This is a genomic window from Leptospira gomenensis, from assembly GCF_004770155.1.
GTDB lineage: Bacteria > Spirochaetota > Leptospiria > Leptospirales > Leptospiraceae > Leptospira > Leptospira gomenensis.
Window position 1 is genome coordinate 1 of the sequence record NZ_RQFA01000061.1, and the last position, 57,671, is coordinate 57,671.

Annotated in this window: 50 protein-coding genes (1 of these 50 running past the window's edge); 32 read left to right on the plus strand and 18 right to left on the minus strand. The window is 47.1% G+C overall.

The window, feature by feature from the left end:
• Nucleotides 1–179 precede the first annotated feature (179 nt).
• From EHQ17_RS12805 to EHQ17_RS12825, 5 genes are all read right to left on the minus strand, one after another.
• Complete coding sequence (locus EHQ17_RS12805; RefSeq protein WP_135591949.1) at nucleotides 180–1,406, minus strand: LL-diaminopimelate aminotransferase; 1,227 nt, start codon at nucleotides 1,404–1,406, stop codon at nucleotides 180–182.
• Nucleotides 1,390–1,755 (minus strand): DUF2203 domain-containing protein, encoded by a 366-nt coding sequence (locus EHQ17_RS12810; protein WP_135591951.1) that lies wholly within the window; start codon nucleotides 1,753–1,755, stop codon nucleotides 1,390–1,392. Before EHQ17_RS12810 ends, EHQ17_RS12805 begins: the two co-directional genes overlap by 17 nt.
• 6 nt (nucleotides 1,756–1,761) lie before the next feature.
• Complete coding sequence (gene pyrB, locus EHQ17_RS12815) at nucleotides 1,762–2,688, minus strand: aspartate carbamoyltransferase (protein WP_135591953.1); 927 nt, start codon at nucleotides 2,686–2,688, stop codon at nucleotides 1,762–1,764.
• 56 nt (nucleotides 2,689–2,744) lie between these two features.
• Nucleotides 2,745–3,665: a fatty acid desaturase family protein gene (locus EHQ17_RS12820; RefSeq protein ID WP_135591955.1), complete on the minus strand. Its 921-nt coding sequence runs from the start codon at nucleotides 3,663–3,665 to the stop codon at nucleotides 2,745–2,747.
• A 219-nt stretch (nucleotides 3,666–3,884) separates the two neighbouring features.
• Nucleotides 3,885–4,151: a hypothetical protein gene (locus tag EHQ17_RS12825; protein ID WP_246057545.1), complete on the minus strand. Its 267-nt coding sequence runs from the start codon at nucleotides 4,149–4,151 to the stop codon at nucleotides 3,885–3,887.
• Nucleotides 4,152–4,440: 289 nt separating this feature from the next.
• On the opposite strand from EHQ17_RS12825, the gene EHQ17_RS12830 reads away from it, so the two are divergent.
• The 10 genes from EHQ17_RS12830 to lpxB all read left to right on the plus strand — a co-directional run bounded on the left by EHQ17_RS12830 (nucleotide 4,441) and on the right by lpxB (nucleotide 14,807).
• The gene (locus EHQ17_RS12830) at nucleotides 4,441–5,487 is read left to right on the plus strand and encodes an MBL fold metallo-hydrolase (protein ID WP_135591956.1); all 1,047 of its coding nucleotides are present in this window, start codon (nucleotides 4,441–4,443) and stop codon (nucleotides 5,485–5,487) included.
• 99 nt (nucleotides 5,488–5,586) lie between these two features.
• Nucleotides 5,587–6,039 carry an arsenic resistance N-acetyltransferase ArsN2 gene (arsN2, locus tag EHQ17_RS12835; RefSeq protein ID WP_135591958.1) on the plus strand — a complete coding sequence of 151 codons (453 nt, stop codon included), beginning with the start codon at nucleotides 5,587–5,589 and terminating at the stop codon, nucleotides 6,037–6,039.
• Nucleotides 6,040–6,220: 181 nt separating this feature from the next.
• The gene (gene ruvA, locus EHQ17_RS12840) at nucleotides 6,221–6,862 is read left to right on the plus strand and encodes a Holliday junction branch migration protein RuvA (RefSeq protein ID WP_135591960.1); all 642 of its coding nucleotides are present in this window, start codon (nucleotides 6,221–6,223) and stop codon (nucleotides 6,860–6,862) included.
• Between the two features lie 439 nt (nucleotides 6,863–7,301).
• Nucleotides 7,302–8,474 carry an ADP-forming succinate--CoA ligase subunit beta gene (gene sucC / locus EHQ17_RS12845; RefSeq protein WP_135591962.1) on the plus strand — a complete coding sequence of 391 codons (1,173 nt, stop codon included), beginning with the start codon at nucleotides 7,302–7,304 and terminating at the stop codon, nucleotides 8,472–8,474.
• A gap of 12 nt (nucleotides 8,475–8,486) precedes the next feature.
• The gene (sucD, locus tag EHQ17_RS12850) at nucleotides 8,487–9,362 is read left to right on the plus strand and encodes a succinate--CoA ligase subunit alpha (protein WP_135591964.1); all 876 of its coding nucleotides are present in this window, start codon (nucleotides 8,487–8,489) and stop codon (nucleotides 9,360–9,362) included.
• Between the two features lie 46 nt (nucleotides 9,363–9,408).
• Nucleotides 9,409–10,980, plus strand: a complete 1,572-nt coding sequence (locus EHQ17_RS12855) for a TolC family protein (RefSeq protein ID WP_135591966.1) — start codon at nucleotides 9,409–9,411, stop codon at nucleotides 10,978–10,980.
• 21 nt (nucleotides 10,981–11,001) lie between these two features.
• Nucleotides 11,002–12,447, plus strand: coding sequence for an SH3 domain-containing protein (locus EHQ17_RS12860; protein WP_135591968.1), 1,446 nt, complete (start codon nucleotides 11,002–11,004; stop codon nucleotides 12,445–12,447).
• Between the two features lie 39 nt (nucleotides 12,448–12,486).
• Nucleotides 12,487–12,732, plus strand: coding sequence for an FmdB family zinc ribbon protein (locus tag EHQ17_RS12865; protein ID WP_135591970.1), 246 nt, complete (start codon nucleotides 12,487–12,489; stop codon nucleotides 12,730–12,732).
• 4 nt (nucleotides 12,733–12,736) lie between these two features.
• Nucleotides 12,737–13,585 (plus strand): LpxI family protein, encoded by an 849-nt coding sequence (locus EHQ17_RS12870; protein ID WP_135591972.1) that lies wholly within the window; start codon nucleotides 12,737–12,739, stop codon nucleotides 13,583–13,585.
• Nucleotides 13,539–14,807 carry a lipid-A-disaccharide synthase gene (gene lpxB, locus EHQ17_RS12875; RefSeq protein ID WP_135591974.1) on the plus strand — a complete coding sequence of 423 codons (1,269 nt, stop codon included), beginning with the start codon at nucleotides 13,539–13,541 and terminating at the stop codon, nucleotides 14,805–14,807. The genes EHQ17_RS12870 and lpxB overlap by 47 nt, the downstream gene beginning before the upstream one ends.
• 92 nt (nucleotides 14,808–14,899) lie before the next feature.
• Here lpxB and EHQ17_RS12880 read toward each other — a convergent pair whose 3' ends face one another.
• From EHQ17_RS12880 to EHQ17_RS12890, 3 genes are all read right to left on the minus strand, one after another.
• Nucleotides 14,900–15,538 carry a hypothetical protein gene (locus EHQ17_RS12880; RefSeq protein ID WP_135591976.1) on the minus strand — a complete coding sequence of 213 codons (639 nt, stop codon included), beginning with the start codon at nucleotides 15,536–15,538 and terminating at the stop codon, nucleotides 14,900–14,902.
• A complete protein-coding gene (locus EHQ17_RS12885; protein ID WP_135736192.1) occupies nucleotides 15,535–16,080 on the minus strand; it encodes a hypothetical protein in 546 nt (181 codons plus the stop codon). Before EHQ17_RS12885 ends, EHQ17_RS12880 begins: the two co-directional genes overlap by 4 nt.
• Nucleotides 16,081–16,280: 200 nt before the next feature.
• On the minus strand, nucleotides 16,281–17,015 hold the full coding sequence (locus EHQ17_RS12890; RefSeq protein ID WP_135591980.1) for a hypothetical protein: 735 nt from the start codon (nucleotides 17,013–17,015) through the stop codon (nucleotides 16,281–16,283).
• A 347-nt stretch (nucleotides 17,016–17,362) separates the two neighbouring features.
• On the opposite strand from EHQ17_RS12890, the gene EHQ17_RS12895 reads away from it, so the two are divergent.
• Both EHQ17_RS12895 and EHQ17_RS12900 read left to right on the plus strand, forming a co-directional pair.
• A complete protein-coding gene (locus EHQ17_RS12895) occupies nucleotides 17,363–19,465 on the plus strand; it encodes an Lcl domain-containing protein (protein WP_135591982.1) in 2,103 nt (700 codons plus the stop codon).
• A gap of 11 nt (nucleotides 19,466–19,476) precedes the next feature.
• Nucleotides 19,477–19,959 carry an Lcl C-terminal domain-containing protein gene (locus tag EHQ17_RS12900; RefSeq protein ID WP_135591984.1) on the plus strand — a complete coding sequence of 161 codons (483 nt, stop codon included), beginning with the start codon at nucleotides 19,477–19,479 and terminating at the stop codon, nucleotides 19,957–19,959.
• Between the two features lie 211 nt (nucleotides 19,960–20,170).
• Here the strand turns inward: EHQ17_RS12900 and EHQ17_RS12905 are convergent, their stop codons facing one another.
• Genes EHQ17_RS12905 through EHQ17_RS12920 form a run of 4 tightly spaced genes read right to left on the minus strand, consistent with a single transcriptional unit; the run spans nucleotide 20,171 to nucleotide 25,447 of the window.
• The gene (locus EHQ17_RS12905) at nucleotides 20,171–20,578 is read right to left on the minus strand and encodes a hypothetical protein (RefSeq protein ID WP_135591986.1); all 408 of its coding nucleotides are present in this window, start codon (nucleotides 20,576–20,578) and stop codon (nucleotides 20,171–20,173) included.
• Complete coding sequence (locus EHQ17_RS12910) at nucleotides 20,548–22,869, minus strand: LIC_12586 family protein (protein WP_246057546.1); 2,322 nt, start codon at nucleotides 22,867–22,869, stop codon at nucleotides 20,548–20,550. Before EHQ17_RS12910 ends, EHQ17_RS12905 begins: the two co-directional genes overlap by 31 nt.
• Nucleotides 22,773–23,420, minus strand: a complete 648-nt coding sequence (locus tag EHQ17_RS12915; protein WP_135591988.1) for a tetratricopeptide repeat protein — start codon at nucleotides 23,418–23,420, stop codon at nucleotides 22,773–22,775. The genes EHQ17_RS12910 and EHQ17_RS12915 overlap by 97 nt, the downstream gene beginning before the upstream one ends.
• A gap of 2 nt (nucleotides 23,421–23,422) precedes the next feature.
• The gene (locus EHQ17_RS12920) at nucleotides 23,423–25,447 is read right to left on the minus strand and encodes an ATP-dependent helicase (RefSeq protein WP_135591990.1); all 2,025 of its coding nucleotides are present in this window, start codon (nucleotides 25,445–25,447) and stop codon (nucleotides 23,423–23,425) included.
• 103 nt (nucleotides 25,448–25,550) lie between these two features.
• Between EHQ17_RS12920 and EHQ17_RS12925 the strand changes: the two genes are divergently transcribed.
• From EHQ17_RS12925 to EHQ17_RS12940, 4 genes are read left to right on the plus strand one after another with little or no spacing between them, the layout of a single operon-like run.
• Entirely contained in the window at nucleotides 25,551–26,129 is a 579-nt protein-coding gene (locus EHQ17_RS12925) for an NUDIX hydrolase (protein ID WP_135591992.1), read from the plus strand.
• A 4-nt stretch (nucleotides 26,130–26,133) separates the two neighbouring features.
• A complete protein-coding gene (locus tag EHQ17_RS12930; RefSeq protein WP_135591994.1) occupies nucleotides 26,134–27,390 on the plus strand; it encodes an MFS transporter in 1,257 nt (418 codons plus the stop codon).
• 37 nt (nucleotides 27,391–27,427) lie between these two features.
• Entirely contained in the window at nucleotides 27,428–29,953 is a 2,526-nt protein-coding gene (gene pepN, locus EHQ17_RS12935) for an aminopeptidase N (RefSeq protein WP_135592266.1), read from the plus strand.
• Nucleotides 29,950–30,312 carry a DUF4180 domain-containing protein gene (locus EHQ17_RS12940; RefSeq protein WP_135591996.1) on the plus strand — a complete coding sequence of 121 codons (363 nt, stop codon included), beginning with the start codon at nucleotides 29,950–29,952 and terminating at the stop codon, nucleotides 30,310–30,312. The genes pepN and EHQ17_RS12940 overlap by 4 nt, the downstream gene beginning before the upstream one ends.
• Before the next feature lie 123 nt (nucleotides 30,313–30,435).
• Here EHQ17_RS12940 and EHQ17_RS12945 read toward each other — a convergent pair whose 3' ends face one another.
• Nucleotides 30,436–31,449, minus strand: coding sequence for a hypothetical protein (locus EHQ17_RS12945; protein ID WP_135591998.1), 1,014 nt, complete (start codon nucleotides 31,447–31,449; stop codon nucleotides 30,436–30,438).
• Nucleotides 31,450–32,159: 710 nt separating this feature from the next.
• On the opposite strand from EHQ17_RS12945, the gene EHQ17_RS12950 reads away from it, so the two are divergent.
• The gene (locus EHQ17_RS12950; RefSeq protein WP_135592000.1) at nucleotides 32,160–33,293 is read left to right on the plus strand and encodes a hypothetical protein; all 1,134 of its coding nucleotides are present in this window, start codon (nucleotides 32,160–32,162) and stop codon (nucleotides 33,291–33,293) included.
• 192 nt (nucleotides 33,294–33,485) lie between these two features.
• Nucleotides 33,486–34,727, plus strand: a complete 1,242-nt coding sequence (locus EHQ17_RS12955) for a hypothetical protein (RefSeq protein WP_135592002.1) — start codon at nucleotides 33,486–33,488, stop codon at nucleotides 34,725–34,727.
• Between the two features lie 79 nt (nucleotides 34,728–34,806).
• On the opposite strand, the gene EHQ17_RS12960 is transcribed toward EHQ17_RS12955, so the two are convergent.
• Nucleotides 34,807–35,916, minus strand: a complete 1,110-nt coding sequence (locus EHQ17_RS12960) for an alkane 1-monooxygenase (RefSeq protein ID WP_135592004.1) — start codon at nucleotides 35,914–35,916, stop codon at nucleotides 34,807–34,809.
• Nucleotides 35,917–36,527: 611 nt separating this feature from the next.
• Here EHQ17_RS12960 and EHQ17_RS12965 point away from each other — a divergent pair.
• The 14 genes from EHQ17_RS12965 to EHQ17_RS13030 all read left to right on the plus strand — a co-directional run bounded on the left by EHQ17_RS12965 (nucleotide 36,528) and on the right by EHQ17_RS13030 (nucleotide 51,460).
• Nucleotides 36,528–38,246, plus strand: coding sequence for a putative bifunctional diguanylate cyclase/phosphodiesterase (locus tag EHQ17_RS12965; RefSeq protein ID WP_135592006.1), 1,719 nt, complete (start codon nucleotides 36,528–36,530; stop codon nucleotides 38,244–38,246).
• A gap of 296 nt (nucleotides 38,247–38,542) precedes the next feature.
• The gene (locus tag EHQ17_RS12970; protein WP_167881106.1) at nucleotides 38,543–38,866 is read left to right on the plus strand and encodes an LIMLP_04285 family protein; all 324 of its coding nucleotides are present in this window, start codon (nucleotides 38,543–38,545) and stop codon (nucleotides 38,864–38,866) included.
• A gap of 162 nt (nucleotides 38,867–39,028) precedes the next feature.
• Nucleotides 39,029–40,420 carry an oxidative stress response protein LipL48 gene (gene lipL48, locus EHQ17_RS12975; protein ID WP_135592008.1) on the plus strand — a complete coding sequence of 464 codons (1,392 nt, stop codon included), beginning with the start codon at nucleotides 39,029–39,031 and terminating at the stop codon, nucleotides 40,418–40,420.
• Nucleotides 40,421–40,653: 233 nt separating this feature from the next.
• The gene (locus EHQ17_RS12980) at nucleotides 40,654–41,163 is read left to right on the plus strand and encodes a hypothetical protein (RefSeq protein WP_135592010.1); all 510 of its coding nucleotides are present in this window, start codon (nucleotides 40,654–40,656) and stop codon (nucleotides 41,161–41,163) included.
• On the plus strand, nucleotides 41,160–44,126 hold the full coding sequence (locus tag EHQ17_RS12985; RefSeq protein WP_135592012.1) for a TonB-dependent receptor: 2,967 nt from the start codon (nucleotides 41,160–41,162) through the stop codon (nucleotides 44,124–44,126). The genes EHQ17_RS12980 and EHQ17_RS12985 overlap by 4 nt, the downstream gene beginning before the upstream one ends.
• Nucleotides 44,127–44,533: 407 nt before the next feature.
• Entirely contained in the window at nucleotides 44,534–45,373 is an 840-nt protein-coding gene (locus EHQ17_RS12990) for a MotA/TolQ/ExbB proton channel family protein (RefSeq protein ID WP_135592014.1), read from the plus strand.
• A 28-nt stretch (nucleotides 45,374–45,401) separates the two neighbouring features.
• Entirely contained in the window at nucleotides 45,402–45,821 is a 420-nt protein-coding gene (locus EHQ17_RS12995) for an ExbD/TolR family protein (RefSeq protein WP_135592016.1), read from the plus strand.
• A gap of 1 nt (nucleotide 45,822) precedes the next feature.
• Nucleotides 45,823–46,239, plus strand: coding sequence for an ExbD/TolR family protein (locus EHQ17_RS13000; RefSeq protein WP_135592018.1), 417 nt, complete (start codon nucleotides 45,823–45,825; stop codon nucleotides 46,237–46,239).
• Nucleotides 46,240–46,242: 3 nt separating this feature from the next.
• A complete protein-coding gene (locus tag EHQ17_RS13005) occupies nucleotides 46,243–46,833 on the plus strand; it encodes an energy transducer TonB (protein WP_135592020.1) in 591 nt (196 codons plus the stop codon).
• Nucleotides 46,834–46,961: 128 nt separating this feature from the next.
• Entirely contained in the window at nucleotides 46,962–47,486 is a 525-nt protein-coding gene (locus EHQ17_RS13010) for a DinB family protein (protein ID WP_135592022.1), read from the plus strand.
• Complete coding sequence (locus EHQ17_RS13015; RefSeq protein ID WP_135592024.1) at nucleotides 47,407–48,561, plus strand: ATP-grasp domain-containing protein; 1,155 nt, start codon at nucleotides 47,407–47,409, stop codon at nucleotides 48,559–48,561. Before EHQ17_RS13010 ends, EHQ17_RS13015 begins: the two co-directional genes overlap by 80 nt.
• Before the next feature lie 90 nt (nucleotides 48,562–48,651).
• Nucleotides 48,652–49,989 carry an adenylate/guanylate cyclase domain-containing protein gene (locus EHQ17_RS13020; RefSeq protein WP_135592026.1) on the plus strand — a complete coding sequence of 446 codons (1,338 nt, stop codon included), beginning with the start codon at nucleotides 48,652–48,654 and terminating at the stop codon, nucleotides 49,987–49,989.
• Nucleotides 49,986–50,864 carry an alpha/beta fold hydrolase gene (locus EHQ17_RS13025; protein WP_135592028.1) on the plus strand — a complete coding sequence of 293 codons (879 nt, stop codon included), beginning with the start codon at nucleotides 49,986–49,988 and terminating at the stop codon, nucleotides 50,862–50,864. The genes EHQ17_RS13020 and EHQ17_RS13025 overlap by 4 nt, the downstream gene beginning before the upstream one ends.
• A 344-nt stretch (nucleotides 50,865–51,208) precedes the next feature.
• Nucleotides 51,209–51,460 carry a hypothetical protein gene (locus EHQ17_RS13030; protein ID WP_135592030.1) on the plus strand — a complete coding sequence of 84 codons (252 nt, stop codon included), beginning with the start codon at nucleotides 51,209–51,211 and terminating at the stop codon, nucleotides 51,458–51,460.
• Between the two features lie 206 nt (nucleotides 51,461–51,666).
• On the opposite strand, the gene greA is transcribed toward EHQ17_RS13030, so the two are convergent.
• The 4 genes from greA to EHQ17_RS13050 form a co-directional block, all read right to left on the minus strand.
• Complete coding sequence (gene greA, locus EHQ17_RS13035) at nucleotides 51,667–54,444, minus strand: transcription elongation factor GreA (RefSeq protein ID WP_135592032.1); 2,778 nt, start codon at nucleotides 54,442–54,444, stop codon at nucleotides 51,667–51,669.
• A 214-nt stretch (nucleotides 54,445–54,658) separates the two neighbouring features.
• Nucleotides 54,659–55,603 carry a flagellar filament outer layer protein FlaA1 gene (gene flaA1, locus EHQ17_RS13040; RefSeq protein ID WP_135592034.1) on the minus strand — a complete coding sequence of 315 codons (945 nt, stop codon included), beginning with the start codon at nucleotides 55,601–55,603 and terminating at the stop codon, nucleotides 54,659–54,661.
• 23 nt (nucleotides 55,604–55,626) lie between these two features.
• Entirely contained in the window at nucleotides 55,627–56,346 is a 720-nt protein-coding gene (gene flaA2, locus EHQ17_RS13045) for a flagellar filament outer layer protein FlaA2 (protein ID WP_135592036.1), read from the minus strand.
• Between the two features lie 602 nt (nucleotides 56,347–56,948).
• Nucleotides 56,949–57,671, minus strand: partial view of a hypothetical protein gene (locus tag EHQ17_RS13050; RefSeq protein WP_135592038.1) — the 3' portion only. The gene runs 105 nt beyond the window's last position; the window shows 723 of its 828 coding nt (coding positions 106–828); the start codon falls outside the window, past its right edge; its stop codon occupies nucleotides 56,949–56,951.

Sequence of the window (57,671 nt, forward strand, 5' to 3'; positions counted from 1 at the left end):
GAGTTCCCACACAAATTGCTACGACAAACAAAGCCGCGCTCGGGAAAACGTGTGAGTTCCCGCACAAATTGCTACGACAAACAAAGCCGCGCTCGGGAAAACGTGTGAGTTCCCGCACAAATTGCTACGACAAACAAAGCAGCGCTCGGGAAAACGTGTGAGTTCCCACAAAACTATCTTCAAAGAGCGGAAATTCTCTCGATGGCCGCCTCAACGTCCTCTTTTTTACCGAACGCGCTCAAACGAAAATATCCTTCTCCGGCGGGACCGAACCCCGAACCGGGAGTTCCTACAACCTGCGCTTGCTGCAACAGACGATCAAAAAAATCCCAAGAAGAAAGATTGTCGGAAGTTTTCAGCCAAATATAAGGAGCGTTGATACCGCCGAACACGTCATACCCGGCCTTTTTCAAACCGTCCCGAATCTTCGCGGCATTCGACATATAATACGAGATAGAATCTTGAATTTCTTTTTTGCCCTGAGCGGAAAAACAAGCCTCCGCTCCTTTTTGAGTCACATAGGAAACTCCGTTGAACTTGGTAGTATGTCTTCTGCTCCACAAAGAATTGAGACTCACCTCCTCACCGGAACGGGTCCTACCTTTCAACTCTTTCGGAATCACTATATAAGCACAACGTAATCCTGTAAAACCCGCGGTCTTAGAGAAAGAACGGAATTCGATCGCGACTTCCCTCGCCCCCTCTACCTCGTAGATCGAACGCGGAACACCCGGTTCACTGATAAAAGCCTCGTACGCGGAATCGTATAAAATGATGGAATTGTTTTTTTTCGCGTATTCCACCCAGGCCTTCAGAGCTTCCTTCGTAGTGACGGCGCCGGTAGGATTATTCGGATAACACAGATAAATGATATCGGCTTTATCTTTCGGGATCTCCGGTTGAAAACCGTTCTCCTTTGTCGCGGGCATATAAATCAGATTGGAATATCTTCCGTCGGAACCGATCTCTCCCGTGCGTCCCGCCATCACGTTCGTATCCACGTAAACCGGATAAACCGGATCCGCCACGGCGATCTTTGCGTCTGTCGAAAAAATCTCCTGGATATTACCGCAATCGCATTTGGAACCGTCCGAAACGAAAATTTCGCTTTCGTCGATTTTGATACCCAAAGGAGCGTAATCGTTATCGGAGATCGACTTTAGCAAAAATGAATATCCTTGTTCCGGGCCGTAACCGTGAAAACCTTCGGAGGTTCCCATCTCTTTGGAAGCGGCGACCATCGCGTCCACGATGGAGGGAACGATGGGAAGAGTAACGTCCCCGATTCCCAAACGGATCACTTTCGCCGAAGGATTTTTTTCCGAATACGCCTTCACACGTTTCGCGATTTCGGGAAAAAGATATCCCGCCTTTAATTTTAAATAATTCTCATTGATGTTCGCCATCTTCCTTATTCCTATCGATTAATTTTCTTCCGGCAAAACCCTCTTCGTAACCGTGTTCGAAAAGCAAATCCTCTTCTCCGAGGTGCCAGCAATAATATCCGTTACCGTGATCGAAATCCACGAGCCAAAGTCCTTTGACCTCGACTCCGTATTCCTGAATTTTGGAGGACCATTCGAATGTCGAAATTCGAACCTCCTCCTCTTTTTGTTCCATCTCGTTTTCGGGAAGAATTTTCTCCCGAAGTAGTGTGGTCAACTCGGACACGCGAGAATAATATTCTTCCGTAATCTCCCGGATGATCGGAAGGATATTACGCGCCTCTTCGTATGTCCATAACCTGCGTTCCAATTGAGTTTAAAAATCCTGTCCCAAAGAAAGACAAAGTAAGGTCATCCGACTAACGACTCCGTATCTCGCCTGTCTAAAATACGCCGCATTCGGAAGATCGTCCACGTCCGTCGAAAGTTCGTTCACTCTCGGAAGAGGATGTAGAATCGTGGTTTCCTTCTTAGAAGCGAGGATGAGTTCTTTGTTGATCTTAAAAAGATCCTTCAGACGTTCGAATTCCTTATGATCGGGAAAACGTTCCTCTTGGATGCGCGTAACGTATGCAACGTCGCATTCCCAAACCGCCTTGATATCGGTCGTTTCTTCCAGAGAAATCGGATATCCTTCCAAACCTTTCTTATAGGATTCGGGTAAGGCCAACTCCGGAGGAGAGATCAGATACAAATGAACCTTATAGTGTCTCAAAAGATTGATCAACGAATGGATCGTCCTTCCGTACTTCAAGTCTCCGATAAAAGCGACGGTCAAACCGTCCAAGGTTCCCTTTTCCGAAATGATCGTGTATAAATCCAAAAGCGCCTGCGTGGGATGTTGACCCGCTCCATCCCCTGCATTGATGACTGGGATTTTCACCGCACCCGCCGCGATCCGGGAAGAACCTTCCACGGGATGACGAATCACCGCTATGTCCGCGTAGGCTTCGACCATCTTCATGGTGTCGTATAACGTTTCTCCTTTTGAGATCGAGGAGAATTGAAATCCCACCGTGGAGATAACCCTTCCTCCCAAACGTTCCATCGCCGCTTCGAACGAAAGCCTTGTTCTTGTGGAAGCCTCGAAAAAAAGGGAAGCGAGAAGTTTACCGGTCAAAATTCCGAAAGCCTTGTTTTGTTCCACGAGGCGTTCCATATCCCTGGTTTTTCCGATGAGAAAATCCAGATCCGCCTTGGAGAATTGTTCGGTGTCGAGTACGTTCTTATGATTGTAGGACATTAAGCGACAGAATGTAGAAAAACCCCCGTTTGACAAATCAAAATGAACGACCGAACTCAGGATTTTTCGGGAAGAGGCAAAAGCCCCCGCAGTTGTCGCAAGGATTGTCTCCCGAGAGAAAGGTCGATGCGGTCCCCGCTTTTTTCGAACTGGGACGGAAGACGATTCCAAGGACAACCGGGAAAACGATGATGCACCCGATGAAGATTAAAATTGAGAAACAACGAGGAAAAAAAAATCGGAAGCCCTAAATTGTATGCGGAATTAGGATCGTCCACTTCCTTTCCGTAGTGGTAGGAATGATCCAAAAACGAAACCACACTTCCTCGTAAAATCAGAACGACCGTCAAAATCCAAAAATTCGAACCGCAAAAATAAAACGCGGAACCGAACAACAAAAAGATACAAAACGAATCGAAACGAAGTTCACGAACGATTTCCGGTTTTTGAATCTGTTTAAAAAAAGCCCTGTGCGCCGGAAAAACGGAAAAGAACCTTTCCGCGATCGGAACCGACATCGACAAAGGAAGCGATAACAAAAAACCGCCCGCGGCCTCCAGAAAGTAGGTTCCGTAAAACAGTTTTCCGTAATATACGATCGATTGTCCGATTTTGGAAACGCCGTTTTTTTCCAAAAATTCGATACGCTCCCCTTCCGATCGGTTGAATTTATGATGGATGAGATGCGCGGTTTTAGCGACCTGAAACGGAGTTCCGAAAAGGATACAAAGGACCCTGCCCGCAAAACGACTTTCGGTTCTCGAATTGGAAAAATTACCGTGGATACATTCGTGAATCAAAGCCCACAACGTGTAGGACAAAAAGGCGGAGACAAAGATAAAAAAACAAGAGACAGCCCGAAAACCGTAACCGAACAAAAAATTCCAAAAATATAATATTATAAAAAACGAACACAACAAAGCCGCGATCAGGCGGTTGACGAAGACGGGAAGATCCCTCAAGGGAATTTGCGACATAACGATGATTTCCGATATTCCAGGAAACGATTCACGAAAAAACGCCGAACAAAAAGAAGATCCAATCGTTCGCCGAAAATCCGGACGGCTCTATGGTTTTAGGAATGTGGTATTTAAGCCGAACTTTCGCGTCAAGAAAGGAAGCGGAGTTTTCTCCCTAACCGACGCGAAAAATTCCAACCCGTAGCGACGGGAAATCTTGGATCCCATCGATGTCGCTTAATAACCGCCGCCGGAACCGGCGCTCCCGGAAGTTCCCCCGCCGCCGCAAAACGAGAGAACTCCCAAATACAACGGATCACAGGACGAAGAATACGCAGGATTGGAGGAAGTGCAGGCGATATAAGACGCCGCCGCGACTTGACAGTTTTTCTTATCTGCGTCTTTGGATTTTTGATCGGAATCTCCGCCGTAATTCGAACAGGAGGAAGCAAGCGTCGCGATCGTCGCAAACACCGTCAGTCGAAGAAAAAAATTGAATTTCACGTTCGTTTCCTTATCCGTTGCGGATTTAGAATCGCACCGGATCGAAGAAAAGGATGACACGAAGAAAAGAAAATAAAATAAAAAAAGGAATCCGGTCCTTCTCGCACGAACATACGGACGTTTTCCGGGAACGAAAGGAAAATCCGAAAAAAAAGAAAGCCGAGAACGTTCGACCTTAAAAAAAATCGCAAGTATCGTTCGAATCTTTTTAAAAGAAGACTGGAAAGAACGGCAAAGAATCGGGAACCTGACCGAAATCATCGCGTTCCAATCCCATAATAAAATCCTTATGAAACCCAATTTGCTTCCGCTCGTTTTGTCTTTCGGTTTAGTTTTCGAAACCTGTTTTCCGGTGGATCCGGAAAGAACCCGTTCTCCGCACTACTTGGACGGAAAGTATCACAATCTCGAAGAAGACGAACGTCTGAATAAAAGTTTTTTTTCCGTCCTTCGTTGGAAGCTGCTCGGACCGTCCGATCCTCCGTATGCGGAAGGCGATCCCGGAAAAATTCCGGAAGTCATTCCCCGCAAAAAGGAGGATCTATTGGCTCCGGAAGGAAAGGTGCGAATCGTCTGGCTCGGACACGCAACCGTTTGGATCGCCGCGAATTTTCACGGAAAAAGGGTACACATTCTCACCGATCCGATATTCTCGGCTCCTCCTTTCATCAAACGACTCACTCCTCTTCCGATACTACCGGAAGACCTTCCCGGAGTGGATATCGTCGCGATCAGCCACGCGCACAGGGATCACCTCGACATCGACTCGATCAAAAAGATCCAAAAATTATTTCCTGAAGTTACGATCCATCTCCCCTCGGGAATGGGGGAATTCGCCAAAGACGAAGGATTCGAAAACTCGGTCATTCAGGAATGGTGGAATCGATACGATTACGCGGGCGGAAAAATACATTTTCTTCCGGCAAAACATTGGAGTAGAATGGGAATCTCCGACATGAACCAATATCACTGGGGAAGTTACGCATTCGAATTTGAGAATATTCGAATATACTTCGGCGGAGACACCGGCTTCTCCAAACATTTCTCCGAAATAGGAAAACGTTTTCCGCAGGGATTTTCCGCCGCCTTACTTCCGATAGGCGCCTTCAAACCGAGATGGTTTATGGAACCGGCGCATATAGGTCCGAAAGAGGCCCTCGAAGCGGGAGAAGTTCTCCGTTCTTCCCAACTACTACCCGTCCACTGGGGAACGTTTTCGCTGGGAGACGACCTTCCTTCGGAAGCGCCTTTGTATCTGCAAAAATTACATTCCGAAAAAAAAGAACCGGCCTCCTCTCTCAAAATTTGGAAGATCGGCGAGATCGTGGAATTATAAACTTGTTTCGGGCAGAAATCGACTGATCGTAAATTCGTTGTTATACGATTCTTGAAACGGCGGATCGTTTAAAGTGCGTTCGCCGAACCCGAAAAGGAAATGAAAAAGACGATTTATAGGTTCGAGACGGAAGAAGACGAACCGTTCATTCAATCCTTATTAGAAAAAAATAATTTACCTTACCAAGATATCGGCATCGGAAATCGTTTCGATTTTATTTTAGCCGAACGGGACGGAACGCTCGTCGGAGTCGTAGGTCTGGAGGTTTTCGACGAAGTGGCTTTATTGCGCTCTTTCTGCGTCGAAGAAAAATATCGGAACGAAAAAATCGGAACTTCGCTCTATCAAAAAATGCTCGCGCACGCCCGATCCAAAGGCGTAGACGAGTTGTATTTATTGACGACCTCCGCCGAAAGATATTTCCTTCGGCTCGGTTTCGAAATCGTCGATCGTAAAACGGCTCCCGACTCGATCCGAACCTCTTCGGAATTTCAAGACTTCTGCCCGGGTTCCGCGGCTTTTATGAAACGTTCGCTCCCTCCTTCTCCTTAAAAAATCTTTTTTAGAACCGCGAAAAGGACGGAAGAATCCTCGTCTTAGATAGAACTCTTTGCGCCGGTTGCGCAGTAAAAATAGACGTCGAATCCTTCGCAAAAAATCGCTTTTCCCAAGGTCCGTCGTAATACCGTCAAAATTCACTTTACCGCGTACGTTTTCGGCCTCGTGTGGAGAAATGATCTCTGGTCTAAACGGAATTCTTAAAAAATTGGAAGTCGGATTCGTTCATTTGGAAACGGCCGGAGTCACCTACGAAGTCACCGTATCGTTCAAAACGTATCTCGAACTCAAAACGATCTCTCCGTCGTCGGAAGTCCGACTCCATATCTTCCACGCAATGAACGAACGCGGACAAAGGTTGTTTGGATTTCTTACGGAACAGGATAAGGAATTTTTCAAAGTCATCAAAGGGCTGCAAGGCATCGGGGAATTGACCGCTCTAAAAATCCTTTCCTTCTTTTCCGCAGAAGATTTGTACCGGATCGTACAATCCGGAGAAGCGAAGGAACTCGAAAAAATTCCCAAGGTGAAAGGAAAGACCTCGGAAAAGATCTTTTTCGAAGTCAAACAAAACCTCAAAAAGTTGGAACTCTTTCTTTCGGGAACTCCCACAAAAGGAATTCCGATTTCTTCCGATTCTCCCTCGACCGATCCGAAAGAAGCCGCCTTTTTCCGAAGAAAAGAAATTGCGATCTTAGGTCTGGTTCAACTCGGCTTCGATGAAAAATCGGCAATCAAGGAAGTCGAAAAAATTCTCAAAGAAACACCCGAAATCGATCCCGGAGAACTGATCCGGGAAATTCTCCAACGTTTGTAGGAATTCCGACGGATTTCGGTCGAGAGTTTGTCGTTTCGAATCGATCGAGACGACAAATTTTCCCAGATCGAACCGTTTCTAAAAACGATCGAGTTTCGTGTGAGTTCCCACGTTTTCCGTTTGTATTTCGCCCTTCTTTTCCGTACTCAAAAATAGAAAATCCCCACACCCAACCGCTCTCCCTCCGAAAAACGCGGGAACACCTATACAAGAACCGAACCCTGTGTTTCCTTCGACCCCAAACCGTCTCCTACGATTTTCCAGCCAAATCAATTCGCACGAAAACGGGGGTTCTTGGAAATGTTTTAGACAGAAAGTCCAAAGTCGGAATTCCTTCTAATTTTTTACTGACACCAAAGTTCCTACCGAAAACAGTATAAATTTAAAGAAAACTTCACCTCCTAAAAAGCACTGAACTAAGTTCAATGAAGGTTAATTCATGAAAATTCACGAGTATCAGGCAAAAGAAATCCTGAGACGGCACAAAGCCAATGTTCCCTTCGGAGTCGTTATCGATAAAAAAGAAAACGGATCCAAAGCCCATGACGAAGTCACCTCCAAAACCGGAGGTTCCGTAGTCGTTGTCAAAGCACAGATCCACGCAGGCGGCCGAGGCAAAGGCGGCGGCGTTAAGGTTACCAAAACCAAAGACGACGCGATCGCGGCCATCGACAAAATTCTCGGTATGCAGCTCATAACGCCGCAAACCGGGGCCGAAGGAAAAAAAGTTCTGAAAGTTTACCTCGAGCAAGGAATCGATATCGCCAAGGAATACTACCTCAGCATTCTTCTCGATCGCTCCATCCGGAAAACCATCATTATGGCTTCCACGGAAGGCGGAATGGAAATCGAGGAAGTCGCCGAAACTCATCCGGAAAAGATCCTAAAAATCGCGATCGATCCGGGTATCGGTCTGCAAGTAAACCAAGCGAGACAACTCGCGTTTTCTCTCGGGCTTCCCGCAGAATCCCATAAGTCGTTTCAAAGTCTTCTCTTTGCGATCTACGAGGCGTATATCAAAGAAGACGCATCCCTTTTGGAAATCAATCCTCTGATTCTTACCAAACAAAACGAAATCATCGCCGGCGATTGTAAGATCGATCTCGACGAAAACGCTCTCTACCGTCACGCGGACAACGCCGCGTTCCGAGACATCACCGAGGAGGATCCGCTCGAAGTTCAGGCTTCCGAGTTCAACCTCAACTACGTGAAGTTAGACGGAAACATCGGTTGTATGGTAAACGGAGCCGGACTCGCGATGGCGACGATGGACATCGTAAAACTCGCCGGAGCCGAACCCGCAAACTTCCTCGATGTCGGAGGTGGGGCGAACAAAACCACCGTAACAAACGGATTCAAGATCATTCTCGGTGATCCGAACGTAAAAGGAATTTTCGTAAACATCTTCGGAGGAATCGTTCGTTGCGACATGGTCGCCGAAGGAATCATCGAAGCGGCCAAAGCGGTGGATCTGAAAGTTCCTCTCGTGGTTCGTTTACAAGGAACCAATTCGGAACTGGGAAGAGAAGTCCTCAACAAAAGCGGACTGAAGATTACCGGAGTGGACGATCTCCGCGAAGCGGCAAACACCATTGCCAAACTCATCAAATAAGAGAGAACATACATGGCAGTATTAGTAGACGAAAACACAAAAGTCGTAGTACAAGGAATCACCGGAAAGGAAGGTTCCTTCCACGCGACTCAAATGCTGGCTTACGGAACCAAAGTGGTCGCCGGAGTCACTCCCGGAAAAGGCGGAAGCAAATGGGAAGATAAGGTTCCCGTTTTCAACACGATCCAGGATTCGATCAAAAACGAAGGCGTCAACGCGGCGGTGATTTTTGTTCCGCCCGCGTTCGCGGCCGATGCGATCCTGGAAGGAATTCTCGCGGAACTCCCGCTCGTGATTTGTATCACCGAAGGAATCCCGACCCACGATATGCTGAAAGTGTACAGCGTATTACGAAATTCTAAAACAAGACTTGTGGGACCGAACTGCCCCGGAGTCATCACTCCGCGTGCGAAACAAAAACTCGGAATCATGCCGGGTTTCATCCACAGTCCGGGATCGGTGGGAATCGTGTCCCGTTCCGGAACCCTGACGTATGAGTCGGTGGCTCAGATCACAAAACAAGGATTAGGTCAATCCACTTGTATCGGAATCGGAGGAGATCCCGTTCCCGGTATGAACCACACCGAAGCGATCAGATTGTTAAACGAAGACCCCGAAACCAAAGGGATCGTGATGATCGGAGAAATCGGCGGAACTTCGGAAGAAGAAGCCGCGGAATACATCAAAAATCACGTCAAAAAACCCGTGGTAGGTTTCATCGCGGGTCAAACCGCGCCTCCAGGTAAACGGATGGGACACGCGGGAGCCATCATCAGCGGTGGACTCGGAACAGCGGCTTCTAAAATGAAAGCGATGCAGGAAGCGGGCATTCAGGTCTGCCAATCCATCGCGGAAGTCGGAGAAAAAATGAAGAAGGCTCTGGGATAACCGGAGCCTTACCAAAGACGGTTCAAACTCGAAGAAGGAGAACGGAATGAACATTCAAAGTAAAAATTCTAAACCTAGGATTCTCAAACGGATCGGATTCGTTTTGAGTAGTTTCGTCCTCCTTTCGGGTATTTCCCTTTTCGCCGAGGGAACGACGCTCAAGTTGACGACCGAAGAAACCGTCAAACGCGCGTTAGAGAGCAATTACAGTTTGCAGAATCTTCGTTACGAACTCGCAAAGTCCGATACGAACTTTCTGAAAAACGATTCCAAGTATTCTTGGAGACTTGTGGCCGACGGAAAATCGAGCCAGAACATCCTGCCGTTCAACCAGGCGAACCTCCTTTCGGGAACCAAGATCTCGGACGATACGATCAAGGGTGGTATCGAAAAGGTTCTTCAAACGACCGGAACGTATTTCAAAGTGGAAGCCGGAACGAGAAGATTCGACTCGAACGCTTTCGAAAATGCGGCGACCACGCCCGCTGGTTTTAATTCTTTGGGAATCCCTCCCCTCTATACCGGATTCGTAAGAGCGACCATCAGCCAGGATTTATTGAAAAACGCGTTCGGATACAAGGGAAGAAACGAAGTCAAAATTCTCGAGTCCCAAGCCGAAATGGCGAAAAACCAAGTCTCTCAACAGATCTCCGGAGTGATCGTGGATTCTTTGGTCGATTTTTGGGATTATTCCATCAAAACCCAAGCCGTAAAAACCTACAAACAACTCGTGGAAAACACGAAGAATATCCGCAACTTAACGGTACGCAAACAAGGCCTCGGACTTTCGGAAAGTTTCGAAGTCAATCAGTGGAACGCACTTCTGGCCCAAGCCGAAAACCAGTTAGAAACCGCTCAGGTTCAAAAGGAAGAATCTAAACGAAAACTGGTGCGTTCCCTGAAAATCCCGGAAGGAACTTCCCTTTCGGAAGAAACCAATCTTTTGGAAGAACTGACGGAGAAACCGGACTATACAAAAGATTTAGAATATGCTTATAAACACCGAGCGGATTTTTTAAACGCTCTCAAACAAAAGGAAATCGCAGAAGCCGCGTTGAAAAACGCGAACAACGACCGCCTTCCGACTCTGACCATATCGGGAACCGGAGCGAGCCAATCGCAGAACATCATTTCTCCTCAGGAAAACTACACCGATTCCAACAACGGAATCACGACTGCGAAATACAAAGAATGGACCGGACAACTCAATTTCGTATATCCGATCGCAGACAAAGGAATTTATGCTGGAGTAAGGGACGCCAATATCAGCATGCGCCAAGCCACCTTAAAGGAAGAGGATTTGAAAAACGAAGTCCGCGACGACGTGAAAACGCGGATCGAAGCCTTGGAAGCGAGTTATAAAATCTATAAGAACAATATCACGAGCGAACGGGAAACAGAAAACTACTACAACGGAATCTTAAGAAGTTTCCGCCAAGGAAGAGCCGACGCCGTTTCCGTAAAGAACGCTCTCGATACGCACGTTCAAGATCAGCTCCGACTCACGCAAGCCAAAGTAAATTTTAACATCGATCTATTGCGTTATTATCTTGCTAAAAACGCGCTTCTCGAACGCTTTCAAGTGGATCGAGATAAGTTGTTGCCGAACCTGGATTGACCAAACGGAGGGCGGGCGCGATTGAGAAAGAATTTTTTTGTCGTCCTCGGCGCCTTCTTTTTTTCCGTTCTGCTCGGCGTATTACTTTGGAAGTTTTTCACACGCAAAACCGATTCGGTTTATAAAAACTTCTCCAAAGGGAATTGGGAAGACGTAGTCTTAGAGGTTCTCAAAAAAAAAGATCCGGATCTCGAGGACTATTCGTACGCTTCCCTCTCTTTGGCGGAATTCAATTCGTATCTGCTCGGCGTATCCGCCGAAAAGAGGGAAAAGACGGCGCAAAAATTTTCGGAAAAATCGGGGCTTACGTTTTCCAAACGTGCGGTTTCCGGAAGAACGATTTACACATTCGAAGACCGTTTTTTTTCCTTTCTCCCGGACGGATCATTTTTAAAAACGAGGGCGCTTTGTAAAAAACTGACCCTCGGCTCCGAATACGAAACCGCCGATGTGCTTTCCCGATATCTCACCAAATTGCTCGGATCCAATCCGCTACCCTTATACAAGGAATACAATCAGGCGATTCTCAAATCCTTGGCGGCAGGATCCGCGAAGGAACTCGACGACAACGGAAGAAACAAACTCGCGCGTTTGCTCGAATATTTTTCGGGACGCGAAGACTCACCGTTTAACGCGAGTAAGGCGATCGTAGAAGGCAAAAATCTCAACGTAAGAACCGGACCCGGAACGGAAAATCCGATCGCCTTTCAATTTAAGGGAGGAGAAACGGTTTTCGTACTCGATCGGGATTCGCGCACGGAAACCATCGCGGGAAAACGAGGAAACTGGAACCAGGTTTTCGATCTCAAAAACGGAGCCGTAGGTTGGATTTTTTCCGGGTTTCTCAAAAACGCGGCACCGGACGTATCGATCGCGGAAACAATGGAGGAATCCTTCCGAGCGCTCGATCGAGCCCCCGTATGGGATTTTGAAACTTGGAACGAAAACGAGGTTCCGTCCGGATTCCAAGGGGAATATCACCGCACGGAAAAGATCGCACTCGACGGGGACTTCGGAATCGTACTCCATTCCTCCCAAAACAAATACGATCTTATGTGCAGAACGATCGAAGAACCGTTTCGCGATCTCGAATTTTACGTGGCTTATCTTGGGGGAAAAACCGCGCTTCCCGTCTTCACCTTGTTTGCCGGTTCGCCGGGAGACTTACAAAAGGCGTTCGAGATAGAAATGGACTCGGAAAGCATTTCCATAAACCGGAATCGATATATCACGGGTGATAATTTTTCGAAGAAAAAATTCCGACTCAATCTTCAAAACGCTGAAAACGGACTCAACGCCGCGTTGGTTCTTGCGGAAAAAAAAGTCCTTTCCGGAATCGATCCTCTCGAACGGATCCAAACGGACGGAGGAATACGATGGAGGCTTTGTCTTTCCACGCCTAGGGAACGCGCGGATTCGGGAGACACATCCAATCTCGGAATTTTTCAGTTCAAATTCATTCCATAGGAAATCATAAATTAGAATATTCTAATAAAATGAGGGAATATGCCTACTTACGACTATAAATGTAAAGCCTGCGGACAAACATTCGAACGATTCCATTCCATGAAGGACGATCCGGTCAGTGATTGTCCCCTCTGCGGAAAAAAAGGGGAAGTGGAAAGGATGATTTCCAACGGTTCGGGAATCATCTTCAAAGGAACCGGTTTCTACGTGACCGATTACAAAAAAAGCGGTTCGGGCTCCGGAGAATCCTCGGGTTCCGCGACCTCCCCTTCCTCTTCGGATTAATCGTTTGGGAAGACTGGGAATCCTTGCCGGTGCGGGAGAACTTCCGCACATCGGAATGAAAGAAGCCCTCGCCGCCGGAGAGGATCCTCTTTTTTTATCCATTATAGAATCCGAATTCAACGTGGGAGAATACGCGGATCGTAATCTTCCGATCCATATCGTAAAGATAGGGGCCCTTCTCAAAGTTTGCAAACGGCACAACATCGATCGCCTTCTTTTGCTCGGAAAGGTTAAAAAGGAAATCATATTCAAAAATTTGAAATTTGATCTCAAGGCGCTCAGCCTTTTGGCTCGAATGATCAATAGGCACGATTACTCGATATTTAAAACCGTCTCGGAAGAATTCGCTAAGGAAAAAATAACGATCATATCGCAGAAAACGTATCTCCAATCCCTATTTCTTCCGGAAGGAAAATATACGAAAAAGTCGCTTAACAAAAAAGAGTTAGAGGACGCGGAATTCGGAATGGAATACGCGCAGAAAATCGCAGGACTTGATATAGGTCAAACCGTGGTCGTTCTCGACAAATCCGTGTTAGCCGTAGAGGCCGTCGAGGGGACCGATCTCGCGATCAGACGCGGCGGATCGTATGCGAAAAAGGGAAAGGCGACCGTATGTAAAAGTTCCAAGTTGAATCAGGATCATAGGTTCGACCTTCCTACCGTGGGAGTGGAAACGCTGCGGTCCATGTACGAAAACAACTGTGGAACGTTGGCTTTGCGGACCGGAGAAACGATCATAGTCCACCCCGAAGAATTTATTAACCTTGCAGAAAAACTGAAAATCAACATCCTAAGTATCGGCGATGGCAAACTTGCGAAAATCAACTCAACATATCAAAAAAAACGCTAATATTCCGCAGCTTGTGAAACGGGAAAGCGGAACTACCAAAAAGGATGATCCGAAAATTCTAATGCTCGCCGGAGAACATTCGGGAGATTTATTGGGCGGCGAGTTGTTGCGCGAGCTCAAAAAAAACTTTCCCGAGCTCGAGACTTTCGGAGTCGGCGGAGAAAGAATGATCGAGGAAGGATTCGAATCCATTGAATCCATGGAGGAACTTTCGATCATAGGATTTTCCGCAATCCTATTCAAGTACCGTTTTCTGAAAAAACTCATCGGTCGAATATTAAACGAAGCGGTGAGCCGTAATTGTACACACGCGATCCTCATAGACTATCCCGGTTTTAATCTTCGCCTCGCAAAGGAATTGAAAAAACTCGGAATCGTCGTGATTTTTTACGTTTCTCCGCAACTCTGGGCTTGGAAGTTCAATAGGATTTATACGATCAGAGACAATGTGGATCTTATGCTCGTGCTTTTTCCGTTCGAAAAGGAAATCTATGATCGTTACGGAGTAGCGTGTGAATTCGTCGGACATCCTCTCGCAGTGCGTCTTAGGGAAAAACTTCGCAAGGAGGCTCCCATAGAGGAAAGTGGAGAAAAAATCCACTACCACACAACCGTCACCTTGATGCCGGGCTCCCGAAGCGGCGAGATAAGAAGATTGTTAAACGACATGCTCGAATCGGCGGGAAAAATCGACGAACACTACGAAATCGAAAAAAAGAAAGTCCGTTTTCTGCTCCCGAATATAAACCAAAAAGAGGAGTTGTATATTCTGGAAAGGATCGAAAACGTCAGGACGAAATACCCGAATCTTAAAATCGAATATCTTTTCGATCGTTCTCTACGTGCGATAGAATCGGCCGATCTCGTGTTAGTGGCTTCGGGAACCGCGACGCTGGAAGTCGCTTATTTCGAAAAACCCATGATCATATTGTATAAGGTAAGCATGTTGACTTACGTAATCGGTTCTCTCTTTATCCGGACGGCTAACATAGGTTTGGTGAATATCCTTTCCGGAAAGGAAATCTGCAGGGAAATCGTTCAAGCGGAATGTACACCTGCGCATATCGTCGAAGAAGCGTTGTCCCTTCTCGAAAACAAAAAATATCGGAATAAAACCGTCGAGGATATCCGAAAAGTAAAGGAATCCCTGGGTAGCGAAAATTCCTCCAGACACGCCGCGAGAGAAATCGTGAAACTGATCAAAATCGGTCCGAAAAAATGAACCGACCAAGTCCAAACAGTATATTCGCGGATACGATTGCGTATATTCTAAACTACTAAACTACCCCACCCGCCGGCTTCGGGACGTTCCGATCATCTGCAAAGAGATGTACATTCGTTTTTCATGGACAGACAGGAAAGAAGGGCGAACTGACTCAAAGCGCGTCCGTTCTGTGCGTTGGCATTGTTCGGATCCATGCCGAAATATATCGAATACGTTGAATCGACCGTAGCCGCGCAACGCAGATAAAGGATATCCGGATAACTCACCCTCAACTGAAGGAAATTAGCGGAAAGAATCCCCGCGGAAGAAAGAACGGGACCTGGAACGTCTGTATTGTTTGTGTCGTCGTCTCCGCCGCGAAAAAGTTCGCACAGGGCGGAACCGCTTAGTTTTTTAACGGGAAGAACAAACGTTTCGTTCGAATAGATAGAAATTTTATAAATGTCCACGTCGGCGGCCGGAGAAATGTTACCGTTCAACTGAACGGGTTTCACCTCCGGATAATCGAGCAACTCTCGGTTAAAAAACGTATCGTTGTTAAACGACTCCTCGTCTACGATATCGGGAGTTTGATTGAGCGGTGAATACAACGTGCTCACGAATAATGTGGAAGAACAACTTTGAAAGGAAGCATTACATCGTCTTCGACATTCGTCGTCGCCGAAATTGGAACAGTAAAGGATCAAAAAGAAAAACGCGGTAGGAAAAACGGATCTGATTCGTTTCACAAAAAAAACCTCGACTTACAGTTTCTACGGCAACCCAGTTCGCCGGAATAACAAAATGCAGCTCCGGTCGCCGCGATACCGTTCCTTTCGTTTTTACGAAGGTCGTCGCTTTCGACGTTAAAAGAATAATTTCCGACGGAAGAGGAAGAACAAACAAAATATAAAACCGAATGGACGCCTAACGTAAAAACCGTCTCCGCAGTCGAGACCGTTCCCAACGATTCAAGCGACGGATCCGGATTCAAATCGTCGTTGAACTGTTCCTGTCCGGCATATACTACACAGAAGTTCGTTTCGGAAGCAGAAACGATTGAATAGCGAGTTTCGTTCGAACCCCCTCTTAGATAGAACTTGTAAACGTCGGTTTCATTCGGAGCGGATATCGAACCGCTCAACCGGATGTTCGCCCCGAAAAAGGAAGAATAGCCGGTAAGAATCTGCGCGCTCGCAAACGTATTATGGATTCCTAAAGTATTCTCCGTTACGTTCTGGACCGTCGTCCTTTCCGAAAATTCCCCGGAAAAAATATAAGCGGCAGACACGCAGGCGTCTCGATCTTTTTCGCATTCCGAACGGCACCGGTCGTAATGTGTATCAACTCCGTTACAATAAAAACAGAAAAGACAGAAAATCGAAGGGATTCTGTATACGAATTTCATTTTATACGAAACCGGGACGATCCGCCATAGAACGAAATTCGGCGAATCGCTTCCAAGTTCGAGTAGTTAGTCGCAGAACGGTCTTAAAATTCTAAATCCTCGAAAAGATCGGGACCGGATGAATTCAAACTGTTTTCCTTCTTCTTATTTCCGCCGTTTCCGGTGTATTTGATCTTACAGTTCTTTTTGCAGCTGGACTCGTTACTGAAACAAAGAAAGGTCCCTAAAACGGGAATATAATTGGATCCGAACGGCAATTCCGAACTTCTCAATTGAAACGAATAATTCGTGACGGCGGGAGAAGTACAACGAACGTAAAGAACACGATTGGCACTCGCACTCTGAAAATTCAGATCCTGAGCGGTAAGAGTTCCTAAGGAAGTCAAAGATGGATCCGGATTCGCATCTCCGTTGAATTGTTCGACCCCGACGTATGTGTCGCAGGTCGCCGTTCCGGAAAGCGATTTTGCGGAGAACGTGATACCGGAAATCGACATTATCCCAAGACGATAGATATCGATTTCGTTCGCCGCCGAAACGGAACCAGTCACTACGATTCCTCTCGTCGAATTAAACGGATAAGAAATAATCGATTGCGCTTCCAGAAACGTAGAGTGCGGATCGATTTCTTCGGAGACGTTCGCGTAGTTTGTGGTCAATACGGAACTCGCATAACTCCCCACCGTAGAAAACGTAATGGACGAAAAACAGGATTTAAGATTGTCATCACATTTGGAAATACAAACATCATAACTGGTAAATCCACCTTTACAGGCAAAGGCGAACGCGATGAACGCGGCGACAAAGATTCGATTCAAATATTTCATAATTGCGACAAAGATATAAATCGATCCCTGCGTGTAAAGGGAAAAGTCTGAGTTTTGCCGATGATAGATTCCGGTTCTTTTTAGGAGAGGACTCTTCTTCTATCGTATACAACTTTTCCGGCAATACACTTCTTCACTACGGACTCGTGTTTCCCTTGTGTATCGAATTTCCTTATGTATCGAATTCCCCCTTCGCCCCTACGTTTCATTCGAGAAAAAACTTCGCTCCGTTCGTTTTCCCAAGTTCCATAAACGTTATGCTTCATTGCGTTATTGATTTATAATATAAGAAGAAGTCTTGTCGATTCGTGGTAATATCCTTCGTGTTGGATTGTTGAATGAATCTCAGAAAAAGACAGATAAAAATCACGTTCCTCCCCTTCCGCTTCCTTACCGGTTTGCTCCTCGTCTTTGCGGGGTGGGGTTGTCTGCTGGATCGAAATTCCTCGCTCCCCGGTTTTTCCTTTTACATTCCTACGTATCTTTCTTTGAGCCCTTCTTCGTCCCTTTCTCCGTCCGCGCTTGCGATCAACGGAGGAAAAAGCCTTCGGGGCGGAATCGTATTCCCCGAAATCATATCCGATCCTATTTTTTCCAGAGGATTTAATCTCAGGCTTGCGATCGGTACGGAACATTCAGGATCCGTGTTATACGCTTGTATCGATCTTCCTTCTTGTATCTCCTCCAGCTCGTTCTTTCAACGTTCCTTAGGCGAAATAACCGCTGCAGAGACCGAGCTGAATTTTTTCTTTCCCGTGGAAACGTATCCGTCGGAAGGAACTCATACCTTATATATTTCGATCGTGAAGGATTCAAGAATCACGAAACAGATTTCCAATCCTTTGGTTTTCGATTCAACTCCTCCGACTCTATCTCCGTCTTTGGGGGCGGGAATTTATACGAGTACGGGAACACTTTCCTTTAACTGTACGGATGCGCTTTCCGGCTGCGATTCGATCGTGTTCACATCCACGTCAACGGATCCGTCTGTAGCTTTTTCTGCGAACTTCGATCCCTTTTCCGTACTGAACGGAAACGTCTATTCTTCTTCCATACCGATCTCCTCCGGAATAACCACCATACGCGCGTTAGCCGTCGATAGATCCGGAAACGTGTCGAACGTCGAAGAATGGGGATACGAGGTAAATCTAACCGGGCCGATCCTGCCTGCGGCCGATCTGACCGAAGTACAGGATTCTCCGGTAAACTCGTCCGGCTCCGCGACTCTCGTTTGGGAAGCGAACGTCGGCGGAACGTTTCAAATCGCCGACGACTCGCAGGATTGTAGTACGCTTACGGCCCCCGAAGTTCTACTTTCAGGAACCGCCGCATCGGGAACCCAAAACACATCGATCGCTCATTCGATTCTTACGGAAGGAGATAACTCGTTGAAGTTGTGTTTTAAGGATGCGCTCAATCAATACGACTCGTTTTTATTTTCGGTTACCAAGGATACGACCAGACCAACGGTCGTCTCCTCTTCACCTTCCGCAGGAGCGATCAACGCCGATATCACGAACGAACATTTGTTGTTGACTTTCGACGAGGCGATGGCCGCAAATACCGCGGTTCAAGTCAGAGCTTTTTTAACGTATGGTCCCGTCGGCACCGAAACCACCGTAGAACTTTCCTTACCTGCTGGCGCAAGAAGTTGGGGTTCGACCACTTTGCTGGACGTCGATTTGGACGTTGCACTTCCCGCAGTTTCCAAAGTGTTGTTAAGAATAAGGGCTTCGGATCTTACCGACTTGGCCGGTAACTCTCTTGCGGGAGACGCAGAAGGATATTATAATATTCTGTTTCAGACCGGACCGTCCAACGCGATCCACGACGTCATCGATTCCAATCAGCCCGTTTGCGCCGATGCTTTGGGAAATACGATCGTTTGCACCGGAACGGGTCAGGATGGCGCCTTTACGAACACTCCCGCGCAACAGATTCTCGTCGGCCCCTTGTTTACCCCTGGATATGCCGCAGATCCGATTACCGTGGACCAGACCTCCGGCCTGACTTGGAAGACCTGCGCTCAGGGAATGAATTGGGACGGAACAGGTTGTACGGGCGCTTACACTACGCTTACCTGGCCTGAAGCGGTTTCACAATGCTTTTTGTTAAACGAAGAAAACGCTAACGCGGGTTATGCGGGAATAAAAGGATGGAGGCTGGCCGAAATGGGGGATTTTATTTCCCTCACCACACTTTCTTCCAACACGACCGCATATTTGATTCTACCCGCGGCCAATTTTCCCAACTTTCCGAGCGATAACGCCAACGGACAGCGGTTTTGGAGCGCTTCGACCAATTTGAATTCCGCTTACGACACATCTTTCGCGTGGGGAATTTCGGCGTCCGGAGGGGCGAGCGTCGTCACGAGCAAAGGATTCGTTTTCGACGGCGTCACTCCGTTTCTCGCGGTTTGTGTCTCCGGAAATCCCAACTAAGGAGTATCTCGATGAAAAGCGTTTTTTATCTGTTTATTTCGATCTTCTTTCTGGTCAAACCGGCGGCCGGATATTCGGGACCGTTTCAGGACAACGGAAACAATACGATTTCCGATACAAGGAGCGGATTAATTTGGCAAAAATGTATCGCAGGCCTTACCGCGGCGGATTGCAGCGGAGGAGCGGCCCTCAGCATGAACTGGACAAACGCATTAAATTATTGTAATGCTCTAATGCTCAACGGAGTAGCCGGATGGAGACTTCCTTCCATTAAGGAATTATTATCCACGGTGAACTATAATTCCACGGACTACACCCTACCGAACGCATATTTTCCTTCGCCTGGAAACCCCATCATCCAATTCATGTGGAGTTCGACCGGAAGCGCCGCGAATACGAGTAGAAACAACGCATACGCGTTGCGCTACAACGGAGAATTCAGCCTGAGGACAAAAAGCACGGCGTTCCACATCCGATGTGTAAGGAACGAGTAAGGCGAAAACGATTCGTTTCAGAATGGAAAAACAGGATCAAAAATAAAGTTTAAACGTTACATTCGATTTTTATGAAATACTACTTAGATTGATTTTCTCGGAAAAATTATAGACGAACTTCGAAAACGGAAACGCGACACGAACGAAAAACGAATCTCCGTTTACTATCGGAAAAGTTTTTCTCTTCAAACGAAGGAAGGTTCGGAAGTTTTCAACGAGATTCGTAGGGGATTCTTTTTAATACTACGAGGTCGTCTCCCCAGAGTCCCTGCCAGGTGTTTTGTTTCAATTCACGGAATAAAAAATAGCCGCTCGGAGTTTCTTCGCCCCTTCTACGAAGTTGTAAACCGTCCCGATCCGTACGTAAATACAACTTCGTCTCCGCGTCTTCGCGCAACAAAACCGCCTCGTTTTCGCTGATAAAACGAATCTGGATCGTCGGCTCGATCGGAGAGACCCGCCACGTACCGATCAAATCTACTTTCAAATTTTCGAATGTACCTTCGGAAGGTCTTCTTTCGCCCGCGAAATAGTAATAGATTCCGATACAAAGAATTACGGTAAGAGCTGCCCCCAACCCGGCGAGAATCACCTGTCTCCTGTCGATTCCAGTTTGCATTCTCCTGCCTCCTCCCTAAACTTCCGGTTTACGTAAGCGTCGTTGAGTTTTCCGTTGGCGCTGATCCGGATTCGGTTCGGCTCCACCGCTCCGTATCCGGTGAGATCCGCGCTTTCGTTTTTCCAAAATATATTACGATAGTATGATAAAGTGGGAAGAATATTGTGCTCATAACCGAAATCGAACGGCTCCCTCAGGTTTAAGGGAAACGAACGTTTGTCCTGAAATTTGGAACGATTGTAACTTACGTTGTTGAGCACGTTCAACGAGTTGTGAAGCGCCAAAAAATCGTCCCCGAAAAGACGGATCGTAACGTCGGACGTCACAGTTTCCGGAACGATCCAGGCTCCGCAGAATCCGTTGATCGGCTCCTCCCAGGGAAGTTCCGTCGCTTTTAGACGCAGATCCATGTAGGGGTTGTCCTGACCGAACGTGAAATTGGCGAACGCTTCCACGAATTGTGTTTCTTCCCGATATCCCTTGAGATCCAACCTCGAAAAAAAAGGAACGACCTTCCCCTCTAACGTGGCCTTTCCCAGATCCCTCTCCTTAAAGCGGAAGGACTTCAACTTCCAACGTATGTTAGCCGTGAAAAACTCCATTAGATATTTGTAAAATGGAGTTCTGGTCCAGCGAATTTCGGGGATCAGTTTTTCCTGACGAGTGCGGATGTCGTTGCGGATATAGTTCTTCCAGGAATGATAGATAGGAAGAAAATCCTTCACCGAAATTCGATCCAGTTCCAAGTCCCATTTCCAGTCGTTGTACCAGGGATAAAAAAAGGCTCCGTTTGCCCGAGGGGATTTTTTCCATCCTGTTTTACCGGCTATCTTTACGGAAAACGGCTCTTGAAATAAACTCCCCTTTGCACCGAAGGAAAGTTGATTTCCGGAGACTATATCCGCGTTGGACTGATCCAAACGCAGGTCGATGTAGGGATCCTTCCAGTGAAAGCCCATCAGACTTAAAGAAACCTCGCTTTTGATCCAATCCCCGTAGTTCCCGGACTCTTCCCATTTTCCTTTAAGGTTCAACTGACCTTCCAAGGTTTCAAGATCTCCCGAAAACTGGAGGACGGAACGTAACGAACGTAGATTTTTCCAATCCACGAACGTTTCCCAGGCCGCGAGTTTTTTAGGACCGACGAAATACGTTAGACGAAATCGATTCTCTTCCTTGGAAAACGTGTGGACCTGTTTTTCCTGGGATTCGTCCAACTCAAGATCCATTTCGTGATCGAAATCCGCATCCTTCAAATCGGGAAGTTTCAGACCGAGAGGAAGGTCTTGCAGGATTCTCCCCGAAACGTTGTCGTAACGGTTTTTGCCTTTTACGGAAATTTTTTTACCTCGGATGAGTATCTTATATTCCCCGGAGATTTTACCCGACTGGAACGCCGTTTTACCGAAAAGGGAGTACAAACCCCTCACCTTTTCGGCCTTAACGTTCTGAAAACGGAATTCGCTTTTCGATTCGTCGGATTGAAAACTCGTTTCGAACGTTCCGTGGATGAACCTGGAATACGGAAGAGGAAACGTGGAATCACTAACCGTTACGACTACGCCTTGCGGCTGTTTGGCGATCAGTATGTCGATTCCCTTCAGCGAATTAAGAACCTCTTCTCCGTCTCGCGAGATCGTGATGGTCGTGTTTGTGAGGCGGATTTCCGGAATATTGATCTTCTGGATATAACCGATCAATTCACCCGAAATCTGATCTTTGAGATCGAGGTTGATGGAGGCGTCCTTGACGGAAATTCCGCGGATAAAGGGTTGTCCCTTCCACAGCCCTCCGAGTTTGAATTGAATCTTATTCGTTTTCAAAAGAATATGATTGAGCGCGAAGTCCTCTTCCGAAGAGATCCTAAAATCCTCGAACACGACCGCGTTCGGAAAATCATACTCAACGACGCCTAACGTGACCGCTCGGCCTAGTTCGCGATTGATGAAGTTTCGGGATAATTCCTTCAGACCTCTCAGATCGAGAAGTCGGGTTCGAACGTAATAACTCGCCGATTCCACGACGATCCAATGGATGGAAAAAATCAGAACGGATGCGATGAGGACGAACCGGATCTTTCTATTTTCGCGGAGAAAGCGGAGAAAAAGCCGCAGATAAACAAGGAAATCCCGGGTTGCAAAAGCGCTGAAACGGTTTCGAACCCGGCTTAGAAGCGTAAAATTCAGAAGCGAAATTATCGGGGAAGAACCTGGGAAAGTTTTTCCTGAATCTCCTTCAGAACCGGGCTTTCCGGAAATTTCTGAAGTCCTTCTTCCAAAACCATCTGACATCGTTTGAATTCCTTGATTCCGAGAAAACTATTGGCTGCGGTTTCGTAGAAAAGGATATCTTTTTCGAAATCCTTTTCCCGGGAAGCGCGTCCCAAAATGCCGAGCGCGAGACCGTATTTTTCCTCTTGATACAGGGCTTTGGCATACATCTTTCTGCGGGTGGTGGACTCGTAGTTTTTATCCACGGTTTCCGATTTTCTAAAATGAACGATTGCGTTTTCGGTGTCGTTGATTCCCAAATAGGCGGTTCCGAGATAATGATCCAAATGTTCTACGGCCTTTCCTTCTTTAGAACTTTGAAGCTCTTTCAAAACGATCGATGCTTCTTTATAAGATTCTATTTGGAGAAGCAACTTTGCCTTTTCCATCAAAAGAGAAGAACGTTTTTTTTCGTCCGAACCGGACCCGGAAAGTTGTAAGTCTATAACTTGAATTCTTGCGCGAACCGCGGATTCCTGAGCCTGTCCCGCATCTACGGTCTTCGGACCGCTCACACAAGAAGCGAGCAATAAAATCGACACCAGAGCCAGTATTTTTTTATAAAAAGTCATTTCTAGGATCCTGTTTTCAATTTTTCCAGCTCCGCGAAGAAATCTTCCGTCTCCTGCTGTCTGGATTCTTCATTGGAAACCCAGTCCATTGTCTCCGGATCGATTTCGGTTAGGAAACGGGAGACCTGGGTGGCCATTTGCTCCCCAAATTTGCGTCGATTTGCGGCCCCTGTCAAGCATAAATGCTTGCGGGCACGGGTCATTGCCACATAGAGAAGCCTTCGTTCCTCGTCCACGGAGCTTTCTTCCGTGAGAACCCGGGAGTTCGGCAAAATCCCCTCTTCCATCCCTGCGACATAAACGGAATCGAATTCCAATCCTTTCGACTGATGAATGGTGAGAAGTTGTACTCGATTGTCTTCTTTATCCTCTTCGGAAGGTGTCTCGTCTTCCATGAGCAAATTGAGTCGATTGATAAAATCGAAGAGAGTCGGCTTTTCGGGCGAATCATGATTCTCCTCGAAGTAAGCCATCATATTGACGAGCTCGGAAAGATTGAACGAACGCGCCTTGGCCACCTTCTCGTCCTTTTCCTCCAGAAGGATTTCCTTTTCGATTCCTACGTCCTGGATGAATTCCCGAAACGCAAAATACATCTTCGGGGCCGTCGCGAATTTCTTTTTCGTCTTTTCGATTAGATTTACGAAATTATAAATTTCAGACTGAATTTTCTTCTGAAGACCGGGGATAAAATCGGGGGATTCGCAAACTCGAAAGAGGGTTTCGTATAAGGATTCTCCGTTTTGTCCCGCCTTTTCGTGGATGAGGGAAATACTTCCCGGTCCGATGCCCCGTTTCGGATAATTCAATACGCGCAACAAAGAAGCGTCGTCCCTCGTGTTCGCGACGAGTCGGATATACGAGATCATATCGCGCACTTCCTTTCGATCGAAAAAGTTGTAACCGCCCACGAGTTTATACGGAATGGATCGGCTCCTCAGTTCCTCCTCGAACGGTCTCGTTTGAAAGTTCGTGCGGAAGAGGATCGCGATCTGACTTCCAACCCGCGCCTCCTTGATCATTTCCTCCCGGATCGCATCGACCACGTAGGCGGCTTCGTCCTTTTCGTCCATCCGTTCTATATAACGGATCTTCCTTCCTCCTGGAATGGAGGAGAACAATTCCTTCGAACGTCTGGAAAGATTATTTTTGATAAGCGAATTGGCGCCTCGGATGATGATCTGCGTCGATCTGTAATTCTCCAAGAGACGCACAACGTTGGCTTCCGGAAAATCGTTTTCGAATCCGAGAATCAGACTTAGGTCCGAACCCCGGAACGCGTAGATTGATTGGTCGTCGTCTCCGACCACACATAGGTTGCGGTTGTTCCCCATAAGCGCGCGCAAAAAGGAATACTGCGTCTGGTTCGTGTCCTGGAATTCGTCCACCATAAAATACTGATATTTCTTGTGGTATTCTTCCCTTACTTCCGCAAACTCCTTGAGTAGAATTCCAGGAAGTAGAATGAGATCGTCGAAGTCGAGGGAGTTTTGTTCTTTGAGGGAAGTCTGATACGTATCGAACAATAAATTTGCGATCTGATCCGATTCGACGAGCGAGGAATCCATATATTCCCGATACGAAGGACCCGAATTTTTGATCCTCGAAATCTTTCCGAGAACCTCGGATACTTTCGCTTTTTTTAATTCTACTTTATTAGCGATCAGTAATGTGGTTAAAAATCCCTCCTGATCGTTCTGATTCAAAAGCAGAAACGGATGTTTGTATCCCAAAAGTCCGATATGTTTTTTGAGAATGTTCAAACCGAGGGAATGAAACGTGGAAAGTACGATCCCTTTGAGCTTTTGCCTCGGAATCATCTTTCGAACCCGCTCCTCCATTTCCCGAGCGCTTTTATTGGTAAACGAAAGAGCCACGATCTTTCCCGCGGGAACTCCCGCGTTTTCGATGAGATGAGCGATTCGATTGGAAATGACGCGCGTTTTTCCGGAACCTGCTCCGGCGAATATCAAGATCGGTCCGTCCACGTGACGAACCGCTTTTTCCTGTTCAGGATTGAGCTTCATAGAACATGTGACATAATTGGACCGGGAAAAATTCTGTCAATCCTGTACGACCGGAATTCTCTCTTGGAGAAAAAAACGCGTTTCGAAACAATGGAGCTGCGGTATGAAACCCTTTCACCCGGAATCTTACGATCCACTTTCCCAACTCTGGTCCAAACGAAACCGTAAGGACCTGTTTTCCACACCCATCTTCGACCTCGTATCCTGGCATACGGAATCTCCCGACAAACGGGTTTCCCGGGATTTTTTTCATCTAGAATCCAAGGACTGGGTCAACGTGATCGCCCTGACTCCGGAAAACAAAATTCTTCTGATCGATCAATATAGACACGGGATCCACCGTTACAGTTTGGAAATTCCCGGTGGAATCGCGGAAAAAAACACGGTGCTCGAATCGGCGCAAGCGGAACTCGCGGAGGAAACCGGTTACGTTTCCGAAGAATGGGAATACCTCGGTAAGGTTACGGGCAATCCCGCCATCCTCGACAACTGGTCTCATACCTTCGTTGCGAAAAACGTTCGTAAACTTCGGGAACAAGACTTAGACGACAGCGAACAAATCGAAATTTTCGAAACCCCTTTGGAAAACGTTCCGGATCTGATCGATCGTAACATTCTTCACCACGGAATGATGGTCGCGGCTCTGGGAATGTACTTTATCAAACATCCGATCCCAAGATAAACGAATGTCTCAAACACAAAAAAAACACGATCCCTTCCAAGCCCTAAGAGCGGCCGACTACCGCACCTTCCTTCTGGGGAAGTTTATGGTCACCCTATCGATCAGCATCCAGACCACGGTCGTCGGTTGGCAGATGTATCACCTCACCGGACGAAATTTGTACGTCGGTTTCATCGGTCTCGCCGAGGCGATTCCCTCGATCACGATGGCCCTTTTTTCGGGACTCGTCATCGATTCGTTTCCTCGTAAACGGATCGTCTCCTCCGCGCTCGGACTTTTGTCCGTATGTTCGTTTCTTCTTTTATTATTAGTAATTCCTAATATGAGTTGGATCTTAAACGAATTCGGTGTGTCACCCATCTTCGGAGTAGTCTTTCTTTCCGGGATCGCGAGAGGGTTTCTCAACCCGGCCACCGCCGCCTTCCAAACCCAACTCGTGGACAAGGAAACCTTTCCCAACGCGGCGACTTGGAGCGGAATCGCGTGGCAGGTTTCCCTCGTCCTCGGCCCTTTGACGGGAGGACTTCTGATCGTTCTCGGTTTGTATTTCGCGTATTCGGTGGATCTCCTTTTGATGGGCTCCGGCTTTCTTCTGATGCTTCTCGTAAAAAACAAACCCGTTCCCGAAAAACCGGAAGGTTCCGAAACGATCTGGCAAAGCCTGAGTTCCGGTTGGAGGTTCGTATCCACACATCAAATCATCTTAGGAGCGATTTCCCTGGATCTGTTCGCGGTATTGTTCGGAGGCGCCGTCGCACTTCTTCCTTCCTTCACCGAAAAAATTCTGGGACAAAGTCCGGAGGTCTTCGGAATTCTCCGCTCGGCCCAAGGAATCGGAGCCGTACTCTGCGCGCTTTTCATCGCCGCCCGTCCTCCGAAACGGAATTCGGGGTGGATCCTTTTGACCTGCGTATTCGGTTTCGGAATCTGTATCATCCTTTTCGGATTTTCGACGGACTACAGGATCGCATTTCTCTGTTTGGCGGCCGCGGGCGCGTTCGACATGGTGAGCGTAGTCATTCGTCATACCATAGTGCAGATGCACACCCCGGATCACATGAGAGGAAGGGTTTCCGCGGTGAATCATATCTTCATCGGTTCTTCGAACGAAATCGGTGAATTCGAATCCGGCGTGACGGCCGAATGGTTAGGAATCAGAAGATCGATCGTCGCCGGAGGTGCGTTGACTCTTATCACCGTAGCGTTTGTGGGCGCGATCGCTCCTCGCTTGCGCAAAATGGAACTAAAGGATATCCTGTAATTCCTCGACGATCGAAACCATGACTGGAGAAAATAGAATGGACGCTCCCAACGTACTCACGCAGATCGAAGCCCTCGAACGGGCCGGACTGGTCAATCAGGTCAGTTATTCGATTCATCTCGAATTGAACGCCGGTTCCTCCGCGTATCGGGGAGAAACAAAGATCCTTTTTTTTTATACCGGAAAAGGCAAAGCGAAACTAAAGATCGATTTCGTGACGAAGAAGATCGAAGTGTTTTTGTTAAACGGAAAGGAATTTTCCGATTACGTAAAAACCGATTCCAGTCTCGATCTTCCCGGAGAATCCCTACAACCCGGTAAAAACGAAATCCGAATCCGATACGTCAACGACTACAATCACAGCGGTTCGGGATTCCACCAGTTCAAGGATCCTTCCGACGGATCGGAATACCTTCATACGGATTTCGAACCGTTCGAAGCGCACCGCCTGTTTCCCTGTTTCGACCAACCGGATCTGAAGGCTACGTACGAATTGTCCTTGTCCGGTCCCAAGGAATGGAAATACGTCCACAACACGTTAGCCGTAACCGAAAAGACCGAGGACGATAAGGTCGCGATCAAATTCCAGAAAACGGCGCTTTTCTCGACGTATCTTTTCGCGTTGATCGCCGGGCCGTACGAGGTCTGGGAGAACAGACACAAGGAAATTCCCCTTCGGATCCTTTGCAGAAAATCACTCGCCAAGTTTATGGACGCGGACAATATTTTCGCGATCACGAAGGAATCCTTTTCCTTTTTGGAATCCTATTTCGGCGTTCCGTATCCGTACGGAAAATACGACCAGATTTTCGTTCCGGAATTCAACATGGGAGCGATGGAGAACGTGGGAGCCGTCACGTTTTCGGAACATTATATCTTCCGCAGTCCTCGGATCTATTCGGAATATCTGGGAAGGGCGAACACGATCTATCACGAGATGGTGCATATGTGGTTCGGAAATTTGGTCACTATGAAATGGTGGAACGATCTCTGGCTCAACGAAAGTTTCGCGGATTATCTTTCCTATTACGCGATGTCTCAGGGCAAACTGTTTCCGGACGCGCTCGAACACTTTTACGTCCGCGAAGAATGGGCCTATCGCGAAGACCAACTTTCCACGACCCATCCTATCGCGGGAAGCGCCGAAAACACGTTAGACGCCATCAGCAACTTCGACGGGATCTCCTATTCCAAAGGAGCCTCCGTGTTACGTCAGCTTATGTATTATATCGGAGAGGATTCCTTCCGCAACGCGATGCGGAAATACTTTCAAAAATACGCGAATTCGAACACCGTGCAGAACGACTTTCTGGATACGATGTCCGAAACCTCCGGCATCGACATACGCGGCTGGAGCAAGGAATGGCTTGATACGACCGGGGTCAACACCCTTCTCCCGGAATGGAAGGAGGATCACTTATTGATCCGTCAACTTCCCTCGGAAAAAAACGGATTGTACCGGACGCACGCTTTGGAAGTGACGATCTTTTCATTGTCCGGAAATTCCTTTTCTCCCGTTTGGAAGGATCGTGTCGTCGTAAAAGGAAAGGAAACCTTACTTCCTTACAAACGCAAATCCGGAGGGGAAGAGATAGTCGTGCTCAACACCAACGATCACGCGTACGCCAAAACCTATCTTCCTTCGGATTCGATCCGGATTCTAAAAACTTCCTTAAACAAACTCACGGATCGTTTCGCAAGGAGGATCCTTTGGGGTTCCCTGTGGCAGATGACGCGTGACGCGGAAATTCCGCCCAAAGACTTTTTGGAACTCGTGTTCGCGCAGGGAATTTACGAAGAGGATCTTTCCGTTAGGAGCAGTCATATTCTCACCAAAGCGACATCCATCGCGGCGAGTTATCTCAAAAAAGAGAATCGGTACGAATGGACCGGAAAACTCAACCGACTCGCGAAGGACGGATTGTTGAATCCCTCCACCAAAGAGGAGGAAAAAATAGTCTGGTATCGAATGTTGGAAGGAACTTCGCGAACCGAAGAACAACTAACGTATCTAAAGGATCTTCTGGAAGGAAGGACGGAAATACCGGGATTAAAAATCGATCAAGAAAGACGATGGAGCATACTTACGAGACTTTCCGCGTTCGGTGACAAGGACGTATTACGTCTGATCGAACTCGAACAAAAGAAGGACGATTCCGATCTCGGGGCAAAAAAAGCGTACGGAGCAAAAATCGCGTTCCCGGATCGTACGGCCAAGGAAAACGCTTGGAAGGAATTCACCGATCCGAAAACGGAACGTTCCACGGATACGCTTCGTTACGGAATGCGCGGATTTTATTGGGATCATCAGGAAGAGATTCTGAAGGAATACGAGGAGCGATACTTCAAAGTCGTGATCGACGTTTATAAAAACAGGGATTCCCACTTTTCGTCCGCTTTCGGAAATATCTTATTTCCTGGATTGGAACCGAACTCCGCACTGGTGGAAAAAACGAACCGTTTCTTAAAGGAACGGAAGGACATCCCCCCCTTGTTAAAGAAGGATTTAAAACAACACAGGGACGATTTGGAGCGTACCGTCAAGATACTTTCCAAACAATGAAGTTCGAGATCATTCGGCAAAACGAGATTTCCGTTCTGGAACTCACGTCGGAAAACGAGGAAATCAAATCGGTTCAGGACGCACTCGACCTTTTGGGGGATTGTTGGGGGAACGACGTACGGGCAATACTCGCGTCGGCACGTCATTTTTCTACGGACTTCTTCGACCTAAAAACGCGTCTTGCGGGGGAAATACTACAGAAATACGAGAACTACGGAATCCGCCTTGCGATCGTAGGCGATTTTTCGGGTTATGAAAGTAAAAGTTTGCGGGATTTTATCTACGAGTGCAACCGCGGTAAAAAGATCCGCTTTGCGGAAACCAGATCGGAAGCCCTCGACCACCTAGTTTTATCCTAAACGAGGATCTCCCGAAACCGGTTTTGTTTTTCTTTTCGCTTGTTAACGCGACATTCAAATTTTCTGATACGAACCGATACCGCCTAATCACGAATAGGCGGCTCGACTCTCGTATCTAAAACCTCAGTTTGGTCCCGACGGCCAGTTGAATCGGTCGAAAGAATAGAATCGGATCCTTTGACGATTGTTCTTATCGGTGCAGGCGCAGTTGTTTCCGCCCACAAGAGAACAACCTCCGCAATACCTGCGGTTGGTATCGGGAGCCGGAGTGGTTACGATCCATTTTTTACCGTTGGGATCGGTATAAAAGGAAAATCCTCCCGAATGTCCCGGTTGATAGGTCATCGTATAAGTCGTCAAAGAGTTATCCGGTCCCAACTTGGACTGATTGCCCTTCCAAACGCGTATAACGTTCGGATTCGCCGAAAAAAGGATACACGCCTTGTACCAACCTCCGCCTTTAAAATATACGTCGCAATCCTGAACCCCGTCGCGCCCCGCGCTGTTGATGTTGTTTCCGGTGGTTATATCCAGATAACTTCCGCAACTTCCGTCCGTATAATTGCATTGTCTTTCATAGTATTGATCGTAGGAGTAATACCTGCTTTTGGCTACGAGCGTAGATTGATTCGGATAGGGAATGGATTGTCCCACGAAACCCACGGAATGATCGAAAAATCCCTGATATTCCACCGTGCCCGCTCCGTTAAATCGGTACAACTTGGATTCCATATCGATCCCGTTGCTTGTGAAACCCACGTAAGCCCAGCCGTTGTACAGAAAAATTCCGCTCGGATGATCGTACGAAGAACCGGCGTTAAATCGACGGATCAATCTTCCGTATTTATCGTGAACGAAAAGATAGGCCGTATCGTTACCGTTCGTATCCATACAAGAGGAATAAAAATAATTCCCGTCGAACTTCACTCCTTGGGAATGGCATCCGTACTGACTAGAACCGATAGAAGCGGTTCCTACGTCCTGTAAGAAGTAGTCCACGTTTTCCACGGGATAATCCGCCCCGCCCGCCAAACCCTGAAGGTTCAAACCCTGCGCGTTCGCATAGGAAATCCCGAAAAAAACAGACAATACGACGATCGCAAACGTCGCCGACCAATAACGATAACCCTTCCTCATTCTAAAACCTCCCCACTCAAATCCTATTTTTTATGTATTTTGCGTATCGATACGGCGACCTTTATCCTCTACCGTGATCGCCGCAAATCGTCCAAGAATTATGAAATACTAATATATCTCCGTATGAAAAGATACGGGTTCGATCCAGTGTTGTCCATCCCCTAAGCCGAGTCTGAATCGAACCCGTATAAAACAAGCCCGTCGATCTCATTTCGAAATCGGAGATCAAATTTTCCGGAGAAGAAAATCCGATCCCGAAAGAAATGATCGCAGATGATGCAACAGAATAACGTAATGTGCAAATCTTTTTCGGATTCGTCCCGGAACGCGCAAAACTTACTTATAAAGTGATAAGCGAAAAACAATTCGGCAATAAATTTCCAACCACTGCGGATCGCCGTTCCTCGCGGAAATATCGACGTTTGCCTGTCGTTTTAAATTTATTTCTAAAACTCGTTCGGTAATCCGGAAAAACGAAAGCGGGATTTACGGATTCGTTAAACGATTTCGACAAGCGCCGGGGAAATTCCAAGTTCATCGCGGGAGCGTTTTTTCGTGCGCGTCGGATATCGACTCGTGCGATTCCGAAACAAACCCTACGAGTCTGCGGGAAACAAGTCCCCGTATATCGGAAATAAAGAATAAAAAAAAAGTGGCACGGCTCGTTTCCGAAAACCGTAACAAATAGGAAAAACCAGACGGAGGAAAGTATGAAACAACAGATTAAAGAAGGTTGCCGTATTTACGCTCGAACGTTGGGCTTAGGCCTCGTTTCCTTGATCGTGATATTAGCGACGATCGATTGTAGAACGAACAAAAAGGAATCTAAGGAACTTACCGATCTTTTAACGTGGATGAGCCTCGTAGGAGGTTCGAATCTAAAAACTCGTATCATCGATTCCAACCTTTCGTCGGGAATCGGTGCGTCTAACGCGTCCTCGTTGATAAACCCTCATACCGGCCAATTAGTTTCCAACTCGTTGTTGCAGGGAATTTATTTCGGAGAATTGGAAGTTGTCGCCTACGACTATCGCCCCGGTGAAACCGATCAAATCCATAACGGAATGAGCGGCTTTGTCGGACCGGATTGGAGTTATTGGGTAATCGCTCCCAGCGGCTATACCGCAGGAAGATACAACGTCTTAAAGGTCGGAGATCAGATCAATCCGGATTGGTACCCGCCAATGTATCGACAGAAAATCACTACCGATTTCGAAATCGACGCCTTTGAAATCAATATGGATCGAGTTGGAATCGTTTACGACGACGCGTTTTACGGAATTCACGATTATCCGGCGGGAATCGATGGGGGAACCAGCGAAACGAATATACTTTATAAATATCCCGAATGGAGCAAAATTCCGAAGCACACTTGTATTCCGGAGTTCCCGGGAGTGCCTTCTAGCCCCATAGCGAATACGGCTAACGTGCTTTTCGTCCGCAAAGATATCGTGACGACTCCGGTGGTCGTAACGACGAATTACACTGTGTCGCCGGTCGATGGGAGTTTGATATCTTCCATCAAATATTCGAGCAGAACTTTGACGACGGAGGAAAGCGAATTCCTCCTTTCCCTAGTTCAACAGGGAACCACAAGAAGAAGTTATGACAACTTGCTCGTAATTCCGTACGAAGGACCTTGGAAAATCACGCAGGACGGAGAATCCGACACCGCAAATAAGATCTACTCGGCAAAGGATGCGGAAATTCTCGTCAAGTTTGATTTGAGCAACGCGTTGGATACCAATCCCGCGGAAACGGATCTGAGTGTTCCTAAAATTCGATTTGCCTCGGACGGACAAAACGTTCCTCTCGGATTGAAACTCGAAATCGTTTCAAAATAAGTTTTCTTTCGATCCGGGAGATCGTTTTCAAACGGATCGCGTTTCTTTTTTTCGGAAAGAATCGGAGTAAGCAGAACACGAACTATAAGTTAGGAGGAACAAAATCGGAACACGCGAAGAAAACTGGCGACGGATCGGGATCGAACGCGTAGAAAAAAGAAATCCGGAGATAAAGAAACAGGAGATATAAGAATGAAAACTACAAATAGAAGTGATGGCAAGATTCCTAAAACGTTCCGGCGGTCGTCGGTTTTAAACGGACTGATAACTTCTGCAAAGAACGTATCGATTTTTCTTTTGTTAGCTTCCGCCTTTCTACATTGCGGAAACGACAAAGACAAAGCCTTTTCGGAAAAACTCGGTCTACTCGCGCAATCCGCGACCGCGATCGACTTGTTTCGAACCCAAAATACCCCGCGCCTCAACGTTCTTTTGCGCGATCAAAATACCGCGTCGAACTCACAGATGATTCATTCTTCTTCGAGCACAAGCCCCGCATTGTCGAACGAACTTTTGGAAGGGATTTATTTCGCGGGAATCGACATTCGCGCCTTCGATTTCCTTCCACAATCGTCTAACACAGGTTCGACGAACGAAACCGAGGAGTGGGATTATTGGGAAATCCTTCCCTCCTATCCCTACAGATCTTTGGAATCATCGGATAACGTTCTGCTCAAAGGAAGTTCCGTAAGTCCCAACTGGATTCCGTCCGAACAACACGTTCCGACGCGAGACGTTTTCGAACTCGACGTGATCTCGGTCAACCTGCAAGAATCCGGAATCGTCTACGACAACGCATTTTATTCGCACGCAGAATTCGCGAACGGAGAATATCACACACTCAGAAAACCTTTGTATAAATATCCGCAGTGGTCTGAAATTCCGAATCACAACGTATCGAACCTTTACCCGGTTTTACCTCCGAGAACAGATCCGATCCCCGGAGGAGGAAGTATAACCTACTCTACCGATACTCCGCAAGTCACCGTATTATTCGTACGACGGGACCTACTCTCGTCTCCGGTAAGTCTGGAAGTGAAGTTCAATCATACGATCGGAAACTTCGATTCCATATTCAGAAGCAGCCGCACACTCACGGACCAGGAAGAACGATTGATACTATCCTTGTATCGACAGATGTATCTTCCGAATGCGCGTATTCCCGTTTATCTTTTTCCTTGGGTTGTATTGATTCCGTTCGACGCACCGATAAACGTCAGCGTCAAAGGAGTTACGAACGAGAACACTCAGACCTATTCCTGGAAAGATTTGGACATCTCCGTAAATATGGATCTTTCGAATGCGATCGATACGACACGGAGCGATTTGGGTCTTTTTCAACCTTCCAACGTATATTTCAACGTGGATCAAAACAAGGTCCCCTTTGGTTTGAACTTGAACGTGTCGAAGAAGAATTCCCAAAACGGAAATTAATTTCGAAACAAAAGATCGAAGACCGAAGGATCGTTTCGGTCTTCGATTCACATCCCGCTTCGATCGAAGCGGGATTGGTTCAACGTATGAGTGCGTTTTCCATCGCAGAAGAAGCGTAATACTTCCGCTTCCATTCCTCCAAACGTCCGTCCATAATTCTAAACCAAAGAGGAGGGACGAGAGCGATCAGAATCATCACCTCGTATCCGAAGGGAAGTTGTGGACTTTCCTCGAAGTGACGCAACGCCGAATAACGTCTCCCCGCGTTCGCGTGATGATCGGAATGTCGTTGTAGATGGAACAAAAACGCGTTGCTTACGGCGAAGTTCTGGTTCCAAGAATGAATCGGAAGAACCTTTTCGAATTTTCCCGGTGCGATTTCCTTTCGTTTTAAACCGTAGTGTTCGATGTAGTTCACCAACTCCAAAAGGGAAAATGCGATCCAACTCTGAATAAAAAAGAACGCGGGGATTTCCCAGGAAAATCTTCCGGAATACATCCAAAAACAGAACGTAACCGTAACGATAAAAAACACAGGAAAAACGATCGCTTGAATCGTTTCGTTTTCCAAAGACCAAACCGATTTACCCGCTTTAAGGAGACGTTTTTTTTCCAGCTTCCAAGCGGACACGAAGGAACCGAAAACGGTTCTAGGATAAAAACCGTAAAAGGATTCTCCTTGTCTTGAAGTGGCCGGATCCTCGTGTGTGGAAACGTTCACGTGATGTCCCCGATTGTGTTCGATAAAAAAGTGCATATAACAGACGGTCATAAGGATGAATTTGGAATACCACTGTTCTATCTTTTTGTTTTTGTGACCGAGCTCGTGTGCGACCGTGATTCCGATTCCTCCCGTGTTGATTCCGATCGAAAGAACGAAACCGAACCATTCCCAAACGGACAACGTTCCCGATTGAATGACAAACAAGGCCCAAAGGACGAGGAAAAATTGCACCCAAGCCCACACATAGGTCAAAAAACGGAAATAAAATTCGTTCTGCAGAGCGGGCACTTCCTCTTCGGAAGGATTGGAAGAATCGGAACCGATCGCAACGTCAAGAACGGGTAAAAGACCGAATACGACCGCAAAGGTAAGAAAATTATAAACCCCACCCAGATAATAACCTAACACCGCGAATGCGGGCACCAAAAAACATACGATGAACGAATAACGTTTTCCATTGTTCATACACTTCTCCTCTCCCTCTTTTATTTTCAAATTCACACGATTTATTTTTTGCAGAATCGCCGTCGGTCGTTCCGCCTTCCGCAAACATTTCTCGAAAATCGAAATCGAGCAGACCCGGTCTCGGAAACGTTTTTTTTCGTTTCCGAACAAATCCTCCGATCCGCAAAGTCCCTTCGAAACTCCACGCACCACAATGCCAGCCAGCTTTTCCCGACAAGAATCCGGTAGACGATCCCACAAAGGAGGTGCGGTGGAATGGGAATTCGTAGGTTCAATCGATCCATTCTTTTTCGAACAACAGTTGTTATATATAAAAATAAATCAGGAGGCAAGTATTTTTTTTGAAAAACCGAGCCCGCAACTGCCGCAAAACAGGGCTTATTCCTCTCAAAGTCTTTGCGAACGTCTAAATCAAAACGCCTCGGTGCGGCTTAAATTTTCAAAAATCGATCGTTTTGGATAATTTTCCTATACAACCGCGGCGGATCGAAAACGGTAGAAGTGTATTCCCTAAGGAATGCTCCTGTCGGGTTTCGTTTTGGACCCGAAAAGCGTAAACTCCGCAATTGAAAACCCGGACCCGGTCCGAAACAACGATAGGAAACAGAAGAATGACCGATCAAAATCTTGGGCTCTACGAAACCCTTTCCAAAATCAAACCACTCAAAAGTTACACCGCCAAAATCCTGTTAGTCGCCTTTCTCGGAACGCACGTCCCGCTGATCGCGCTTCTCACCTACTACGTAGTTCAGACCGGTTTCGACGTCCGTATGATCGTTCAAACCCTGGTCGTTGCCCTAATCGCAACGTTAGGCGGAACCGGAGCTACGTTATTCGCGCTTCATAAACTACTGACTCCGATCACCCTTACTTCCCATTGTCTCAAAAAATATCTGAGCGAAAAAGTGCTTCCCAACTTACCCACGAATTATACGGACGAAGCGGGAACTCTGATGGCGGGAACCGCGCTGACGGTCCGTAAACTGGACGAGGTCATAAATTATCTCTCCAACTACGATCCTTTGACAAGTCTTCCCAATCGGGATTACTTCGTGGAAACCATCTATTCTGAAATCAAAAAGATCTCAGGTTCGGAAGGAAGGCTGTTCGTAGTATCGGTGGGAATCCAGAGATGGAAGGAAATCAAAAACACTTTCGGAAACCACGCCTCCGATATTTTTCTTCGGTTTATCGGAAAACGTATCGGCGAACTCGGCAACGACGCGATCGTTTTGGCGAGATCGGGAGAAGGAGAATTTTCGCTCCTCTTCTCCTCCGAAACGGGCAACGACTTTGGTTGCGAAAAAACTGTGATCGATATCTTGGAAGGTTTTAAGGAAGCGCTTCCGATTGCGGGAAACGAACTTTACGTCGGCATCAACGCTGGTATCGCACGTTATCCGGAAGACGGTACCGCATCCGAACAACTTTTATGGAAAGCGGAAGCGGCCTTGAACGGAAGCCTCACCCAGGGAACTCAGTATTCCTTTTTTACTCCGGAACTCAACGACCGTATCAAGGAAAAATTGACCCTGGAAAAGGAATTGAGAGACGCGATCGCGAAGGATCAATTTTCTGTAGTATATCAACCGAAGGTGAATCTTAAAACCGGCGCGTTAGACGGAATGGAAGCGTTGGTCCGATGGAATCATCCTCAATCGGGAATCGTCTCTCCTCTTCAGTTTATTCCCATGGCCGAAGAAACCGGCTTAATCGTAGAATTAGGAGAACTGGTCCTTAGAAAGGCATGCACCGATTTGCAGAATTGGAAACGTAAGGGACTCCCCGGTTTTCGAGTGTCGGTCAATCTTTCCGCGATTCAGTTTAGAAAAAAATTTCTTACCGAATCCGTCCTAAATATATTAGAAGAAACGAATACTCGTCCGGAGGAGCTGGAACTTGAAATCACCGAAAGCGCTTTAGCGGGCGATCCGATTTCAACCTTGGAGGTTTTACATTCCCTACATCAATCGGGTATCACACTTTCCTTGGACGATTTCGGAACGGGGTATTCCTCCCTCAGCTCCTTAAGTCAATATCCTATCCACACTCTCAAAATAGATCAATCCTTCGTAAAAGGATTAAACGAGGATCCCGCAAACGACTCGATCATCAAAACGATCCTTGCCTTAGCGGAAAGTCTCAACTTAAAGACGATCGCGGAAGGAATCGAATCCGAGCGACAAAAGGAAATTTTGGCGCTTGAGGGTTGCGAAAGCGGACAGGGTTATCTTTTTTCCAAACCCCTCCCGATCGAACTTTTGGAGGATTTCGCCCGCAACCTCCGATCCCCCGACAAACTTGCCGTCGATAAACTGACCGTTTTCTGACCTCCTTTTTCGGGCCGATCCTTTGTTGTGGTTGGGATCGTGCCCGTTCGACGTCCGTTCAAAACGGTCGAATCTGCAACCGTTTTGTAATATTCTATTTTTATAATTCTATTATTAATACGACACAGTCGTCTTCCGTATCGTGATTCCCCTTCCCGCACGTGTAAAAAGATGGAATTTTATCCGGAACCGACTTCCAACTTTAACACGTTTGTAACATTCGGGACGATTTTAATCTTGTAACCGTTCCTCGAAATGAGATTGGGTAGCCATCCAGAAAGGAAACCCGTTACAAAATGATTACAAAACAATATTCTATACTCGTTCTGATTCTTTGTTTAACTCCCGCATTCGGCGGCGTTTTCGCGGATACCGTCACGAATACGAAAACCAAAGAGGTGATCGAAAACGTGAAAACTTCCGAAAACGAACAGGGTATCATCGTTGAATACGAGGACGGAACCAAACGCGGCTTTAAAAAGGACGCGGTTTCCGTGGAGAAAAAGGAAGTCAAGTGGACCAAAGACGAAGAACAATCGAAAGAAGAAACCAAGACAGATCGTTACTTCGCGTGGGGAACATTAACCGGACTTCTGATTCTTTTTTTCGCACTACCCTAAGGACAAACTACGGTTACGCTACGATGAAACCCGCTAAGACCATATCCGATCCGAAAACGTTCAACGTTACGGGAATTATATCGGTTTGTAACTCTCGCGTAACCGCGTTCGTTTAATTTTATGCCGACCGTAAAAAGGTTTATTTTCAAGGAGTCATAAGAAATGAAATCGACTTTCCCTAAAAAAGTATCGCTTCTTTTGTTAAGCGTAGCTTTATTACTCTCCTCATTTACCGCATGTAAGGAGGATTCCAAAGACAACACCGCGTTATTCGCCATCGCTCTTTTAGCGGGCGGATCGAATCCGGACGCTGGATCCGGAATCTGCGACGGTACCCTTATCCAAGGCGGGAACACCGTTCTTACCGGAGATATCACTTCCAACCAAACTCTTCCCGCTTTCTCATCCAGCTCGTTGAGCGGAATCGTTAGAGTGAAAGCCGGAGCCACCATCATCTTCGAAAGAGGTGCGGTGGTTTTCGGAACCGCAGGATCCGCGTTGATCATCGAACAGGGTGCCGCCATCGTTACGTTAGGTGACGCGGCCGCTCCGGTTTGTTTTACGTCTTCGAAAACCGCGGGCAATCGGGCTCCAGGAGACTGGGGAGGAATCTTAGTGATCGGCGACGGCGTGGGCACAAGAGCCGCTGCGCAAAACACGGAAGGTGGAACCGGTCTGCAATACAATAGCGGCGCGAACGACAACGGATCTTCCGGAAGTCTGACTCATACCATCATCGAATTCGCCGGTAACGAAGTTTCTGCCGGAGACGAATTGAACGGACTCTCCCTCTACGTGGTCGGTAGCGGTACAACTTTGAACTACGTTCAAGTGCACAGACATCTCGACGACGGAATCGAATCTTGGGGAGGAGCTTGGACCGGTAAATATCTTTTGATGACCGGCGGACAAGACGACGACTTCGATCTCGACGAAGGATACACAGGAAAAGTTCAGTTTCTGATCGCTCAGAAATACCCGACCACTTGCGGAGGAACTCCTTCCACCGATCCTCACGGTTTCGAAATGGACGGTTCACACAGCGGTGGCACCGCTTCGGCGACTGCGAAGCCGGGAACTAACGTAAGACTCTCCAACTTCACTTTGATCGGACACAACGTAACAGCAGGTTACGGCGCGAGATTTAGAGAAGGACTTCAGGGAACGTTTAGCAACGGCGCGATCTACGGTTTTCAAGCCGGCAACATCGACTGTCTTCTGAACGGAGGCGGCGGTCAACCGACCGATCCGACGTTTACGAACGTTTTAGTGGAAGCAGCTAAACCGAACAACGACACCACCGGTGGAGCTTGTAATCCGCCCGCTGACGGTTTGACCGCGGTTCCTGTGACCTCCTTGGGTTCGGGAGATTCGGACGATTGTTCGTTTGCAACTAAGCCGGATTATCAACCCGCCGCAGAGGCCGCGAACGCTGCTGGTTCCGCGCTTACCGCACAAGCAGGAGACACGTTCTTCACCGACAATACCACCTACGGCGGAATGATCGCCGGAGACAACTGGACCTTCGGTTGGACCGTTTATAGAGCTAAGTAAAAAGAATACAGAGAGGGATTCTTCAGATCGGAGAATCCCCGTTTTACGTTTTTATGCCGAAATCAAAGAACACACGAATTGAATCGAACGAAAAAAAACCGAGATACGGATTTCGGAAAATCGATTCCATTACAATAGCAACGAATTATTCTATTCTATTTTTATTATTTATTACGATAACGATCTCGGGTTGCGGGAAAAAGGACAATCGGATCGATTTCGACAACCTACCCGTGGACCCAAAACGGGCCGCGGAAATCGAAAAGGATCGCGCCGTCCTCCGATCCGAACTCAAGGAAAATTATTCCTTAAACGGATCCGCCGATACTCTGGAAGGCGCCATCGAAAACGCACTGACCGAAATCCGCGTCACTCCTCGCAACTCCGAGGACAAAATGAAGTTCTCCTGCAACCCGGACGAAATCCGCAAAATCTATCTGCCCAACAATCTCGACCAAAAGAACATAGTCGCCGAATCGAAGATAGAAGACGCGATGTATCTTCTCCTGGTAAGAAGAATGGCAGGCATAGATAAAATCCGACAAACCCTGAGTGGGACGTCCGGAAAAATCAAAATCGCTCCGATCAAAACACCGCATAACGTGCGGAAGCTGAACAAAATAAACGGATACGTGATCGGAGACGTCCGCTTAGAAACCGGCGGAAAAACCCTGCGAATCGACGAAATCAAATTAGTGATCGAACATAAAAACAAATTCAAAGTATGCACGTACGGAACATGAAACATAAAACAATTAGAATATTCATTTTTCTTTGTATTTTCCTAATCGTCTCTCCCTCATTCGGACAAGCGACAGGAAAACTTAAAGGTAAAATCGTAGATTCCGAATCCGGAGATCCGGTTTTCGGAACCGTAATCATCGTCCGCTCCGTCAAGGCGGCGACGCGAAGCGACTTCGACGGAAAATACGAATTAAATCTTCCTCCCGGCGAACACACGGTCGAATTTCAAATGATCGGTTACGCCACGCAGTTCAAGAAGATATCCGTTTCACCGGGCTCCCAAAATTCTATCAACGTGGTTATGGGTGCGCAGGTGTTGGATACGGTCGAAGTAAAGGGAAGAGGATTGGAAAACTCGGATTCCGCGTTACTCGCTCTTCAAAGAAAAAGCGGCGTGGTCTCGGACGGGATCAGCGAAGAAGCCATTAAAAAAAGTCCCGACTCTTCTGCGGGAGACGTACTACGAAGAGTCACCGGTATCACGCTGGTAGGCGGACGTTTTATCTTCGTTCGCGGTTTGGGAGAAAGATATTCCAACACGATCCTAAACGATTCGTTCATCCCGTCTCCGGAACCGGACAAAAGAATCGTCCCCTTGGATTTATTCCCCGCCGGAGTTATCAAAAATATACGCGTGATTAAATCCGCTTCCGCGGAGGACTCGGCGGAATTTTCCGGAGGGATCGTAAAAATAGAAACGAAGGAATATCCCGATACCCTCCAACTTTCCGTTTCCCTCGGAGTCGGTAAGAACACGCAAGTTATGGGTCACAAATTCAAAACCTTCAATCAAGGGGATATGTACAACGACCTCGGATTGGTTTCCAAAAAGCAGGAACTTCCCGGAATGATCGACGGACTTCCGAAAGTGATTCCTTTTGTGGAAGGAGACCGCTTCGGTGGAATTCCCACGAATCTGATGAAGATCGGAGCCTTGAGTTTCAATCAGCAATGGTCACCGCAGGAACAAGACTCGCCTTTCAACAAATCCTTCAGCATCTCAGCGGGAAATTCCTTTAAGAGCGAAAAATGGGGAAGATTCGGAATTTTAGCGGGAACGACTTACAATAGAAGTTATAACTACCGCGAAGAAACGAACTCTCGTTTTCAAGCAACCAATCCCGTTTCCCTTTATTTAAAGGATTCTAATATTCTACGTCCCTTGAATCAGAACAATCAGAAGATATACAACGAGGAAGTGCTCTGGGGAAATAACATAAATCTTGCATACGAACCGACGATCGGTCAGCAGTTTTTTATCAAGACGCTTTATTCCGCACAATCGGATAAGATCGTCCGGGAAGGAGAAGGCGCCAACTACATCGATAACTTCAACTTCAAATCGGTGAATTTGAGTTACGTAAGCAGGACCATCTTCAACAACACCGTCGGCGGAGAACATGAAATCCGACTTTTCGGTTCCAGACCTCACAAATTGGAATGGAACACGAACTACGCGCTCGCCGAACGCGATGAACCGGACGCTCGCAACCAGGCCTGGTCCCAAGGAGGCAGCGATTTGGGAGCCGGTTTCCGCAGACTGGGAAACAATCCGGACGGAACCAGATATTTTTCTAAAACAGAAGACACGATCCGCAGTCAATCCTTGAAATACGAAATTCCCTTCAACCAATGGGATGGACTTCAGAGTAAACTGAAATTCGGAGTAAACAACCTGGACCGTTTTAAACACTTCGAGTTTCGCGAATTCGGTCAAAGAAACTTCAACGGAAGCGATAGGGATTATATCTATCCCGTTCCCGGAGAAATCATCTATAACCCGCTTACGTATATATCAGGAAATCGTAAAATGTTCGAAAGGGCTTCCGGCAATAACGCTTACGACGCTTCGCAAAATCTAAAAGCCGCGTTTGTGCAGGCGGAAATACCGATTCTCGCAAAACTGAAAACGATCGTGGGCGTTCGTTACGAGGATAGTTATCAAAAGACGAAAACATACGATCTAAAATCCAGTTGGAACGGTTTTAACGCCGCTTACGGTTGTAACACGAATTCGGAAGAGGAAAGACTTCTTCTGATCAAAGCCAACCTCTGCGACGCAAACAATTTAGGAATCGGAGAACTGAGAACCAAAGACAAACTTCCTTCCGCAAACGTCGCTTGGGAAATCGCCAAGGATATGAATCTCCGTTTGGGTTATTCGCAGACTCTGACCAGACCCGATCTGCGCGAACTTTCCCCGTTCGGTTTTTCCGCGTATTTTCAGGCGGATCGTATATTCGGTAATTCGAGTCTTCAAAGGACATACATACACAACTACGACGTTCGTTGGGAATATTATCTGACCAACACGGACTACATCGGCGTCGGTGCGTTCTACAAAAATCTTTCCAATCCGATCGAGCTCATCGGTCTACCGGTAGCGGGAAGCGCGAGTTTGGTATATAAATACGCCAACGCACAACAAGCCACCATCCGCGGTATCGAACTCGATTATCGTAAGGAGCTGCTTTGGTGGCTTCGTTTAGAAGCGAACGTATTCTTTATTCGTTCGAGAGTGGACGTCATAGACGCGAATATATACGGGTTTATCGCCACCGGTCAGGTGGATCCCGCTTCCACATACGCTGCTTATGCGCCGACCAATCTGAGTCGCCCGTTGCAAGGTCAGTCGGATTTCGTATCCAACGTCAGAATCGACGTTTATACTTCCAAATCCAAAAAACACAACGTAGGTTTCTACTATAACTATTTCAGCGATCGGATCGCTCTCGTAGGTTCCGACGGAGTTCCGGATGCGATTCAAAAAGGTGCCGGAACTACGGACGTAGTTTATACTTACAAACACAACGATCGATTCGATATAAGAAGTTCGGTGCGTAACCTCATGAACACACAATTTAAAATTTCGCAGACCGATCCTTTGACCGGTCAGGAATACGTGTTTCAAAAATATAGAACCGGTTTGGATATTTCCTTCTCGGCGACTTATAAACTCTAAAATTTCTTCCGCACGAGGAACGTCCGCGGCCCCAACACTTCTCTCTCTCCGGGGCTCGGACGTTTTTATTTTCCCATCGACGATAAGGCCGAGGTTATAACGTTCGTATTTTACGGTTCGAAAGAAACGCGATCTCCGAAAAAGAAAAGAAACACGCTTCTTATTCGTGTCGAAGGGAATTCGAAAAATTCGCCGTCATTACGTAACCTGCGGTTGTACCCTCTTCGTTTCGCGGAGGCCTCTCATCCTTTCCCCAATTTCTCGTTGTTCGTTTCGCGAGTTTCTACTTTTTCTCTCGAGTTCGTATTCTTAAATTCGACGAGCAAGTTTTAAAGCCGTAACCCTTTTGTAATTCTCCGGTAACAATTCGTTCGTATATTACAGACACATTTTAATCGGAGATATCGATGAAATTTTCCTATAGAACGAAAGACATAAAATGGATCGCAAGCGCACTGATCCTCGCGGGATTGATTTCCCTTTCTACGACCGCAATTTTAGGCCAAGATAAAACCGCGGAACCCGCAAAAACCGAAGCGAAAGCGACCGACGGCGCCGCTCCGACGGGAGAAGAAACGAAAACCGAAACCGCACCGGCGACTCCGAAAGCGGACAAAGGATGGGGATTCGTGGATCTATTCCTTTTGGGAGGATGGACGATGTATCCTCTGGCGCTCTCCTCGATCGTCGCTTTGGGAATCATCTTTGAAAGAATTTATTTCTTAGGAACCGCGAAACTGCTTCCTAAGGGTTACAATATAGATCTGGGAGAAACGATGGATTCCAAGGGTCTGGACGGAGTACAGGGATTTCTGGAAGAAAGAAAGGACTATAAAATCACACAAGTGCTCGCAGGCGGTATCGACGTATCTTCCGGTGACGCGGAGATTTTCGCGAAAGGTGTGGAACGCGAAGCCGCGGAAGTGATCACCGTTTTGGAAAGAGGACTCGTCATCTTGGCGGCGGTTTCCACGATCGCTCCGTTGATCGGATTTTTGGGAACCGTATCCGGTATGATCAACGCGTTCGACGCCATCGCAAACGCGGATCAGGTAAACGCGAAAGTTGTGGCGGGCGGTATCAAAGAAGCCTTGATTACCACGGCGGCCGGTTTGATCGTCGCGATTCCTGCGATGACGTTCCACCAATATCTCACTTCCAGAATCGACGGTTTCACCTCCGAAGTGGAAGAAGCGGCGAACAGAATTTATAAGGAATTCCTAAAGAGAAATTCCAGAAAAGCGTAATCGTTTTTAGGGATTCGGGAATCTTAATATGATCCAAATCAAAAAGAAACGCGTGTTGGAGGAAATCTCCGCCTCCTCTATGTCGGATATTGCATTTCTTCTCCTTGTGTTTTTCATGGTAACGGCCGTTTTTTTCGTAAAGGAAGGATTGAATATCCAACTTCCCCGAAAGAATTCCAATCCCACCTTGGTTCTTCGCGACAACATCTACGAGATTTTGGTCGCGGGAGAACTCGTAAAGATGAAGAACAAATCGATCGGAACAAAAGATTACAGAAATCTAATAGACTTTCGCGAACAGTTGAACCTGATGGATATCCCCGATATCGAAAACAAAGTGGCCCTGATCAAAACGACGGGAGAAACCAAATACGGAAACATGTTGGACGCGCTTTCCGCGGTTCAGATCCGCGGTTTCAAACAGATCTCCGTAAAAAGGCTGAAATAATATGGGTTTAAAAAAGAAAAAGAAATCCCCTTCGATTCCGGTCAGTTCGATGGCCGATATCGCGTTCTTACTTCTGGTCTTTTTTATGGTCACTTCGGTCTTGGATACGGATCCGGATCTTCCGATCGCGTTGCCCGACGTGCCCGGCGGTGAACAGTTGAACAAAAAGATCGCCAATCTTTACCTCAGTGCGGATCCGAATAAAACCGTGTATTTCAATCAGGTAAAAATGCCGTTAAACGAAGCCATCAACAACGTCAGAGCCAAGTTGACCACAACTCCCGATCTGAAGGTATTGATCCACGCGGACAAGGAGTTGTCGTATGCGGATTTGGACAACACCTTCGAGATGTTAAAGGAAGCCGGTGCGTTGAAAATTTCCCTCGTCACCAAAACGACACAAGGCGGAGGACTTTGACCGATGGAAGGAAACAACTCACCGATCACCGTCGTAAAACGGGGAAAACTCAGAAGGTTCGTAGATCGATATCGGATGGAATTTTTTCTTTCCGTCTCCTTTATCCTTCAGATGTTGATTCTTTTTTTCTGGTATACACCTTCCATCGAATTCAACCGTCTCGACCGACTCGTGGACGAAGTTGCGTTCGTTGATAACTTAGTGATCCAAGATCCTAACGTCGGAGAAGCGGCAGACGACGGCGAGTTCGAAGTCACGGACACGGTGAAAAAACAGGAAGATCCTCGAATCGCCGGCGCGCAGGACGCGATTATCTCGGGAGCCACGGCGCCTGTGGATCTTACTCCGAACATCACCCCCGAGTATCCGACCGAAGCGAGATCGGCGGGCATCGCGGGAACTTCCACATTGGAAGTGATCATCGCCGAAAACGGACAGGTTCTCCGCGTCCGTTCCGTGGGAAAACCCTTAGGATTCGGATTGGACGAAGCCGCGGTCGAAGCCTTTTACAAAAAAAGATATTCACCTTCCGTGTTGGACGGAAAACCCATCACCGTGAAAGTGTTGATACCGGTGCGTTTCAGTCTTTACTAAAGTTCCTAAAATAAAACGAAGAAGACGGGGAAAACCCGTCTCCGTTTTCCGAATTTAAATCTCTTGCAAAACGTCCGAAATCGGATTTTAACTGTAACTTCTAGGATCCGCGTCCGAAGAAGTCAACGATGTTATCGATCCAATACCAAAACATTCTCCGAACGTTTACGCAACTTTCGGATCTATTATCCACGCTCGAGGAAAAACAGTATTCGCTCGAAATAGCCGCCCTCAAAGGTGCGAGCATCGGCAAACACGTACGACATTGTATCGATGTCCTAGAGAATTTAATCTCCGGTATGGCGGAATCGGAAGTTTCCTACGACGACCGTAAACGGAACACGTTATACGAAACATCTCCGCTTGCCGCGCGTGAAAAGATATTCGAACTTGTGGGAAAATTGGAATCTATAGACGAAAACAGGATGTTTTCGTTGCGATATCTTTTGGATCCGGAAACCGGACTCGAAGGACGAACCTTCTCCAATCTGAGAAGGGAATACCAATACGTTCACGATCATACGATCCATCACATGGCGATCATCAAAATCTATGCGGAGCACTTTTTAAGGAATGTCTCAATCCCTGACGAATTCGGAACGGCGTTATCAACGCTCCGATTCCAAAAACATCCCACCCGAAACGAAGGATAAATCCTTCGGAAAAATTCCGAGCTTGTTTTATCGTTTGAGGTTATTTTTCGAAAAATTAACCCGATCCGAGTTCTGGCCGGCTTGGTTGTTTTATCTACCCTTGGTGCCTTACGCGGCGTATCTAACGATACGATACCGAGGTTTCGGGACTATCTGCGCCGCCGATCCGGGAATTCCTCTCGGAGGTTTGGTGGGGGAGTCCAAAAACGAAATCCTTTCGAATCTGAATTCTACCCACGTATTAAAGTTCCGCAAAATTCTTCCGAGCGAAAACGGACCCGTCGCCTTAAGGCGTGCGATCGAGGATCTAAGTTTAGAATATCCTTATATTCTAAAGCCCGACGCAGGACAAAGGGGGGCCGGAGTAAAACTGATCAGAAACGAAGAGGAAGCCGTCCGTTATCTTTCCAAAACGAACGTCGGTCTTCTGATCCAGGAATATCATCCCGGTCCGAAAGAAGCCGGCGTTTTTTACTATCGAATTCCGGGACAACCGAAAGGGAAAATTCTTTCGATTACCCGTAAAACGTTTCCTGTGATCGAAGGGAACGGAGAACACACTCTCGGAGAACTCGTGCTCGCTCACCGACGATTCAAATACCAGTGGAAGGTTTTCCGGGAAAGAAGAAAGGATTGGGATCGAATTCCCGAATTAGGCGAACGAATCCGACTCGCGGAGGCGGGCAACCATTGTCAGGGAACTTTGTTTACGGACGGAGCCGATCTGATCACGGAAACGTTGACCGATAAAATCGACGAAATCTCCCGGAGTTTCCGCGGATTTTATTTCGGAAGATACGATATACGATATCGTTCCGACGATTCCTTTAAAGACGGAAAGAACTTCGGAATCGTCGAACTGAACGGAATCACGTCCGAGTCCACGAATCTCTACGACCCCGCATTCGGTATTTTAAAAAAGTACTCCGTACTCTTCGGACAATGGAATTTGCTTTTTAGAATCGGATGGGAAAACAGAAAACTCGGAACCGCAAAAACGAGTCTTTACGAAATCGTGAAAACGTTGTTCGAATATTATTCCGCGGATAAAAAAATCGAAGACCGATCGGATTAACCGGAAAAAACTTTCCCAATCCCGGACGTTCAAAAGCGGTCTTTTGAAAAAACGAATCCGTTTCCAACGACACAAATAGAGGTAGAGAAGATGATCCACTCCGTTCTTAAAATCGTATATTTCTTATTCGGAGATCCCAAGATCAATTCCTTGGAACACAGATTGTTCAACACGGTCGTGTTCGTAAACGGGGCGTTGAACATCTTCGGAGCGTTCTCCTCCTTTTATTTAGAAAACTTCATGATCATATTCCTGTTGAACTTCGTTTCGGGAATTCTTCTTTTGGGGATGTATTTCGCGTCGCGTGTGAACGGTTATTACTATTCACTCTTTTGGCCCTTTAATCTCACGATTCTGATCTACCTTTCTTCGATGTGGTTCTTTAACGGAGGTTCCATAGGAGGAAACCATTATTACTTCATCCCCGCGCTCGTGATCGCGACGATTCTGCTCCGCAATCACAACGTTTGGTTGGTCTATCTGCTTTATGCGGTGGTCACCGCTTTTCTTTATACGTCCGAATTCTTTCACCGGGATCTCGTCAAGGCCTACCCGAACGAAACCGAACGTTATCTCGACGCGGGGGGGAATTACCTTTTCGTACAGATTTTGACGGGGTTGCTGATCTTTATCCTCACGAGAAATCTGAACATCGAACGTAAAAAATCGGAATCCCTATTGCTCAATATCCTACCCGAGGCGGTGGCGGAGGAATTAAAACGCAACGATTCCGTCGTTCCGGTCCGTTACGAAAGTGTGACCGTACTTTTCACGGATATGGCCGGGTTCACCAAAATCGCCGAGACTATGACTCCGGAAGAATTGTTAAGCGAACTCGATTTGTTTTTTAGGGAGTTCGATTCCATCACCAAAAAACACGGCTTGGAAAAAATAAAAACGATCGGAGACGCTTATATGGCGGCGGGCGGTCTTCCTCTGAAAAACGAAACTCACTTCGTAGACGCGGTGTTATGCGGACTGGAATTTCAAAATTTTATGATGCGAAAGCGACGCGAACGAGAAAGTAAATCCCTACCTTGTTGGGAACTTAGACTGGGAATCCACACAGGATCGGTCGTCGCCGGCGTGGTGGGAACGGATAAGTTTGCCTACGATATCTGGGGAGACAGCGTCAACACCGCGAGCAGGATGGAGAGTTCCGGAATTCCTGGAGAAGTGAACGTCTCCAGCGAAACATACGAACGAATCCGAACGTTTTTCTTGTGCGAACACAGGGGAAAGGTGCAGGCGAAAAACAAGGGGGAAATAGACATGTATCTGGTGAAAAAAATCGCAGACGGTCTGCACGAACCCGACGATCCGCTGAAACCGAACGCGCTCTTCCGGGATCGATACGAACGTCTGAAAAAAGCCGATACGTCGGTCGAAACGTCCGCTCGGACCGTTTCAAAAAATATACATTCATGAAACGTCATTTGTGGATCGGATGTATTTTCTTCCTTATTCTCCTGTTTTCCGTTTCGAAATGCAGACTGCCCGAAGACCTCAAAAAAAAGCCCGACGAAAGTCTGAACGGACTCAAAGAAAGCGGCGCCTACCCGGAGGAAATTTTTTTAAAGATCGAACATAGGACCGTATACGCAGTTTCGAGCGGGTGTGAATCAAAAAATAAGAATATTCTAATATTCATACATGGATCCCCCGGAGGATGGAACAACTACTCCTGGTATTTGGGAGATCCCGAACTCAGAAATTTTTTCTGTATCGTATCTTTCGATCGTCCCGGATTCGGAAAATCCGGAGCGGAAAGACCAATCCCGGACGTGGAGAAACAGGCTCGGATTCTGGATCGAGCGATTGATTCCCTTACAGGGACCCTTTTCAAGGAGAAAAAAATACTTCTCGTAGGACATTCATACGGGGGACCAATCGCGGCCAAAATAGCTTCGGACACAAAGGACCCTTCCCGAATGGGGCTGATTCTGTTGGCCGCTCCGCTGAGCGCGGAGGTGGAGGAAGTTCAATGGTACAATCGGGTCGCGGATTGGAGTTGGATCAAACGAATTCTTCCGAACGAAATCAACAACAGCAACGAAGAAATGCTTCCTCTCAAATCGCAACTCGCTTCTTTGGAAACCGCTTGGAAACGGATCCGATGTAAGACCGTAATGATCCACGGAAGGGACGATTCTCTCGTGCCGTTTTCCAATTTGGAATATCTGAAAACCGTTCTTCCCGCAACGATTCTGAAAACCGTGGAGCTCGAGGACGAAGATCATTTTATCCCTTGGACGCAAAAGGATCGAATCCGAACGACGATCCTGAATTTTTTCGAAGGCTAAATAAAAAGAACAAACGAACGATCTACCGATCGGAGGCTTCGGTTCGTGGAAATTCGAGAATAACTAGAATTTGGAACGAGACAAACTCCTGCGTGAATCGTTTACGAATCCGTCGTGCGCGTCGAACCGCAAAGCGCAACCCAAGAAGTCCGTGAAACTAAAATCGTTCGGAATCGCTCGAAAACGATACGACTCTCCCCTTTTTTGTCCGGGCTTTCTGTTATATTCTTCGGAACAATAGATCTTCCGAAAAGCAGTGCGGGTCGGACCAGTTTCCGATTCCAATCCGATCCATCGTAACGATTCCAGTGTTCGGAACCGTATTTCGGAAAGGGAGAAATAAAATGGCAAATATCACAAAACACGATCGGGTGAGAATTCGTTTTCTTTGCGACCAAGTGGGAACGCTTCGGGAAAAGGGGCTGGACGCACGTTCCGTTTTCGACCGCTGTTGGGATAAAATTCCGGAGGCTTTGATTCAAAAACTCAACACGGAGGAATTGCTGACCTATGTACAACGTCACGTCCTTCCGGTTCAGATCGTTTCTCTTCGGCAAGAAGGATTTCCCGGGACCGCGGAAACGAGGTCGGCGTAATTTCGCAATTCTCCGTTTTCGGAATCGGAAAGGAGAACGCGGAGTAAAGCCGATTCACGTAAGGCCGGAGCGGACTAAATCGTTCGAAACAGCATAACGTAAAACGCGATTCCGGACGACGTCTACGATGTGAAGAAGACAAAAAAAAATCCCAGGTCGAAAAACCGATCCGGGATTTTTAGAAAATTCTAATATTCGAATTTTCTTTAGTCTTCTTGGTGCAGAGAATATCTTCCGATTTCGAGCACCGTAAACCGCGTTTCCGCACCTGTGAGATTGAGAGCGGCGTGATCCCCGATTTTTTTACCCAAAAGGGATTTCGCGAGCGGAGATTGATAGCTGATGATATGTTTCTCCGTGTCCGCATCCCAAGCCCCGAGTATCGAATACGCTACAACTTCTCCCGTGCTTTCGTTTTTGAGTTTTACGGTCGTGCCGATATTGATCTTGTCCGTTTTGACGTTGGTAAGATCCAAGATAATCGCGCTTTTGATCTCGGCTTCGAGGCGTTTGATCGCGGCTTGCAATTGAACCTGTTTTTCCATCGCGGCCTTGTATTCCGCGTTTTCCCGCAAATCCCCCCTCTCCTGAGCTTCTCCGATATCCTTGGAGTTTTCGGGCATTTCCACGTTGAGAAGGTGTTCGAACTCGTCCTTTTTCCGATTGAGAGCGCGTCTCGTAACGAGAATTGCTCCGTCCGGAATCCGGTTGAGAATATCGTCGTCCTCTTCTTCCTCGTCTTCGTCCTCGTCCCAGGCGACATCCGGCTTTAATTCCACGATGAGAGAATACAGACGTTCCTTTTCCAAGTCCGTAAAATACGGAACTTCCTTATACAGGGCATACAACTTGCGTATGTATTCCGAATCCCCCGCGTGAATCGCTTCTCGAAGAACCTCGTCGTCGTTTCCGTGAAGAATTTCCTTGGATGCGTTTTTGAGTTTGGTTCCCTTGTCTTCGATTTTCGTGAGAGGTTTGAAAAGACGGAAAACTTTCAGGATCAATTCGAGACGTTCTTCCGGTTTCGAGGAAAGCAGCCAATCTCCTTCCCAGGTTTTCGTAAGAATGGATTTCGCCACCCAGATAAAAACCTCCGGAGTTTCCTTGGCTCTCGTTCCCGCGGATTTGATGAATGCGTTGAGAAGATCGAACTTTCCCTCCTCTTCCAAAATCGAAAAAACGTATTTGTTCACTTTGATCGGCACTTCGAAAAGAATCCCGGTCAGGATTTCTTCCGCGTTTTTCGCGTGTTTGCGGATCAAATTCACGTATCCTTTTTTGATCTCCACGTTTCCGATTTTGGTCGAAATTTCGACTAACGTGTTCGTTGGAAGAGATTTGAGTAGTTCGGCGATTTTCGGTTCGGTCAAATGACGGGGAATTTCCTCGTCTCCGAGTTCCTCCGAAGCGGCTTGTAGATAAAGAAACGCCACGATCTTACGAACGGGATCGGCCGCCTCTTCTTCTTCGTAATAAAAATGATTGAACGCTTCGATTGCACCTTCCGCGTCTTCGCGGTTATCCAACGCTTCCATCGCGATGTCCAACTTTTTGTTCGAATCGGTCTGGTGTGTGAATTTTTCGGAAAGTTCTTCCGAAAGGGAAATCGCCTTTTCGCGATAAACGAGTTCGTCTTTTTTCTTAGGATCGAATCCGATGTTCGGTTCTTTTTTGATTACGTTCTTGGCTTTGTTCCACCACTTGGACCATTCCGCCAAGGGAAGAAATTTTCCGGAAACTTCGGACTTGATGTCCGCGGTCAACATACGGTTGTCGAAAGAAGTCAAAAGTTCCTTGAAAAAATCGGGAATATTGTTCTTGAAAAGGTCTACGATCTCGTCCTTGTTTTCGTAGAACTTCACCCAGATATGATCTTTTTTGAGAGGTTTTAAACTGGTGATCGCCATTTGGATCGAAAGTTTATGATCTTTCTTATCCTTAAAATCCACGAAGATGGAATCTCCGTTAGGCGAAATCGAAGTGATTTTTCCGACACCCCAGTTTCTATGAAGAACGTAGTTGTTCGTGTCGAATACGATGTTTCTTTCGAAGTTGGCGATACAAACCTTGATCGGCTTTCTGTTGTTGCCGATCTCGGACATTTTAAGAAAGTCTTCCAAAAGGGAATGATTGGCGTATTTGGCTTTGTAAGCGCGGATGAGTTCGTTTCTGGCCTTGTTCGAAGAAGATTCGTGTTCCAGAATTTTCTTCAATAGATAGATTACCTTGTCCCAGTCTTCAAGTTGTTTGTAAGGTTCTACGATCGGATAAAGATATCCTACGAGCCTGGTCCGTTCCCTATGACCGAGCATGATTCTTTCGATTCTTTCGAAAAACTGAAGATCCTCGTGATTGTTATGTACGATGATCGGCCAGATCTCTTCGAGTTGAACGTAATCTTTGGTTTTAGCGAACGTTTCGATCGCCTGTTTGAGATACGTGATCGCGCGTTCTTTATTTTCTTCTAATATGGAAAGGGCGTATTTTTTTAGGATCTCGGGATTTTTGCGGTCGTGTTTGGCGAGTTTTTCGAGAACCGCTTTGAGTTCTTTATTCTTCTTTAATTTTTCAAGGGCTTCGGCCTTGTATTTGAGCGCGAGTCTTTGGTCCCCGTATTTCAAAATTTGATCGGTGATGTGTTCTATGATCGCCCACTTTCCCGCTACTTTAAAGGATTCTAATAGGTTTTTTAAAAGTCCCGAATCGCTGATCTCCCCTCTTTCGAGAGAAAGGATTCCGAGTAGATATCTTGCGGAGATGCTGTCTTCGTGTTCGGAAAGATATTCTTCGATTTTTTGTTTCGCTTCGTCTATCTTTCCGGCGGATTTATAAAATTCGATAAGATCGTCGAAAATCTTGAACTTAGAGGCTGGAATGGAGCTCGCATCCGTGCGAACATAGATTTCTTCGTTAAAAAGAGATGTCAGCTTGTCCAGATCGCTGGCCGGTCTGGTTTCCGTAGTTGCTGATATTTCGTTAGACATAGGATACTCCACCGATTGAGTCTCGGCTTGATGAAAATTGGGACGTTGTGGGGGTAAATTCCTCTCTGACAGCCCTGTAATTATCAATTATAGCCGAGTTGGCTTATCCGTAAACCAGAATTTGGAGAGAAGGGATTTCCCAAGAAAAAGCCAGTTTCTTAGGCTTTGGGAAAAAGGAAGAAGGCGGGGTTTTAGAACGCCCCGCCGATGAAAATCACTTGTTTGCGTTCGCGTTTCCGCCGCATTCCTTTTCGACTTTGGTCTTAAGCATCTTATCGAGTTTGTGTTTGCTTTTGCAATCCTCGTCGTCGAAGTCGATGGAAGCTCCGTCGAAGTGAACTTCGAATACGTCGGAGAGAACTCTCAACTCGTCAAAGAACAGATATACTGTTTCTCCGCTCGTATCGGGACGGGAACGGACCTTAAATTGTTTGAATACGAGGGTTTTTACCTGAGGATAGGAGTTTACGTCCTGGGGTATTCCTTGGGGAATCGCCACGGTCAGAGGTCTCCATCCGATAAAGTCCAAGGATCCGAACTGAAGGATATGGGTGTCTCCTTTCCAGTCTTCCAACCATCCTTCGAGGTTGTATTCGTTCCCTCTTCCGCAAACCCAGACAGAAAGCGCCTTGCTCACACCCGGGAATTCCACTCCGTAAATTTTGGAAATTTTTCTCTGGTTGTTCGCATCCAAATACGATTTGGTGCGGATTACTTCGTATTCCGGTACCCTCGGAGGACGGATCGTTACCGAGTTGTCCCCGGGGAAAGTGAACTGGAATTTTACTCCGAGAACCTTTGCGGTTCCTGCGTCCACATTCTTGATGTCTCCCGGTTTTCCGGAGATCAGCTTTACCTCGCGCAAGGACTGAGCGTTTTGTGCGGTAGCCTGATACTGCTGTTGTCCGGTTTGCGGTTGTTGGGTATCCTTATCGGTACTCACTTCCCATCCGTACGTCGCAGATGGAGCCGGGTTGTCCCAGGACTCCACGGTAATCGAACGCAGTTCCATTCCGCTGACGTCGATCCCGGTCGCGGTATCGATACCGCGTTTACTTTTGATGATGTTTTGTGCGTTCACCAGTCCGAGGAGGATCGCTCCTCCGAGGATCGCGGTAATCGCCGCCGTAATTTTAAACGATTTCATGAATCTTCCCATGTCTGCTTCCTTTTCTTTGAAGATTACCAGTTATCTTTGATCTCGGATCCGGGGTACTTCGCATCCGATTTATCGGCACGAACTTCCAAATCATCCATATAAAAATAAAACGATCCGCCCACTTCGTGAACGTCGCTGACTACGAATAAGGATACGAAGTGAAGATTCTTATCCAAAAGCGCGAATCTCGTACTTTGTGGAACGTATCCAGGAATCGTCGCGGTGAGTTTTCTCCATCCGAAATAATCCAATCTTCCGAGACGGATATTGTGGGTCTTCCCTCTGTAGTCTCTCAACTTCGCGAAAAGGGTATGACGGAATTTTCTTCCCAAGGCCCAAATGGATAGCTGACGCGCTTTTCCTTTGACCACGTATTCGTGGGGAGGAAACACTTCCACTCGATCGAACCCTCTGTAGTTATAGAAGGTTTTCACTCCGAGAATGTGATTTTTTTCGATCTGATCTCCTCCGTTGTCCGGCACCGTGTTTTCGTCAAACACGTCTCTCATCAGACCTCTTTGGACCATCTTGAGAACCTTCGTTTCTCCCAGAGGAGTGGTCGATTTGGCCCTCCAGTCCTCCGCCTCTTCGAAGTTCTCGAGAACGAGTTTCTCAAGAGGATCCGGGGCCGCTCCTGTTTGCTGATTTCCACCAGCTTGATTGTTTCCGGTCTGCTGGCTATAGACACCTGGTACAGCAAGAATGCAGAGCAGTCCGGCAAGTAAGATGATCTTCTTCCTCATGAGAATTTCTCCTGGTTGCAAAATACAAAGTAAAAAATCGGTTTGAAAACGGAGCTCGTATTCCCTTAAAAAACGGGAATCACGGAGAAAGGGAAAATTTGGTTCTACTACCGTCTCTGTATAAATATCGGAAGATAAAGGATCAAAATTAGCAAACGAAAAAGTTTTTTGGGAAATCGGAGATTTTTTTATTTCGAGCGACCTGTAACCTGTAGGGAGCGAGGATAGGATGCCGACGAGCCGCGGAGCGTCCGCAAGTGGCTCCCACCGAAGTTGGGAAATCCGGCTGGATCGTAGGGGGAAACTCGGGCCAAGTCAACCGTTTTTGTCCGGAGTTCCCACGAAGATTTTACCGACAAAGCGCGAGGCGTGTGAGTTCCCACGAAGATTTTACCGACAAAGCGCGGGCGTGTGTGAGTTCCCACGAAGATTTTACCGACAAAGCGCGGGCGTGTGAGTTCCCACGAAGATTTTACCGACAAAGCGCGGGGCGAGCGGCCCGGCCCGGCCCGGGTGGCCCTTGAGCAACTTGTTTCGTCGTAATTCCGACCAAAAACAAATCCGAAAAAACTTTTCGCTAACCTTCCTTTCCGTTTCTAAACTTACTTTCCCTTTCCGAAGAATTTCGCCAGAAAAATACAAACGAACCAGGAATAGTTCAGAAAAAAAAGACCCGAAACCCCAAACATCCCGCCCCGAAGCAGTCTTTTCTCGGCATCCTGAATGGGTCGGAAGATCGTCACTTTCTCGGAAATCGGCAATCGATAGAGTTTCGCGGCGTCTTGCACCGCCTGTTTGTAGAAGGGATACAAAGAATGGGATTCGAGATTTTCCCCCCAAAAGAAAACCGACTTCCCCCAAGAACAAGTGGGAAATTCCATCCGTTCGCAAGCCACCCAAACCCGAATCGGGTCCCCCTCCTTCCAAGCGGAAGAAACGAGAGGAGCCACGTGAAAGTAAATCGGTTTGGAACGCTTCGGTTCCGTTTTTTCGCGAATTACTGCGGAACGGGAAAAGACAGATTCGGTAAGAATCCGGATTCCCCGAAACACAAGAACCCGATCGTTTTCAAACTCGGATTTTTCCGCGAGGTCTGCGTTGTTCCCCGGAGGAACTCCCAAAAATAATCCGACGCTGTGACTGATATAAAGCGAGGAAACTCCCGCCGACAAAAGGCTCAGGAAAAGTGCGATATAAAGAAGATTTCCAAAACGCCCGCTCAAACGAATGACCAAAAATAAGAGCGGCAAAAATAGAGACAAAAGCACCGCGGCCGTCAAAGAAACCGAGCCGTAAATTCCCAACGGAATAAACAGAAGCGCCAT

Bases quoted from the DNA above. Each gene is read 5' to 3' on its own strand.
- EHQ17_RS12995 (WP_135592016.1), top strand. From the start codon at position 45,402: ATGATCCAAATCAAAAAGAAACGCGTGTTGGAGGAAATCTCCGCCTCC.
- lpxB (WP_135591974.1), top strand. From the start codon at position 13,539: ATGGCAAACTTGCGAAAATCAACTCAACATATCAAAAAAAACGCTAAT.
- EHQ17_RS12950 (WP_135592000.1), top strand. From the start codon at position 32,160: ATGAAACAACAGATTAAAGAAGGTTGCCGTATTTACGCTCGAACGTTG.
- EHQ17_RS12985 (WP_135592012.1), top strand. From the start codon at position 41,160: ATGAAACATAAAACAATTAGAATATTCATTTTTCTTTGTATTTTCCTA.
- EHQ17_RS12820 (WP_135591955.1), bottom strand. From the start codon at position 3,665: ATGTCGCAAATTCCCTTGAGGGATCTTCCCGTCTTCGTCAACCGCCTG.
- EHQ17_RS12940 (WP_135591996.1), top strand. From the start codon at position 29,950: ATGAAGTTCGAGATCATTCGGCAAAACGAGATTTCCGTTCTGGAACTC.
- EHQ17_RS13015 (WP_135592024.1), top strand. From the start codon at position 47,407: ATGTCTCAATCCCTGACGAATTCGGAACGGCGTTATCAACGCTCCGAT.
- flaA1 (WP_135592034.1), bottom strand. From the start codon at position 55,603: ATGGGAAGATTCATGAAATCGTTTAAAATTACGGCGGCGATTACCGCG.
- EHQ17_RS12910 (WP_246057546.1), bottom strand. From the start codon at position 22,869: ATGTCAGATGGTTTTGGAAGAAGGACTTCAGAAATTTCCGGAAAGCCC.
- EHQ17_RS12830 (WP_135591956.1), top strand. From the start codon at position 4,441: ATGAAACCCAATTTGCTTCCGCTCGTTTTGTCTTTCGGTTTAGTTTTC.
- EHQ17_RS13000 (WP_135592018.1), top strand. From the start codon at position 45,823: ATGGGTTTAAAAAAGAAAAAGAAATCCCCTTCGATTCCGGTCAGTTCG.
- EHQ17_RS12855 (WP_135591966.1), top strand. From the start codon at position 9,409: ATGAACATTCAAAGTAAAAATTCTAAACCTAGGATTCTCAAACGGATC.
- EHQ17_RS13020 (WP_135592026.1), top strand. From the start codon at position 48,652: ATGATCCACTCCGTTCTTAAAATCGTATATTTCTTATTCGGAGATCCC.
- arsN2 (WP_135591958.1), top strand. From the start codon at position 5,587: ATGAAAAAGACGATTTATAGGTTCGAGACGGAAGAAGACGAACCGTTC.
- EHQ17_RS12945 (WP_135591998.1), bottom strand. From the start codon at position 31,449: ATGAGGAAGGGTTATCGTTATTGGTCGGCGACGTTTGCGATCGTCGTA.
- EHQ17_RS12895 (WP_135591982.1), top strand. From the start codon at position 17,363: ATGAATCTCAGAAAAAGACAGATAAAAATCACGTTCCTCCCCTTCCGC.
- EHQ17_RS12930 (WP_135591994.1), top strand. From the start codon at position 26,134: ATGTCTCAAACACAAAAAAAACACGATCCCTTCCAAGCCCTAAGAGCG.
- EHQ17_RS12970 (WP_167881106.1), top strand. From the start codon at position 38,543: ATGATTACAAAACAATATTCTATACTCGTTCTGATTCTTTGTTTAACT.
- flaA2 (WP_135592036.1), bottom strand. From the start codon at position 56,346: ATGAGGAAGAAGATCATCTTACTTGCCGGACTGCTCTGCATTCTTGCT.
- EHQ17_RS12905 (WP_135591986.1), bottom strand. From the start codon at position 20,578: ATGCAAACTGGAATCGACAGGAGACAGGTGATTCTCGCCGGGTTGGGG.
- EHQ17_RS12805 (WP_135591949.1), bottom strand. From the start codon at position 1,406: ATGGCGAACATCAATGAGAATTATTTAAAATTAAAGGCGGGATATCTT.
- EHQ17_RS12925 (WP_135591992.1), top strand. From the start codon at position 25,551: ATGAAACCCTTTCACCCGGAATCTTACGATCCACTTTCCCAACTCTGG.
- EHQ17_RS13005 (WP_135592020.1), top strand. From the start codon at position 46,243: ATGGAAGGAAACAACTCACCGATCACCGTCGTAAAACGGGGAAAACTC.
- EHQ17_RS12960 (WP_135592004.1), bottom strand. From the start codon at position 35,916: ATGAACAATGGAAAACGTTATTCGTTCATCGTATGTTTTTTGGTGCCC.
- pepN (WP_135592266.1), top strand. From the start codon at position 27,428: ATGGACGCTCCCAACGTACTCACGCAGATCGAAGCCCTCGAACGGGCC.
- EHQ17_RS12915 (WP_135591988.1), bottom strand. From the start codon at position 23,420: ATGACTTTTTATAAAAAAATACTGGCTCTGGTGTCGATTTTATTGCTC.
- EHQ17_RS13025 (WP_135592028.1), top strand. From the start codon at position 49,986: ATGAAACGTCATTTGTGGATCGGATGTATTTTCTTCCTTATTCTCCTG.
- sucC (WP_135591962.1), top strand. From the start codon at position 7,302: ATGAAAATTCACGAGTATCAGGCAAAAGAAATCCTGAGACGGCACAAA.
- pyrB (WP_135591953.1), bottom strand. From the start codon at position 2,688: ATGTCCTACAATCATAAGAACGTACTCGACACCGAACAATTCTCCAAG.
- sucD (WP_135591964.1), top strand. From the start codon at position 8,487: ATGGCAGTATTAGTAGACGAAAACACAAAAGTCGTAGTACAAGGAATC.
- EHQ17_RS12965 (WP_135592006.1), top strand. From the start codon at position 36,528: ATGACCGATCAAAATCTTGGGCTCTACGAAACCCTTTCCAAAATCAAA.
- EHQ17_RS13010 (WP_135592022.1), top strand. From the start codon at position 46,962: ATGTTATCGATCCAATACCAAAACATTCTCCGAACGTTTACGCAACTT.
- EHQ17_RS12955 (WP_135592002.1), top strand. From the start codon at position 33,486: ATGAAAACTACAAATAGAAGTGATGGCAAGATTCCTAAAACGTTCCGG.
- ruvA (WP_135591960.1), top strand. From the start codon at position 6,221: ATGATCTCTGGTCTAAACGGAATTCTTAAAAAATTGGAAGTCGGATTC.
- lipL48 (WP_135592008.1), top strand. From the start codon at position 39,029: ATGAAATCGACTTTCCCTAAAAAAGTATCGCTTCTTTTGTTAAGCGTA.
- greA (WP_135592032.1), bottom strand. From the start codon at position 54,444: ATGTCTAACGAAATATCAGCAACTACGGAAACCAGACCGGCCAGCGAT.
- EHQ17_RS12900 (WP_135591984.1), top strand. From the start codon at position 19,477: ATGAAAAGCGTTTTTTATCTGTTTATTTCGATCTTCTTTCTGGTCAAA.
- EHQ17_RS13030 (WP_135592030.1), top strand. From the start codon at position 51,209: ATGGCAAATATCACAAAACACGATCGGGTGAGAATTCGTTTTCTTTGC.
- EHQ17_RS12865 (WP_135591970.1), top strand. From the start codon at position 12,487: ATGCCTACTTACGACTATAAATGTAAAGCCTGCGGACAAACATTCGAA.
- EHQ17_RS12920 (WP_135591990.1), bottom strand. From the start codon at position 25,447: ATGAAGCTCAATCCTGAACAGGAAAAAGCGGTTCGTCACGTGGACGGA.
- EHQ17_RS12990 (WP_135592014.1), top strand. From the start codon at position 44,534: ATGAAATTTTCCTATAGAACGAAAGACATAAAATGGATCGCAAGCGCA.